Below are 46,152 nucleotides of genomic sequence, written 5' to 3' on the forward strand. Positions count from 1 at the left end.
CGTTGGCCGCGCGCTCTCGCCGCCACTTGCCCTTCAGCGGCTCTTGGCCCAGCCAGTCCCTGCGCAGGAAGGACTCGCACTGGTGGCCTTGGCGCAGGCCGTTCAGTTCCGCCTTGATGAACTGCTCAGCCATCGCGCCCAGCGTCTGGTTGCGCGTCGTCTTCCTCTCGACGTTGGGGTTCTTGCCATCCGCAAGCTCAGCCAGCCGCTCGTCCGCGAGCTTGCGCGCCGCGTTGAAGTTGCGCCCGGTGAACTGGCAGAGAGTCACCGTCACCGGATGGGCCGAGGCTTCGGTGCGGGCCTGCACCACGAAGCTCTTCACACCGCTCTTCGTGATCCTGAGGCCGAAGCCCCTGGTGGTCTTGTCCCAGTAGCTCTCGCGCACCTTGTTAATGGGCGCACGCAAAGCGCGTAGCGCCTCATCGCTGAAATCAATCTTTGGCATGGTTCGTCGTCCTTTGGCATCGCTTTCAATGGTCCAGCCATCAGCCAGCCATCAAGCCAGCCAAGTATAGCTAGGCCTCATAAGGCCTTAAAGAACGATTAAATCCAGCAAAACAGGCCTTTTCAGCCCCTTTTCGTGCCTAGCAAGGCCTAGATAAGCTTAGTGACAGTGGTTTGACGAACCACGATGCGCCCTCGGCTGCCGTCGTGCCGGCCGGCAGCGGCTGGCAGTCCTGCACGCGGAGCAGGCGGTACTGGGCGTACATCGAGCCGCCGACCATCGACACGGTCTTGCCATCGAGCGCGCGCGCCTTGTCCGACGATCCCGTCTTCACCACCGTACCGGCGCCTTCGTTGCCGACCGTCATCGACTGGTCGAGGCGTGTCGCCAGGAACGGCAGGGCGGTCTGCGGCACCTTGGCCGACACCTTGACGCCGGCGCCGCTGCCGCTCGAGGTCGCGGTCCTGACGTCGGCCGGCCCGAGCAGCAGCCCGAGGTCGGACGGATTGATCGGCGTCGCATCGATGCGCACCACGACCTCCTCCGGGCCCGGCTCGGGGATCGGTACCTCGATCAGCGACAATTCGAGCTCGCCGCTCTTGCGGATCAGGGAGCGAAGTTGCAACCCGGTGGCGTTGCTTGCAGTGCTCATCTTGGCATTCCTTTTTTTCGACCGATGGTCCGGGCCGCGACCATAGCAGGTTCATTGGCGGGAGTGGCGCGCTCCCAGCGATGAGAGTTACTTGCTCGTCAGCCGCCAGCGCTCGGTTGCCGGGATCGGCGACATTTACTTTGACAAACCCAGCCCCAGGTGTTGATATGCCTCATAGCTACAGAGCCAGTGGAGGCGACCATGAGGCTAGGACTGTTTCTCGCGACTGTGATCGGGCTGGCGAGCGCTTCTCATGTCTCCAGTGCGGCAGACACGAGATGGGCTGCCGTTGGCGCGCTGGAGGACGGCGAGTCAAGGTTGTGCGGCGGCGGTTCGATCCCCTTGCCGGAATGGACCAACCCCGCCTACGGTCAGGTCGACATAAAGGGGAACACGCTCACTTTTAAGAGCACGAGCCCATTTCCGAACAATTCGTTCACCGTCGATTTGAAGGCGTTGCAGCCTGATGGTTCTGGAAAAATTGTCGGCAAAGACGACAAGAATAGAGAGTTCTACCTGACGTTCGATCCGGGCAGCGGAGCCCGCCCATTCTACCTGACCTATCGCTATAACGCTTGCCGGCGCGTCTACACGCCGACGACCTGATCGCCTCTGCTGCGAGGCTAGGCCGGCTTCCGCTTCCTGCCAGCCTTCGACTTCCGCTCCGGCGTCGGCCGGGGCTCTGGCCCATGCTCGGCCAGGCGCTTTACCGCCGCGCCTATGTCGTCCCCATCCTCTAGGCCAAGCTCCCTCGCCAGTTCGTAGAACCGTTTCGACTGGGCGGGGTCGTCCTGCTTGGGGGTGGGCTTGGTCATGGCTCAGCCCCCTTTTCCGAACAGAGGACCGTCAGCGTCTAGGTCCGGCTTACAAATCTCCAATGCCTTCCCATCGCGACGGTACACCAGTCCATTCAGCGGCAGCAGATTCGCATTGTCGTATGTGTGCAAAGCATGCAGGTTCCAGTGCGCCGCGCTGGCTAGATGAATCGCGTCGTATGGCTTCTTAAGCTCCGGGTGCTTCTGAAGGAGTGCGCGGGCAGAGGCGCCAATGATGGTATTGACTTCCACCAGTTGGATGAACTGCTGCTCTAGAACCGCAGCGATAATTTTGTTCTGTTCATCTAGAGGTCGCGGCGCCGCTGGATCGTCTTTCATCTTGTAGACCTCCGCGAAAGAGATGGCGGAGGTCCATATCTCAATCTCGTTCTTCTTGGCCGCCGCATAGATGATTTCCAACGCTCGAACCTTCCCAGCCTCGCGGTTGATCAACCCCAGCCAAGCGTTCGCATCCCAATACACGCGCCGAAGATCAGTCACGACCGCGCGACCTCCAGCGTTCAAGGTATTCCGCGGGAGTCAATCCATTGGTGAAAGTGCTGTCGGAAAACTCCGCCAAGTCGATAGATCGCGATACCGCAACGTCAATGACATCGGCGTCAGAGACACGGATCACATCGCCGCTTTTGTCGTAGTGAAGCAAGCCCTCAACGTGGACGCGCCCATGATCCCAGGTCTTTTGCCAGTTGTACTTATCTCCAACGCGAACGGCGTTCGCTTCGTCAAGGACACACATGATATCGCGGCGAGAGAGACGCTCGCGGACTCGTATGGCGGGCTTTCCGTAGAAGGTCGTTGTATCAATGACGATGCCTTCAATTGAACCACGCGCCTTGTGAGTCCAGTCGCGAACTTTCTTCTCTTCTTCAAGGGCCGCGCGTTCCAAGTTGATAAGCGCGATGCGCGCGCCCGCCGGAGCTATGAGAATCGTCGGCGCAACGCCGTCGAAAACGAGATCGGTGCGTCCGATAGCCTTAGTGTTTCGGTCAAAGAATCTACGTGCAGTGTTGTAGGCCCCATTGAGCATCCAGCGGGGGATATCGCGTCCTTCCATCGCCGCAGAGATGCCGTCCTCGACGGCCGTCATTGAACGCAACGCTTCATGCACCACCGGAACTGCCGGGTCAGCGCCAGCGCCACTGACCTCAGCGGTGATTGGCGTATTCGAAGTTATGCTCGCGAGAAGCCAAATCACGGTTTCGGCATGGTCGTCGTCCGGGTGGGACTGCACAAGCAAGTCCACAAAATCCAAGATCTGATTCAGCGCATCCCGCGCGGGAAGCAAATCGCTCTCCGCTCCGCTAGGGTGCACTACGATCTTGGGCACGATGACCTCCGCAGGGTTGGGCCGCTACGCGGCTGTAAAACTCTACGCTACTTCCAATCGTCTAGCAGCAACCGAAGAAGGCCGAATCTAGGTAGCTTGCGCTTCTTAGCCCGCGCTAGCTGCTGCATAGGTCAGGCGCTTGCCCTTGCCACCCTTGACGGTAATCGCCGTGCGCTGGGCATCGTCGATGCCGAGCTTGGCACGGTTCGAATAGCGATGATCGAATTCGACCAAGTAGCGGTGCAGGTGAGCCTCGGAAACGTGCTGATAGATGCCGAAGAGACCGCGCTTCAAGATCGAGAAGAATCCCTCGACGCTGTTCGTGGTTGTCTCGCCGCGGGCGTACTCGCCGTAGGTGTGATGGACGGTCTCGTGGGCCGAGAAGTAGCCGCCAATCGGGCTGTAGAGGTTCGACTCGTCCGTGTTCAGCTTGGACTGCTTGCGGACGTTGGCCGCGAGGATCGTGCCGACCGTCTCTGCACGAACGTTCGGGACATGGAAGGAACGGACGGCGCCGCCGCGCTCGACGAGGGAGACCACCGGAGCCTTCTCGACCGGGGGACGGCCCTTCTTCTTGCCGGCAGTCGCGCCGATGTAGGGCCTCGTCTACCTCGACGGTGACGGTCAGGCCGCCCAGCGGGGGAACGTTGCCCATGTCGGCAGGCTTCATCATCTCGCGGATACGATGGGTCAGGAACCAAGCAGTCTTGAGCGAGCAATTGAGCAGTCGGCGGATCTGGTGGGTAGAGACGCCCTTCTTGCTGCTGTTCATGAAGTAGATGGCCTGGAGCCACAGGTGGAGCGGGAGGTGCGACTCCTCGAAAATCGTCCCCTTGCGGACCGTGAACTGGCCCCGGCAGTGGTAGCACTTGTAGAGGCCGTGGCGCTCGATGCCCTCGGGGTTCGTGGCGTTGGGCTTGGTCCGGACGCCAACGAGCTTGCCGACGCGCTGGGGCTTGCTGGCGCAAATCTCGCCGGTCTTCTTGTTGGACAGCGGGCAGACCGGGCCGTTCGGCCAGAGCAGTCGCTCAATGAAAGCGAAGGCGTCGGCTTCGTTGTGGTAGTGCGGGGCGTCGAGAACTGAGCGGGCCATCGGGGTCGTCCTTGGGACGGCCTATATCCTACCTATAGATTTGGGTTTGTCAAAGTAAATGTCGCCCCGGGATCAGGGTCAGGTTGCCCAGGATCTTGTGCTGCGGGTCGGTGCTTGCGGCCAGCCTGGGCTGAAGCGCGAGCAGGGACTGGCCGAGCTTGGTCTCGCTCCACAGCCATTCCTTGCGCGATTTCGGCGATCCAGGATCAGGAAAGGCCGCCGCGGCTTCGAGGTAGTAGGCGCGGAGATCGTCGGTCGCCTCCTTGAGCGTCTGGGCGGGCGGCAGCGCCCCGTCGAGCGCCCGGGTGACCAGCGCGCCTGCCGCCTGCATGTCGAGGCCGGAGAGGCCGACCGTCGTGCGGCCGAGCCGTTCCCGCGAGCGATCGTACCAAGGGACCAGCCGATCGATCTCGGCCGCCAGCGACTCGATCGTGGCCGGCGCCAGGTTGATCGGGCAGGCCCAGCCGCTGAAGTCCGTCACCTCGGGCACATGCTCGGGATAGTCGGCGATCAGGGGCCCGTCGGTGCGGGCCAGCAGATCGAGCGCCGCCTTCACGACGCGGCGCTGGAGCGGCGGATCGTCGGGCACGCCCAGCGGGCGGCCAAGCTCGAAGGTGACCCAGAGCGCGCGCGGCGGCCGCATGGTCTCGGTGTGCTCGCGCACCAGGCTGATGCCGGTGGTCGGCATGCCCTGCCGCTCGAGAAAGTGGCCCAGCGCGCCGACGGCGCGCGTGCAGGCGGGTCAAACCGGGACGAGCAGGGCGGCATCGACGCCATCCGCCTTCAGCAGTCCCGCGAGATGCGCGGCGTGTGGCTCGGCCGCAACCGGCGGAAAGGCGCCCATGAAGGAATAGTGCAGCGACGCCATCGAGCCGACACGGCCCTCGTCGACCAGCTCGCGCAGGCGATCGATCGGGAAGGCGACATTGACGTCCTGCTGGAAGCCGGTGCGATCGAAATTCACCGAGATGTGGCTCATCACCAGCTCGTTGGCCGGTGTTTCGGCCGGGATGATGCGATAGCTGCCATCGCCCGGCCGGAACGGCCGGTCGCCGCGCTTGTGCAGTCCCGCCGTCGAGATGATGACGACGCGCCGCCGGTCGAGCGGCTTGCCGGGCAGGGCCGGCGTGTCGTCGTAAGTCGGGCATTCGATGCGCCTAAGATGCATCGCCTCGACCTCGGGCATGTCGCTGAGACGTTTGACCATGGGTGCTGCTCCTAGGCGGTGAATTGCCGTTTCAGCATGACGACGGGCTCGTCGCCGGCCAGCGCCCCCAGGGCCGGCTCGTCGAGTTGCTCGATCATCGCGCCGCTTCCAAGAGGGCGAGGGCCGGCCGGGCGACATCCTCGAGCTGTCGCCGTCCGGCGCCGGTGCGCGCCAGCACGCGGATGCCGGCGATGACGCCCAGCAGGTGCGTGGCGATCGAGTCGGCGTCGATCCTCCGGGACACCTGGCCCGCCTCGCGGGCCGCCACGAGGTTGCGGCGGAAGAAGTCACGGATCTCGTCGAGATAGCCCGACACCACGCGGCCGATCGCGGCGTCGTGCGGCGCCACGTCGAGTGCCGAGTTGATCAAAAGGCAGCCCTTGCGGTCGGGGTCTTTCAGCGAGCGTTCGACGATCTCGCCGATGAAGGCGGCGATGGCTTCCTTCGGCCGATGGCCGGCCTCCAGCCGGACGATGCGCTCGCGCATCGAGCGATTGGCGTAGCGTTCGAGCGAGCGGGCGAACAGGGCGCGCTTGTCACCATAGGCGTTGTACAGGCTGGCGCCGCCGATTCCCATCGCCTCGGCGAGATCGCGCACCGACGTCGCGTCGTAGCCGCGCATCCAGAAGCAATCGACGGCGGCGTCGATCGCGCGCTCTTCATCGAAGGCTTTGAGTCGGGCCATGGGCCGCATCCAAGCGCTATTCTGGAACGAACGCTACAAAATTATTCGCGTGTTGGTCTGCCCTGGCCGGCTACAGGAAGGAATGGATGAGCGGCAGGGTCGCGAAGGCCAGCACCGTGTCCGCCATGATCACGAAGGCCATCGTCTCCTCATCGAGCTTGAACCGGCCGGCGATTATGAAGGAGAGAAGCTGGCTCGGCATTGCGCCTTCGAGGATGGCGGCATCGCGGTAAATCCCGGTGACGCCGAGCGGCACGACCGCCAGGGCGATGACCAGTGGCGACAGCAGCAGCTTTATCGCGGCGACCGGCAGGGCAAGCCCCATCAGCCGCGTCGGCTTGAACTTCAGCGCCATGCCGAGAGACAGCATCATGATGCCAGTGACCGTGGTGGCGAGCAGCGCCGTGGTGTGCAGCACGAAGGCGGGACAGAGCAGACCCGAACCTTTCCAGGCGATAGCCGCGGCGAGCGCCCAGACCGGCGGCAGCTTGAGCGCCTCCAGCGCCGTCTTGCGGAAGGTGATCGACTCCTCGCTGCCGTGGGCGATGGCGATCATGGCGCCGATCGTGAGATTGAGCGACGACTTGGTGACCTCGTAGAGCACGGCGACCTCGGTCACCTCGGCCGCGTCGCCGATGAACGTGCCGAGCAGCACCGGCAGGCCGAAATAGGTGACGTTGCCGAACGCCGCCGCCAGGATCATCGCGCCCTTGGTCGGGCCGGGGATCGGCAGGAAGCGGAACACCAGGAATCCCACGGCCAGGCAGACGAACACGCCCGAGGCCGCGACCAGCGGGATCTCGTAGAACAGCCGGTCGATCGGCGCGCCCATGATCGAATGGAAGACGAGTGCCGGCAGGAAGACATAGAGCACCATCTGGTTCATGGCGCGCCGGTTGTCCTCCATCGACGGGATGAGCTGGCGCAGGAACACGCCCAGCAGGGCGATCAGCGCGAGGGGAAGGAAGACGCTGGTCATCGCGGTGTCGTGTTCTTCTTACTCCTCCCCGGGGTCTTCGCCGGGGAGGTGTCGCCGTCAAAGGGCGACGGAGGGGTCATTGCCCGGAGCGCGCCACTCCATGGCGTATTCTTTCTCTCGCAGCATCAAGGATGAGCGCCGCGGAGTGGCGTGCTCCCGGCAACGAGTCACGAGCCCTCCGTCGGCGAAGACGCCGACACCTCCCCAACAGGGCTGGGGAGGATTTGAGGGGCCATCACGCCTCGTTCTCGCGGACGATCAGCGAGCCCAGCGGGTGCATCTCGGCGGTCTGGCCGGGCAGCAGCAGGGTGGTGGCGTCGAGCTGGGTGACGATCGCCGGGCCTTCGAGCATCGCGCCCGCGCCGAGCCTGGCACGGGCATAGACCGGGGCGTCGATCGGCCCGTCGGGCAGCGCGATGACCTGGCGGCCCGTCATCGCCTGGCCGATCGGGCCGGCCGCCGGCAACTCGTGCAGCTTCAGCGCCGGCAGGAGGCCCAGCGCATCGACGCGCAAGGTCACCATCTCGACCGGCACCTCTTGCAGGTGGAAGCTGTAGAGCCGTTCGTGCTCGGCATGAAAGGCCTCGCGCACGGCGACGAGCGCTGCGTCGTCGACCATGGTGCCTGGCCAGCGCAGGGTGAGCTCGCTGCCCTGGTCCTCGTAGCGCAGGCTGGCGTGCCAGGAGAGGCGGCGCGCGTCTTCCGCAACGCCTTCCGCGGCAAGCCATGCCACGGCGTCGCGGTTGAGCGCTGCGAACACCGATGCGATGCGGTCGAGGTCGAAGCGGCCACCGCGCTGCACGCAGCTGCGCGAGAACTCCGCCCGCAAGCTGGAGGCCAGCAGGCCGAGGGCGGAGAGCACGCCCGGCGCCGGCGGCACGATCTGGACCGGGCAGCCGATCAGGCGCGACAGCGCGCCGCCATGCAGCGGCCCGGCGCCGCCGAACGGCACCAGCGCGAAGTCGCGTGGATCGTGGCCGCGCTCGACCGAGACGACCCGGATGGCGCCCAGCATGGTGTTGTCGACGATGTCGAGAATGCCGCGTGCCGCTTCCTCGAGGCTGAGCCCCAGCGGCACGGCAATCTTGTCGCCGATCGCCCGCTCGGCCGCAGCGCGATCGAGCGCGAAGCTGCCGTCGAGCAGGCCTTCGGGCAGATGGCCGAGCACCAGGTGCGCGTCGGTGACGGTCGGCTGGCTGCCGCCGCGGCCGTAGCACACGGGGCCGGGCAGGGCGCCGGCGCTTTGCGGCCCGACGACCAGACCGCCGGTCTCGGAGAGGCGGGCGAGCGAGCCGCCGCCGGCGCCGATCGTCGTGAGATCGACCATCGGCAAGGTGACGCGCCAATCGGCGATGCGGCCGTTGGTGGTGAGACCGGGCTGCCCGTTGCGCACCAGAGCGATGTCGGCCGACGTGCCGCCGATATCGATGGTGATCAGGTCGCCGAAGCCCGCAGCCTGGGCGACGAACGAGGCGCCGACGATGCCGGCGGCCGGCCCCGACAAGGCGGTCTCGACCGGCGTGCGCCGGATCGCCCGCGTGCTGGCGACTCCGCCGGAGCTCTTCATCAGCAGCAGAGGCGCCGAGATGCGCTGCTGCTCGGCGCGCCGCTCCAGCCTTTCGACGTAGGTCGAGACTGTCGGCATCACGTAGGCATTGAGCAGGGTGACGACGCTGCGCTCGTACTCGCGCAGCACCGGCAATACCTCCGACGACAGCGACAGCAGCACGGCGGGATGCTCTTCGCGCAGGATCTCGGCGACGCGCTGCTCATGCGCCGGGTTGGCATAGCTGTGCAGCAGCACGATGCCCACCGTGCCGATATCTTCGGCGGCGATCGCCCGCGCGGCGTCGCGGATGGCCGCGTCGTCGACCGGCTCGATCTCGCTGCCGTCCGGGCCGATCCGCCCGGAGACTTCCCAGATGTGCTCGGGCGGCACCGGCCGCGGCGGCTTCTGCCAGGTGAAGAGGTTGGAGCGGCGCGGGATGTCGTGGCGTCCGATCTCCAGCACGTAGCGAAAGCCGCGGCTCACGATCAGCGCCGCGGGCGGTCCCTTGCGCTCGAGGATCAGGTTGGTCGCGACTGTCGTGCCGTGCAGCACGCGGCCAACGCCGGCCCCAGCCACACCGGCCTCGGCCAGCGCCGCCCCGAGTCCATTGCCGAACCCCTCCGACGGGTCCTGCGGCGTCGACGGCGTCTTGGCCACGACCAGCCGGCCGGTCGCCGGGTCGTAGAGTGTCACGTCGGTAAAGGTGCCGCCGGTGTCGACGCCGATGATGGCGCCCGCGCACTCGGTGCTCATGTCGCGCATGCTGCTCATGTGAGGCTGTCGGCGTAGCCGCGGCGATGGAACAGCGCGGCCGCGGGCCGGGCGGCGCGCCGCGCGGCCGTCGCCGCGGCGTCGACGCTGCGGCCGTCGCCGCTCAGGATCACGCCGTAGTCGCGCTCGGCGCTCGAGCGGCTGACGAACCCGCCGCGCACATCGGCGAGCACGCGCTCGGGTTCGCGATCGAACGGATGGCCCCAACCGCCGCCGCCGCCGGTCTCGAGGCGGATGATGTCACCCTGGCGCAGCGGATTGCCGTCGCTCAGCGGCTTCAGCACGCGCTCGTCCGGCCGGCCGGGATTGACGACGCAGCGGCCGACGCCGGCGGATTGGCCGCCGGCCGTGCCCCACGGCGGATGATCGATGGCGTCGAGGCGGACCGACAGCACGGCCTCCTTGGCCAGAACCTCGATCTCGCGAATGACGCCGCACCCGCCGCGCCAGCGGCCCGGGCCTCCGGTGTCGGGGTTGATGGCGTAGCAGCGCATGCGCATGGGATAGGAGATGTCGACAAACTCCGCCGGGTAGTTCTCCTGCGCCACGAGGTAGACCGCGTCGTGGCCGTCGGCGAACGGCCGCGCGCCGTAGCCGCACGCGACACCGTCCGACATCAGGAAGCGCTCGTTGCCGGTCGTCGTGCCGCGGATCAGCCAGATGGCGTAGGGGCTGTGGGAGGCGGCGGCCTTGCCGTCGGAAGCCTTGTTGATGAGGCCGAGATAGCCCGACAGGTTGCGCAGCATGGTGACGCCGCGCTGGCCGAGTGCTGCGGGGAATTGCGGCGCCAGCACGGAGCCTTCGCGCAATCTCACCTCGTCGAACAGCGCCTCGGCGCCGGCATTGAGAGAGACTTCAGTGCTGCCGCCCAGCAGGTAGACGCCGACCAGCACGCCGGGTGCCTTGGGGTTGAGCACCAGGTTGATCGGGCCGCGCGTCTGGTCGTCGCTGCCGGTCTGGTCGAGCAGGAAGCGGCCGTCCTCGGTCGCGTCGAGCTGGTAGCGCAGCGTGATCGGTCCGCTGCCGTGGCCGTCGGTGTCGATCGACTCGGCGAAGCGGTAGGTGCCGGGCGGAACGAGGGCGCGCAGGCGACTACGTACCGCCGACTCGGTACGTGCCAGGAGCTCGGTGAAGGCGATGCGCAGGGGGGTGGCGCCGAAACGCTGTGCCAGTTCCTCCAACCGCTTCTCGCCGAGGCCGACGGAGGCCAGCATGGCGCGCAGGTCGCCGCGCACGAGGGCCGGGAACCGGCAGTTGCGGATGAAGACCTTGAGCAGGTCCTCCTGCACGACGCCGTCGCGTGCCAGGCGGACCGGCGGCACCATGGTGCCTTCCTGGAATATCTCGGTGCAGTCGGGCGACAGCGAGCCGGGTCGCATGCCGCCGATGTCGGCGAAATGCGCCCAGGTCTGCGAGAAGCCGATCAACCCGTCATCGGCGAACACCGGCGCGATCAGCACCTGGTCAGGCGTATGGGTCACGGCACCGTGCGACAGATAGCAGTCGTTGTACCAGTAGATGTCGCCGCGCTTCATCGTCGCGGGCGGATAGTCGGCGAAGATCGGTGTCACGAGATCGGAAGCGAAGGGTAGCGCCTTGCCGGCGATCATGCGGCCGGCCGAATCGTAGAGACCCGAGGCGTAGTCCTTCTTCTCGCGGATGAAGGGCGACATGGCGGTACGCTCGATCAGCACCTCCATCTCGGACTGGATCGCCCGCAACCCGCCGCGGATGATTTCCAGGGTCACCGGATCGAGGCCCGACTTCAGGATCGCCGCTGCACTGCGCCGTTCTGCCATGCGCCTGGCTCCTCTTTTCTTTTGCCGGCACCTTGTCGGCGCGCACGATCGGGAGTCAAGCAGCCGGCGCCTGCTTGACGATGCGGCCGGCGAATGTCGAACATGCGCCGGGGAGTTGTCGGAGCTCATCGCCGGGACCGCGCCACGGGAGTGGCGTGGTCCCGGCAATGAGCGCCATGTGTGGGAGAGGACAAATGAAATGAGCACGCTGTCTCGCCGGACCGTGGTGATCGGCGCCCTGGCGGCGCCTGCCGTGGCGCGCGCGCAGGCCGACTTTCCCAATCGATCGCTACGACTGGTGATCCCGTGGCCGCCCGGCGCATCGGCCGACGCGTTCCTGCGGGCCATGGCCGAGCAGACCGGCAAGCGGCTCGGGCAGACCGTCGTGCCGGACAACAAGCCCGGCGCCAACGGCACGCTGGGTGCGGTGACGCTGAAGGACGCCAAGCCCGACGGCTACACGCTGGCGCAGCTTCACACGGGCGTATTCCGCGCCGCGCTGATGGCCGAGAAGCCGGCCTATGACGTGATGAACGACTTCACCTACATCATCCAGCTGAGCGGCTCGGTGCACGGCATCGTCGTGCGCGCCGACAGCCCGTGGCGCAGCTTCGAGGAGTTCGTCGCCGCGGCCCGCGACAAGCCCGGCAAGCTCAACTACGGCACGTTCGGCCCGGCCTCGGTGCAGAACCTGGTGATGGTCGATATCCAGCAGCGGCTCGGCATCGAGCTGACGCATGTGCCGTACCGCGGCGGCGGCGAGCTCTATCAGGGCCTGCTCGGCAGCCAGATCGACGCCATCGCCGATGCCAGCGGCTGGATCTCCCTGGTCCAGAGCGGCCAGTTCCGCTTGCTGGTCGTGTGGGGCTCCAACCGCATGAAGCTGTTCCCCGAGGTGCGGACCCTGCGCGAGGCCGGCATCGACCTGGTGGTCAACTCGCCCTACGGCGTGGGCGGTCCGCGCGGCCTGGACCCCGCGATCGTCAAGAAGCTGCACGATGCCATGAAGGACGCGCTGTTCGACCCGGCCACCCAGGCGGTGATGGAGCGCTACAGCATGCCGACGCTCTATCTCGACACTGCCGCCTACGACGCCGCCTCGCGCGAGCAGGACAAGATCGAGCGCGAGAATCTGCGCCGGGTGAACATGCTGGCGCGCTAGAGCCGCTAAGCCGGTCGCAGCCTGCGAGGTCATAGCCGCAGGAGGAAGCGCTGGGCCGGCCGCTCGATGAAGGCTGTCGCTCGCCGCCGACAGCGCCAGCAGTGTCAGATAGAGGAGAAGAAGTCGACGGCGAACCCGCCGCGAACCAACGCCTTGTCCCAGCCTGCGGTGTGGCCGAGGACGACGACCATCGCGAAAAGGAAGCGCAAGGCGTCCGAGCTGATGGAATCGGACGATCATGCGCTCGCCGGCAAGGCTAGCGCGGGCAGAGCTTGCGGGCGATGGCGACCAGCCGTCGCAGAGGCGGCGAGGAATCCGTCGCGCGCCAGGCGAGGCCGAGCGGAGCGGCAGGGACGCTCGGCGCGAACCGCTTGAAGACCACGCCGCGCACGGACAACAGCGAGGCGCGCGATCGGGTCGTCACGGCGCAGCCGGCTCTGCGGGCGACAGCGCGCACCATCTGCTCGGTATCGGGCTCGACGCGGGCGACGTTCGGCAGCGTACCGGCGAATATGTGGGTGACCACCCAATCGTAGAAGCCTGGCCCCTGCTCGCGCGGCCAGGAGACGATGCGTTCGCCCTGGAGATCGGCCGGTGTCACGAACCTTCGGCGCACCAGCCGATGGGTCGCCGGCAGGGCAGCGGCCAGTGGGTCGCGACCAACTTCGACGAATTCGAGTTCATCGGCCTCGGCCAGCGGCAAGCGCACGAAGGCAGCATCGCGCGTGCCGTCGCGCAGCTGGTCGACGCTGCGCGCGGTCGTCACCGTGTCGACAGTCAGCCTGACCTCGGGATGGCGGCGGCGGAACTCCTCGACGATGTCGGTGGCGATGCCGACCGGGGCGGTGCGCGCGTAGTTCAGGCGCAGTTCGCCGCGCAGGGCGCGGCCGGTGGCGCGCGTCGCCTCGGCCAGCTGGGCAACCCGGCCGAGGATGTCGACGGTGCCGGCGAGCAGGGTCTGGCCGGCCGGCGTCAACTCGACCGAGCGGCTGGTGCGGTCGAACAGGCGCGTGCCGAGATGCGCCTCGAGGACGCGGATCTGCTGGCTGACCGCCGGCTGGGCGATGTGCAGGCGCTCGGCGGCGCGGCCGAAGTGCCGTTCCTCCGCGACCGCCAGGAAGGTGCGCAGCTGCCGCAGCTCCATCCGCCAACCATAAGATTGTCTTATCGATCAAGTCAAAGCCCCGCTTGGACCGCGCAGGCCGGTCGATGCTCTGATGCTCGCAAGATCAAGACGGGAGGAAACGGATGAAGCGCAGAACCGTGCTCGCAGCCCTGCCGGCGCTCGCGGCAGGCGGCTTGCCCGCGGTCGCCCAAAGCTATCCGACGCAGCCGGTACGGGTCGTCGTGCCGGGCCCGGCCGGCAACGCGCTGGACGCCCTCGCGCGCCTGATGTGCGACGCCATGGCCAAGCGGCTCGGCGTCAACTTCATCGTCGAGAACAAGCCGGGCGCGTCCGGCCATATCGGCGGCGAGTTCGTCGCCCGCGCCAAGCCGGACGGCTACACGCTGATCTTCGGCTCGAGCACGACGCACGCCGTCAGCCCGCATATCCTGACAGAGCTCAAATACAAGCCGGTCGACGATTTCGAACCGATCACCCTGGCCGCCAAGGTGGCCAACGTCCTGGTCTGCTATCCCGGGCTGCCGGTGAAGACGATTTCCGACCTGGTCGCCTACGCCAAGGCCAATCCCGGCAAGCTCTCCTTCGGCTCGACCGGCATCGGCTCGAACCTCCATCTCGGCATGGAGCTGTTCATGATCATGACCGGCACCAGCATGCAGCACGTGCCCTACAGCTCGGCGGCGCTGCAGCTCGACCTGATCGCCGGCCGCATCCAGCTGCTGCTCGACAACATGCCGGTGGCGGTGCCCAACATTCGCGCCGACAAGGTGCGCGCGCTGGGCGTGGCCAGCCTGCAGCGCCAGCCCGAGCTGCCCGACGTGCCGCCGATCGCCGACACCGTGCCGGGCTTCGAGGTCGGCGCGTGGGGCGTGCTGATGGCGCCCAAGGGCACGCCGACCGCGATCATCAACACGCTGAACCAGGCAGTGCGCACGGCGCTGGCCCTGCCCGAGGTGCGCGACGGGTTCCTCAGGCAGAGCTTCCATCCGGCGCCGATGACGCCGGCCGAGACCGCCACCTTCCTGCGCGGCGAATACGACAAGTGGGCCAAGGTCGTGCGCGAAGCCAACATCAAGGTGAATTGAGCAGGAGCAGGCGATGCCGCGTTTCGAGGCCAACATCCGCTGGATGTTCAAGGAGTTCGCCATGCCCGAGCGCTTCGTGCAAGCGGCGCGCTGCGGCTTCAAGGGTGTCGAGCATGGCGACCCGTATGCCTGGAAGGCGAAGGATGTCGGCCGCTGGCTGAAGGACAACGGGCTCACGATGGTGCAGATCCTGACGCCGCAGGATTGGGCGGCCGGCGAGCTCGGCCTCACCACCCTGCCGGGGCGCGAGGGCGATTTCCGCGATGCCGTGAAGCGCGGCATCGACTATGCGCTGGAGATCGACTGCGGCCTGCTTCATCCGGCGATCGGCGGCACGCCCACAGGCGAGGCGCGCGAGCGGACCTGGGCGCGCGTGGTCGAGAACCTCTCCTTTGCCTGCGAGGCGGCCGGCAAGGCGGGCCTGACGCTGGCGATCGAGCCGGTCTGCAGCGCCCGCTTTCCCGACTTTTTCATCCATACGCTCGATGAAGGCATCGATCTCATCAAGCAAGTCGGCCATGACACCCTGAAGCTCTGCTTCGACACCTACCACGTGCAGATGGAAGAGGGCGCGCTCAGCGCCAACCTCGAGCGCAGCTGGCCGTGGATCGGCCATCTGCAGCTCGGCAATCCGCCGGGCCGGCACGAACCCGGGGTCGGCGAGCTCAACCTGCAGCACTATTTCGACATGGTCGACGCCAAGGGATGGCAGGGCTGGATCGGCTGCGAGTACACGCCCTCGACCACGACGCTCGAGTCGCTGGCGTGGGGCGCGCCCTACGGCATCGGCAAGCCGGTGGCGTGAGGCGGGCATGAAGGCGAGCGATTTCGTCGGCAGCTTTCACCTCCGCTCCTTCGAGCTCGTGCTCGACGACGGCACGGTAGAGCATCAGCTCGGCCGCGATGCCGAGGGCCTGATCGTCTACACGCGCGAGGGCTTCTTCAGCGGCCAGATGATGCAGCGCGGGCGGCCGAGATTCGCGCAGGCCCGTCAGTCGGCGGCGCAAAAGGATCTCGGCAGCGATGCCGAGGTGCGCGCCGCCTTCAACGGCTATGTGGCCTACTATTGCACCTACGACGTCGACGAGGCGCCGGCGATCGTGAACCACCGCATCATCTCGGCGCTGCTGCCCAACTGGGAAGGGCATGACGATGAGCAAGCTTTTGGAGGCGGCGATGCGGGCGGCGGTGGTCGTGCAGGACGAGGGCGGCAAGCGGATCGAGGTGCGCGATGTGCCGCGGCCCCAACCTGGCGCTGGCGAGGTGCTTGTGCGTGTCCATGCCGCCGGTGCCAACCGGGCGGACCTGGCGATGAATGTCGGCCATTTCAAGCAGGCGGGAGCGGCGCTGGCGGCGCCTGTTGCCGGGCTGGAATTCGCGGGCGAGGTGGCCGAGCTCGGCGCCGGCGTGAGCGGCGTCAAAGCGGGTGATCGCGTGATGGCGATGGGGCAGGGTGCGTTCGCCCAGTATGCCCGCATCGATCATCGCCTGCTGATCCCCGTGCCGACAGGCTTCTCGTGGGAGGAGGCGGCGAGCGCGCCCGTCGCGTTCATGACCATGCACGACGCGGTCGTCACCAACGGCCGCCTGCATCACGGCGAGAGCGTGTTGGTGCAGGGCGTCACCTCGGGGGTCGGGATCGCCGCGTTCCAGATCGCCAAGGCGAAAGGCGCCGGGCTGGTCATCGGGACGTCGACCTCCGACGCCAAGCTTGCGACGTTGCGCGGGTGGGGCCTCGATGTCGGCGTCAATTCACTGAGCGACGACGTGGTCCGCCGGGTGACGGAATCGACGGGCGGCAGGGGCGCCGATCTGGTGATCGACATGATCGGCGGGCCGGTCGTCAACCAGAACATGCAGGCGGCGGCAGTCAAAGGCCGTATCGTCGATGTCGGCCGCCTGGGCGGCCTGAAGGGCGAGATCGATCTCGACCTGCACAGCCTGAAGCGCATCAGCTTCGTCGGCGTGACCTTCCGCACCCGCTCGCTCGAGGAGATCCAGACCGTCATCCGCCTGATGGTCGACGACATCTGGCCCCATGTCGTCGCCGGTCGCGTCAAGGTGCCGATCGATCGCAGCTTCCCGCTCGAGCAGGCTGCCGGCGCCTACGCCCACATGCGCGCCAATGCCCACCTTGGCAAGGTGGTGCTCACGATAGCCTAGCGACAGCGCCGTCCGTTCTCAGGCCGTATGCAGCTCGTGATGCGGCAGGCGCGTGGTGCGCACCGCCATGGCGAGCGCGCGGCTTCCCAGGAAGCCGGCGAACAGGGCGGCCGCCGCCGCGAGATGCTGGGGATCGATCCACAGCTCGCGGAGCGCAGCGCTCGCAAAGTCGACCAAAGCGAGCAGCACGAGCGCCGACGCAGCGATGGTGCCGTCGGCGGAGCGGCGCTGGCGCATCAGGCCCGACGCCTGGTCGACTTCCATGGCCAACGCCCAGCCGCGCATGCGCCCGGCGACGGCGCCGACGAGCAACGCACCCAGCCACTCGGCATCGGTGGCGAGGTCGGCATCGAACACGCTGGCCAGCAGGATGAAGGCCACGACCATGGCGAGACAGGCGGGCATCGCCAGACGCCAGATCTTCACCACGTTGCCGCGCGCCTGCGGCAGGATGGTCGACAGGCAGATGACGGCGAGGACCACCGTGATCAGGTTCGAGAGGCTGAGAGGGGCGATCATCGGGGCGTCCATAACGTCGGTCACTCGTAGAATTGCGGCGAGCGCTTCTGGCCGGCACTCTGCGGCTTGTCGTGGTTGATCCAGAGTTCGGCCTTCTTCTCGGCGAGCAGGTCGGCGATCCGCCTGTAGGACGCCTGGGTCTGATCGGCGCTGGTGTTCATCGACGCAACGCGGCGATTGTCCCAGTTGTCCTTGAAGTGTGCGGCATCGCCCGACAGCACGAGCCAGCCGGTCTTGGGCAGGTGGACCAGCAGCGATTGATGGCCCGGCGTGTGACCGGGGGTGGCGATGAGGGTGACGCTGCCGTCGCCGAACACATCGAGATCGCCCTCGATCCTGCGCACCGGTCGCTCGCCCTTGAATGGCGGGTTCTTGCCCGGCGCGAACGCCCAGTCGAGCTCGGCCTTCTGGATCAGCAGAGTCGAGTCGGGAAACATGTCGACATTGCCGACGTGATCGCCGTGAGTGTGCGAGACGGCGACGTAGCGCACGTCGGCCGGCTTGACGCCGACCTCGGCCAACTGGGCGGCCAGCGTCTTGGCGCGGGTCGCCGTGCCGACCGGTCCGGTGACGGGCTTCCCGGCGACGGCATCGGGATAGCCGGTATCCCACAGGATCCAGTCCGAGCCGTGCTTGATCAGATAGCAATTGTCGGAGAGCTCGATCGGCTTGCCGACATTCACCCCCGGCGACCAGCGCGACTGGTCGGTCGCGGCGTTGTGCCCGCAATCCATGACGTAGAGCCGGTCGACCGTTCCCTGGGCGAAGGCCTGCGACGCCAGAAAGCCAATGACTCCGGCAAGGATCGATCCACCAATCAGTCGTCTGGCGCGCATGCCGACCTCCGACGTTACTCCCGCGTCCGCAGCCGGGCGACTCAGCGCGCCGGCTTGGGCGCTCCTCCCAGATGACGCGGCAGGAAGGCCGTGAGCAGGCCCAGCAGCAGCAGGAAGGGTGTGAGCCTGTAGACCGTCTCGATGCCGGCGACATCGGCGATCTGGCCGAGCGCCGCGGCGCCGAGCCCGCCCAGGCCGAACGAGAAGCCGAAGAACATGCCGGCGACCAGCCCGACGCGGCCGGGCAGCAGATCCTGGGCATAGACCAGGATGGCCGAGAAGGCCGAGGCCATGATTATCGCCACGGTGACGGCCAGCACGCCGGTCCAGAAGAGGTTGGCGTGGGGCAGCATCAGGGCGAACGGCAGCGCGCCGACGATCGAGAACCACATCACCGGTATGCGCCCGACCCGGTCGCCGAACATGCCGCCGGCGATGGTGCCGGCAACGATGCCGACCAGGAAGGCGAACAGGTAGAGCTGTGCCGTCTGCACATCGATGCCGAACTTGGCGATCAGGTAGAAGGTGAAATAGGAGCCGAGGCTCGCGCTGTAGACGTTTTTGGAGAAAAGCAGGGCCACCAGCACGGCCACGGCGGCGATGACGCGGCCGCGCGACAACCCCGGCGCGCGCGTGCCGGCCGCCGCGGCGCCGCCGCGCGCCGCCCGCTTGTGGGTGGCGGCGCGCCGGCGCGCATACCAGCCGCCGACCTGGAACAGCACGGTCATTGCAATCAGCGCCGCGCCGGAGAACCAGACGAGGCTGTGCTGACCCGCGGGGATCACGATGAAGGCTGCCAGCAGCGGGCCGGCCGCCGACCCCATGTTGCCGCCGACCTGGAACAGCGACTGGGCGAGGCCGTAGCGGCCGCCCGCCGCCATGCGCGCCACCCGCGAGGCCTCGGGATGGAAGATCGAGGAACCCATGCCGATCAGGGCGGCGGCCACCAGGATCGAGGAATAGCTGGCGGCGCGCGACATCAGCAGCAGGCCGATCAGGGTGAAGCCCATCCCGACCATCAGCGAATAGGGCTGCGGCTTCTTGTCGGTGTAGAAGCCGACCACCGGTTGCAGCATCGAGGCGGTGCACTGGAAGGCCAGGGTGATGAAGCCGACCTGGCTGAAGCTCAGTGCGTGTGAATCCTTGAGGATGGGATAGAGCGCCGGCACCAGCGACTGCATCATGTCGTTCAGCAGGTGGCAGAAGCTCAGCGAGAGGATGACGGCAAAGGTCGTGTTGTTGGCCGCGGCGGCCGAGACGGAACTCGACACGGAAGACGTTGCCGCGGGCGCGGCTCCCGCCGCCATCGTGTTGTCGGTCATGATGCTCGCACAATAGCAGGCGCGCCCGAAGAGACCACCATTGCGCCGACAAGCCAGCGTTGCAGCACCTCATGCGGACCGCGGGCGTCTCGCCCGCCTCATGATTCATGAGCGGGCGAGCCCAATGACGGCGGCTGCTTCCGAAGGTCACGCAACGACTCGCCGGGCTTGCACGTTGTGTGCACTGGCCCATGAACACCGACCTTCGCACATACACCGACGTTCCGGCGCGGCTCGACCGGTTGCCGTGGAGCGGTTTCCATCGGCTGGTCGTCGTGGCGCTGGGCATCACCTGGATCCTGGACGGCCTCGAGGTGACGCTGGCAGGTTCCGTCGCCGCCGCTTTGCAGACCAGCCCGCGCCTGCAGCTCACGGCCGAGCAGGTCGGGCTGACGGGCAGTGCCTATCTTGCAGGCGCCGTGCTGGGGTCCCTGTTCTTCGGCCATCTCACCGATCGCCTGGGACGCAAGAAGCTGTTCAACGTCACGCTCGGCGTCTACCTGGTGGCGACGGCGCTCACGGCGTTCTCCTGGGATTTCTACAGCTTCCTGTTGTTTCGCTTCCTCACCGGCGCCGGCATCGGCGGCGAATATTCGGCGATCAACTCGGCGATCCAGGAGCTCATTCCGGCACGGTTGCGCGGCCGCGTCGACCTCGCCATCAACGGCAGCTTCTGGCTCGGCGCCGCCGGCGGCGCGCTGCTGTCGGTGGTGCTGCTCGATCCCGAGCTGGTCGGCCCCGACCTCGGCTGGCGGCTGGCGTTCGGCAGCGGCGCTGCCCTCGGCCTGGTGATCCTCTATCTCAGGCGCTTCCTGCCAGAGAGCCCGCGCTGGCTGATGATCCACGGCCAGCCGGGCGAGGCGGCGCGAGTCGTCGGCGAGATCGAGGCCCGCGTGGCGGCCGGCGGCCACGTCCTGCCTCCCCCGTCGAGCTCGGCCCTGGCGCTGCGGGCCACCCATCGCGTGACCATGGTCTCGGTGGCGCGGACCCTGCTGCGCCAGTATCCCGGCCGGACCACGCTCGGCCTGGTGCTGATGGCGGCTCAGGCCTTCGTCTACAACGCGATCTTCTTCACCTATGCGCTGGTGCTGACCCGCTTTTACGGCGTGCCGGCCGACGCGGTCGGGCTCTACATCCTGCCGTTCGCGCTCGGCAACTTCCTCGGGCCGCTCCTGCTCGGGCCGCTGTTCGACACGGTCGGCCGCAAGACCATGATCTTCATCACCTATGCCGTCTCCGGCCTGCTGCTGGCCGCCACCGCTGTGCTGTTCGACCTCGGGCTTCTCGATGCCACGACGCAGACGGCAATGTGGTGCATCGTGTTCTTCTTCGCCTCGGCGGCGGCCAGTGCCGCCTACCTGACGGTCGGCGAATGCTTCCCGCTCGAGATCCGCGCTCTCACGATCGCCCTGTTCTACGCCTTCGGCACCCTGCTGGGCGGTGTCGGCGGTCCGTGGCTGTTCGGCGTGCTGATTGCGAGCGAGAGCCCGCGCGAGATCGTGCTGGGCTACCTGCTGGGCGCCGCCCTCATGATCGTCGCCGCCCTCGTCACGCTGAAGCTCGGTGTGAAGGCGGAATGCAAGTCGCTCGAGGAAGTGGCGCCGCCCCTGTCGGGCGGCTGATCGCGGGCGGCTGACTCATAGGCGCCGACCTTGGCGAAGGAGCGTCATGCGCCGGGAGCGCGCCACTCCTGTGGCGTTCATGCGGTGTGGGAACACAGAGAAGAGCGCCGCGGGAGTGGTGCGCTCCCAGCCATGACCCCTCCGTCGGCGTAAGACGCCGACACCTCCCCAAGCGAAGCTTGGGGGGAGGCGAAAGCCTATGCCGGCACCGGGCGGGCGCGCTGGTTGTAGAGCATCTTGCGGATGCGGGCCTGCTCCTCGGGCGGCAGCTTGGTGTTGTCGACCGAGAGGTCAGCGCCGACCGCCATGCCCTTCTGGACGGCCGGGCGGGCGCCCAGCTCCTCGAACCAGCGCTTGAAGTGCTTGAACTCCTCGATGTCCTGGCCCTGGAACTTCCAGTTGATCGTCCATGGATAGCAGATCATGTCGGCGATCGTGTATTGGTCGCCGGCCAGATACTTGTGCTTGTAGAGCCGGTTGTTGAGCACGCCGTAGAGGCGGTTGACCTCGTCGGTGAAGCGCGTGATGGCATAGGTCTGGTCGCCGAACTGCTTCTGGTCGACGCGGCGGAAATGGCCGCACTCGCCGCTCTTCGGCCCCTGGTTGGCCATCTGCCAGATCAGCCACTGGTTGACGTCGTAGCGCGTCCGCAGGTCCTGCGGGTAGAACTTCCCGGCCTTCTCGGCGATGTACATCATGATCGCGCCCGATTCGAAGACGACGATCGGCTTGCCGCCGTCCTTCGGCTCGCGATCGACCATCACGGGCATGCGGTGATTGGGGTTCATCTCGAGGAACTCGTCGGTGAACTGGTCGCCGCGCCCGATGTTCACGGGCACGATCCTGTAGGGCAGGCCGCATTCCTCGAGCAGGATGGTGACCTTCTTGCCGTTGGGCGTGGGCCAATAGTGCAGATCGATCATGGGGTGAATCCCTCCTTGGGTTGGCCGGAGCTTAGCCATCTTGCCGGCCCGCCGCCAAGCGTGCGGCGGCAGGGCACGGGCGGTGGACGATTTTCTCGCGGTTCGCGGTGCGTGACACCGGGCCTGAAAATGCGCGACAACATGCGATGATCGAAAATCAGATCGGGCGCTCGGTTCGCCGCCTCGAGGACGTTCGCTTCCTTCTCGGCCAGGGGCGCTATGTCGACGACATCGCTCGCTCGGGTGAGCTGCACGCCCATGTCCTGCGCTCGCCGCATGCCCATGCGATCCTCTCGCGCATCGACGTGACCGAGGCCGCGGCGCTGGCGGGAGTCCGCGGCGTCTTCACCGCGGCCGACCTGGCGGCCGACGGCATCGGCACGCTGCCCTGCATGGCGGCGGTGAAGCCGCTGATCGTGCCGCCGCGCACGGCGCTGGCCACCGATCGCGTCCGCCATGTCGGCGATCCGGTGGCCTTCATCGTCGCCGACAGCGCCGAGATCGCGCGCGAGGCGGCCGAGCTGGTCGAGGTCGAGTATCAGCCGTTGCCCGCCGTGGTCGACGGCCAGGCAGCGCTCGCCGCCGATGCCCCGATGATCTGGGACCAGGCGCCGGGTAATCTCGCCTTCCACGTCCAGCGCGGCGACGCCGATGCGGTCGCCCGCGCCCTGGCGGGCGCCGCGCACGTGGTCGAGCTCGAGATCGTCAACAATCGGGTCGTCGTGGCGCCGATCGAGCCGCGCACCGGCATCGCCCGCTACGATGCCGCAAGCGACACGATGGATCTCCAGCTCGCCGGACAGGGCCTGCACGGCATCCGCCGCCAGCTCGCCGAGTTCGTGTTCAAGGTCCCGCTCGAGCGCATCCATCTCAGCGCGCCCGATGTCGGCGGCGGCTTCGGCATGAAGAACTTCGTCTATCCCGAGTGGGTGCTGCTGCTGTGGGCCGCGCGCAAGCTCGGCCGTCCGGTGCGCTGGATCGCCGACCGCGCCGAGGAGTTCGTCGCCGGGACGCAAGGCCGCGACATCGACGCGCGCGCCCGGTTGGCGCTCGACGCGGACGGCCGCATCCTGGCGCTCGACGTGGCGATGGTCGCCAATCTCGGCGCCTATCTCTCGGGCAACGGACCAGGCGCGTCGGTGATTGCCGCCTCGACGGCGCAGGGCGGCGTCTACGACGTGCCGGCGATCCATGTCGATGTGCGCGGCGCCTTCACCAACACGGTGCCGGTCGACGCCTATCGCGGCGCCGGCAAGCCCGAGGCGAACTACATCATCGAGCGCGCCATCGAGCAGGCGGCGCGCGTGCTGGGCCGCGATCCTGCCGACCTGCGGCGGCAGAACCTGATCGCTGCGTTCCCGCACAGGACGGCGATGGGCATGGCGATCGATTCCGGTGGTTTCGTCGACAATCTCGACGCCGCTCTCGCGCGCTCGGACAGGGCAGGCTTCGCGGCGCGGCGCGAGGCGTCGCGCCGCGCCGGCAAGCTGCGCGGCATCGGCGTCGGCTGCTTTCTCGAGACGTCGCGCGGCGCGCCCAACGAGGGTGCCGAGGTGCGCTTCGAAAGCGATGGCCGGGTGACGGTCGCCGTCGGCACCGAATCGAACGGCCAGGGTCACGAGACCGCCTATGCCCAGATCGCGGCCGACCGGCTCGGCCTGCCCCTGCAGACCTTTCGCTACGTTCAGGCCGATACCGCAGCCGTGAAGAGCGGCGCGGGACATGGTGGTGCGCGCTCGATGCACATGGGCGGCGCTGCCGTGGTCAAGGCGATCGACGCGGTGCTGGCCAAGGCGCGCAAGCTCGCCGCGCATCTGCTGCAAGCGTCGGAGGAGGAGATTCAGTTCGCCGGCGGCCGCTTCTCGGTGCGGGGCAGCGATCGCAGCATCGATCTGCTCGCCGTGGCCCGGAGCGCGCGCGATGCCGCCAATCTGCCGGACGGCATGTCGCCGGGCCTCGGCGAGCACGTCATGAACATGACGGATGTCTTCACCTTCCCGAGCGGTTGCCACGTCGCCGAGGTCGAGATCGACCGCGAGACAGGTGCCACCAGCCTGGTGCGCTATGTCGCCGTCGACGATTACGGCCGCCTGATCAATCCCTTGCTGACGGAAGGGCAGGTGCAGGGCGGCGTCACGCAAGGCATCGGCCAGGCGCTGCTCGAGCACACGGTATACGACCCGGACTCCGGTCAGCTGACGAGCGGCTCGTTCATGGATTACGCGCTGCCGCGCGCCGACGATCTGCCGGCCTTCGACATCGCCCTGATAGAGCGGCCGACGCTTGCCAATCCGCTGGGCGTCAAGGGCTCGGGGCAGGCGGGCTGCATCGCCGCGCCGCAGACCGTGATGGCCGCGATCCTCGATGCGCTGGCCCAGGCCGGCGTCGACGGCATCGAGATGCCGGCCACGCCGGAACGGGTGTGGCGGGCGCTGAGAAGCGCGAGGTCATAGCTCTCCCCAGCTCTGCCGGGAAAGATGGAAACGCTCGGCGCACGTCAATGAGGCCGTCGACGCCGTGGACGCGGCATGTTTCTTGCTGTTTGATCGGCGATCATGGCTGAGCTGAATACGTTGACCGCCACCGAGCTCGCGCGTCGGATCGATGCGGGCGCGGTGACCGCGGAGGCGATCGTGCGCGACCATCTCGCGCGCATCGACGAGCGCGACGCCGATGTGCTGGCATGGTCGCATCTCGCACGCGAGGCTGCACTCGAACGCGCCAGGGTGCTCGATCGCGGACCACGCCAGGGCCTGCTGCATGGCATCCCGATAGGCGTGAAGGACATCATCGATTCGTGGGACCAGCCGACGACCTACGGCTCGCCGATCTACAAGACGCATCAGCCGCTCGCCGATGCCGCCACCGTCGCCCTGGCGAAGGGCGAGGGCGCGATCCTGCTCGGCAAGACGGTGACGACCGAGTTCGCCAATCGTCATCCCGGCGTGACGAAGAACCCGCACAATCCGGCGCATACGCCGGGCGGCTCGTCGTCCGGCTCGGCTGCTGCGGTCGCCGACTTCCAGGTCGTGCTCGCCACCGGAACGCAGACCGGCGGCTCGGTGATCCGGCCCGCCGCGTTCTGCGGCGTCGTCGGCTACAAGCCGACCTATGGCCATTTCGCCCCCGCGGGCATGAAGGCCAACACCGAATGGCTCGACACGATCGGCGCCTATGCGCGCAGCGTCGAGGACATCGCGCTGTTGCGCGCCGCGTTGATGGCGATGCCGTACCGGCCGGTCGCGCCGCTCGACAAGCCACCGCGCATCGCCGTCTGCTTCACGCACCACAAGGCCGAGCTGTCGGCTGAAGGCACGGAGGCGGTGCAGGAGGCGGCGGCGCGACTTGCCAAGGCCGGCGCCAGCGTGAGCGAGATCGAGCTGCCGCCGCCGGTGCGCGACATGACCGAGGGACAGCGCACGCTCAGCGCCTTCGACGGTCCGCGTGCCCATGCCGACGAGGCGCGCCGCTTCCCGCATCTCTTGAGCGAAAGTCTGAAGAACGACAAGCTCGCCGCCGGGGCGAAGATCGACTACGCGACCTGGGTCGCCGCCCGCAAGCTGGGCGAGACGGGTCGCGCCGCGGTCGACGCGATGTTCGGTGCGTTCGACGCCATCCTCACGGCGCCGGCACCGGGCGAAGCGCCGCTTGGTCTCGAGGCCACCGGCAAGGCGACGTTCAACCTGCTGTGGACCTATCTCTGGATGCCGTGCATCACCCTGCCGTTCACCCGGGGACCGACCGGCTTGCCGCTCGGCATCCAGCTGGTCGGCCGCCAGCACGAGGACGCAGCCTTGCTCGACGTCGCCGCCTGGGCGCGGAGGGCCCTGTCATGAAGCCGCTCAGCGCCACCGAAGCGGTCGCCGCCATCGAGAGCGGCAAGCTCACCGCCGAGAAGGTCGTGCGGGCCTGCCTCGACCGCATCGCCGAGCGCGAGCCGGCGGTCAAGGCCTGGGCCTTCCTCGAGCCGGCGCTGGCGCTCGCCCAGGCCAGGGCGGCCGATGCCGCGCGGGGCGGCGTGCTGCGCGGCGTGCCGATCGGGGTGAAGGACATCATCGACACCCACGACATGCCGACCGGCCACAACTCGCCGATCTTCCAGGGCAAGGCGCCGTTCGGCGACGCCGCCTGCGTGGCGCTCTGCCGGACCGCCAATGCGGTGATCCTGGGCAAGACGGTGACGACGGAATTCGCCAATCGTCATCCCGGCCCCACCGTCAATCCGCACAATCCGGCGCACACGCCGGGCGGCTCGTCGTCGGGCTCGGCAGCTGCCGTCGCCGACGGCCACGTGCCGCTTGCCTTCGGCACGCAGACCGGCGGCTCGGTGATCCGGCCGGCCGCCTATTGCGGCGTGATCGGCTACAAGCCGACCTTCGGCGATTTCTCGCGCGTCGGCATCAAGATGCAGTGCCATTCGGTCGATACGCTCGGCCTGATGGCGCGCACGCTCGACGACATCGCCCTGTTCCGCGGCGCCGTGCTCAAGCTGCCGCCGATCAGGATCGATCGCGGCATCGCGCGGCCGCGCATCGGCCTCTGTCGCACGCCGATCTGGAGCGAAGCCGAGCCTGACACGAAGAAGCTCCTGGAGGCGACGGCCTCGAAGCTCGCCGACAAGGGCGCCTCGCTGATCGACGTCGCTTTTGCCGCGCCGTTCGCCGACATCCTCGACGACCATGCCGCCATCACCAGCTGGGAGGGCGCGCGCAACTATGCCGACGAGCGGCTGCGCAATCCCGACAAGGTGAGCCGCGCGCTGATGGACGGCGCGATGAAGCGCGGGCTCGAGACCAGCTTCGAGCGCTACGTCGCCGCGCAACGCAAGGCGGTGGCCTTCCGCGCCCATGTCGATTCTCTGTTCGACAAGGTCGACGTGCTGCTCTGCCCGAGCGCCCCGGGCGAGGCGCCCAAGGGGGTCGAGTTCACGGGAGACCCGCGCTTCAACTCGATCTGGACCCTGGCCGGCACGCCCTGTGTTACGCTGCCGGCCGGCAGCGGCGCGAACGGCCTGCCGCTCGGCATCCAGTTGGTCGGTTTGCGCCATGCCGACGATCGTCTGCTGTCCGTCGCCGCCTGGGTCGCAGCCCATCTCGACTGAGGCTCCGGCTTCATCTCGACCGAGACCCATCTCAACTGAGGTTCTTCATGCCCCGCATCAACGGTGAAAGATTGTTGGCCGATCTGCGCCGCATCGCCGATTTCGGCCGCTACCAGACCGGCGTGCATCGCCCGCATCTGTCGCCGCAGGACGTCGAGAGCCGGCACTGGCTCGCCGGCCGCATGAAGGAGGCCGGCCTCGAGCCGGTGATCGACGGCGTCGGCAACGTGATCGGCCGCAGCCCCAAGAGCGGGCCGCGCCTGCTGATGGGCTCGCACACCGATACCCAGCCGCGCGGCGGCTGGCTCGACGGCGTGATGGGCGTGATCTACGGGCTCGAGGTGGCGCGCGCGCTGGCCGAGGATCCTGACACCGCGCATCTCGCGGTCGACGTCGCGTCGTGGGCCGACGAGGAGGGCCATTGGGGCGGCATGATCGGCAGCAAGTCGTTCATCGGCCGCATCACCGAGGCCGACATCGACAATGCCCGTCATCGCGACGACGGCAGCAAGATGCGCGATGCCCTGAAGGCGGCCGGCCTCGACAAGGCGCCGCGGATCGAGCTCGAGGAGGGTCGCTATCGCGCCTATCTCGAGGCGCATATCGAGCAGGGCGGACTCCTGGAGGCGAGCGACAAGCGGATCGGCGTCGTCACGGCGATCGTCGGCATCTACCAGTACCGGCTGGCGTTCAGCGGCATCCAGAACCATGCCGGCACGACGCCCATGCCGATCCGCAAGGACGCCGGCGTGGCGATGATGCGGCTCTACCAGGCGGTGATGGAGCGCTTCCCCGCGCTCGCCGGGCCGCGCAGCGTGTGGACGGTCGGCAAGATGTCGGTCGAGCCCGGCGCGCCGGCGATCATTCCCGGCCGGGCCGAGATGATCCTGCAGTTTCGCGACGCCGATCCCGCCGTGCTGCAGCGCCTCGAGGCGGCGCTGCTCGAGATCGTCGACGAGCAGCAGAAGCGCGGGCCGTGCACCATCGACTGCACCAACCTCTCGCGCACCATGCCGGCGCCGATGGAGGAGCGTCTGCTCGAGGCGCTCGACGAGGCGGCCGAGAAGCATGCCGCCGGCCGGCACGTGCGCATGCCGTCGGGCGCCGGCCACGATGCCCAGATCCTGGCCCAGCGCCTGCCGTCCGCCATGATGTTCGTGCCGTCGATCGGCGGCATCTCGCACCATTTCACCGAGAACACCGCCGACGCCGACATCGTCCTCGGCTGCCAGGTCTTCGCCGATGCCGCGGCGAAGATTTTGAAAAGCAATTAGAGGCAGGAAAGGTCCCTCGCTTACGGTGCTTGCTTCGCAAGCGCCTTGCTCGGGATGACATCGCCTTTGGGGCAACACCCCCGGTGTCATCCCGAGCACAGCGAGGACCTTTCTTCAAGTCTTTCCATCGGTCACGCCCTCTCCACCATCGCCCTGAGCCGGGCCAGGGCGTGGTCCCAGTGGCGGGAGACCTGGGCGAGGTAGTCGCGCGCCTCGTCGATCGGCCCGGGATCGAGCGTGAACAGGCTTTCGCGGCCGCTGCGGGTGGCGCGGACCACGCCGGCGCCTTCGAGGACGCGCAGGTGCTTGGTCACGGCCTGGCGGGTGAGCCGCGTCGTCGCGGTCAGGCGGGAGATCGATTGCGGCGATCCCGCCGCCAGCCGGCCGATCAGCTGAAGCCGGGTCTCGTCGCCCAGGGCGGCGAACACGGCCGCGCCGGTCCTGACGGCCGCAGCCGCGCTACGCCGCATCGCGCAGGTACCCGGCGATGTTCTCCATCTGGATGGTCCAGCCGCCCTCGTTCGAGCGGAAGGCGAGATCGCGACGATGGCTGGGCAGCTTGTCGAAGCCCGATTCGACCACCTTCAGGCGTGTTCCCGTCGCCGTCCGTTCCAGGGTGAACTCGACCAGCGTCGGCGTCTCGCCGCTGTAGTCGTGCTGCGGGTCGATGGCGTAGGGGTGCCAGGTGAAGGAGAACAGCCGCTCGGGCTCCATCTTCTGCACGACGGCCTGCCAGCGCAGATGCTCGTAGCCGGGATAGGTGATGTGCCCGCGCGACGTTTCGCCGACCACGAACGGGCTCTCGATATGGACCCGGAACCATTCGCCGAACTGGCGATGGTCGGTGAGCGCCCGCCATACCCGGGAGAGCGGGGCCGCGAGGTCGACGGTCTTTTCGATGCGATCGCTCATGCGCAACTCCTTGGTTGCGCGACAGATAGGTCGCGTCGCGGCAATAGGCAATCAATTTGTTGCCTATCTTCCGATCCTCCTGACAGAACGCCGTCAGGAGGACGGCACCGGGTTTGGTGTCGATGGAAGTGGTCGTCGTCGAGCCGGCCTGATCGAGGTCCAGGGCGAGAACCTTGCGCCGAGAGTGCAGGCTGTCCTTCTTGTGTCGACGTCGGTCATTCTTGCATAGTCGCTGCTGCAGAAGCGGCCATGTACAGTCAATTGGACGATCGCTCCGCCGGGTGCGGATTATTCGCTTGGTCCAAGGGTTGAAGGCAGCCGCCTTCCGCCATGCCGATTCACCTCGACATATTCCATCCCAATCGCATTGTGGTCGTCGTCGCACGCGGATCGATCACGACGGAGGAAACACTGAGGGCCATCCAGGAGTTCGTCGAGAAAGGCATGGTCCACTACCGCAAGATCATCGATATCTCGCTGGGCCGCTCGTACATGGACCCCGAGCTGGTCGAGAAGATAGCGGCATTTGTGCGCGCTGCGCCGCATGGGGCGAACCGCGGGCCGTTGGCCTTCGTGGTCGACCGCATCGAAGGCAACCCCATGGCGCAGTACTTCGCCGAGCTGACCGAGTCGGAGCGTCCGGTCAAGGTGTTTACCAGCTTGAGCGAGGCGCGGCGCTGGCTCGACGAGAATTCGACGATCTGAAGGCTGCCGGCTCAACCGTCGACGCCGACCGGCATTCGAAGCACATCATTCGAAGCACGTTATTCGAAGCACTGGGCGGCGCGGATCGAGCAGGAGTCCGCCGGGACGCGTCGATTGCAGTCGTTCCAGGCAATGTCGCTCGCCTCGTCGCGCGTCGCGCCCGAGCCGGCGCCGAACGCATTGCCCGGACCGCTGCGCGCATAGGCGACGCAGCGGGCAGCGGCCATGAGGACCAGCCGGCAGCCTGTGCCGCATTCGCCAAGGGCCGTCATCCCGGCCGCTTCGCCCGTCGCCATGCCGACCGCGTAGCCGAAGTTGCTCCTCCCGTCGGTCGCGACGGCGACCCAGGTCTGCTGCTGGGCCTGCGCCGCGCCCGTGGCAAGCAGCGCCGTTGCGGCAATCGAGCGGATCGTGCCCGCCGCTCGTCTGGCCGGCATCATTTCGGCGCATTCCGCACCAGAAGATCGCGCACGCCGTTGCCCTTGTTTGCGGCGTCCCAGGCGTCGCGTTTCTCCCACAGGCCGACCTGCGAGCGCGGGCCACCCGGTACGCAGAGCGGCAGCGGGAAGCCGCTGCGGTGGACCTCGTAATAGATCTCGGCATCCGGACGCTTCAGCAGCGGCACGACGAACTTCCCTCCAGCGATCAATTGCCGGGTTTATAGCCGATCGAATCGATGATCGTCTTCCAGCGCGCCAGGTCGGCCGTCATGCGCTGGGTGAATTCGGTTGGCGTCGAGGTCTCGATGTCGAGGCCGAGCTCGACCAGCTTCCGGGTGACCTCGGGTGATCTCAGGACGGCCTGCAGTTCCCTGCCCCAAGCCTCGTTCAGTCCGGCCGGAAGCTTTGCGGGGGCGAAGAACACGTACCAGCCCAGGATGTTCAGCTTGGGATAGCCGAGCTGCGTCGCCGTTGGGATCTCGAGCGCCGACGTGGTGGGCTTCAAGCCCGAGGTGAAGATCACCTTCACCTTGCCGGCGCGGTGATGCTCGAGGAAGTCGGTGATGCCGCCGCAGCCCGCCGCGATATGGCCGCCCTGGAGGTCGGCGACCAGCGGCGCGGCGCCACGATAGGGTACCGGCTCCAACGGGATGCCGATCTCGCGGCCGGCCATGACGCCGAAGAAATGCGTGAACGAGCCGAGTGCCGTGGTGCCGAAGCTCTGCCGAGTGGGATTCTTCTTCAGCCACTCGATATACTCCGGCAGGCTGTTGACGCCGATGGTCGGTGACACGCAGAAGGCGGTCTGCACCGTGCCGGCGAGCGTGATCGGGAGGAGGTCGGTCAATGGATCGAACGGCACCGATTCCATGGTGAGCTTCTGCACGATCGTGGCGCTCGGCACGTAGGCGATGACAGTGCCATCGGGCGGGCTGTTCTTCAGCGTCTCGACGGCGATGGTTCCCGAGGCGCCGGCCTTGTTGTCGATGATGACGTTGCGCCCGGTGCGCTGCTTCAGGGCGTCGGCGATGAAGCGCGCCATCACGTCGGTGCCGCCGCCGGCGGGAAAGCCGACCAGGATCTTGATCGGCTTGTCGGGCAGGCCGGTCTGGTCGGCGCGCACCGAGGCGAGCGGCGCCGCCAGCGCCGACGCCCCCAGCGCCAGGGTCGAGCGGCGGGTGATCCTCTTGAGCATGCTTCCTCCTACGACACGAGACTCCACGCAAGCTCGGCGCGCTCGCGCGCCGACCGGCTCATCTTCACCGACTCCGGATTGGACGAGTTGCCCTGCAGGCCGCGGCGGTAGACGCCTTGCGCGATCGCGGCGAGCCGGAACAGGGAGAAGGCGAGGTAGTAGTTCCAGTGCGGAATCGACTCGCGGCCCATGCGCCGGCAGTAGGCGGCGACGTACTCGTCTTCGGTGGGCAGGCCGAGCTGCCGGAAGTCCACCGACGCGAAGCCATGCGGCGGCTCGGCCAGGTGATAGCCGAGGCAATTGTAGGCGATGTCGCACAAGGGATGGCCGAGCGTCGAAAGCTCCCAGTCGAGGACCGCCACGACGCGTGGCTCGGTGGGATGGACGATCAGGTTCCCGAGCCGGTAGTCGCCGTGAACGATGCCGGTCGGGTCCTCGGCCGGGATGTGCTCGGGCAGCCACGCCGAGAGCTTGTCCATGGCCACGATCTCCTCGGTCTTGAGCTCGGCGTACTGCTTGGTCCAGCGCGCCAGCTGGCGGGCGATGTAGTGGCCGGTGCGGCCGTAGTCCCCCAGCCCGACCTTGACCGGATCGACCTTGTGCAGGCGCGTGAGCACGTCGTTCATCGAATCGAAGATGGCCGCGCGCTCGGCCGGCGTCTGGTCGGGCATCGAGGCATCGATCAGGATGCGGCCGGGCACCGCATCCATGAGATAGAACATCTGGCCGATCACCGAGTCGTCGGTGCAGAGCAGGCGGGCACGCGCCACCGGCACGTCGGTGTCGGCCAGCGCCGAGATGACGCGGAACTCGCGATCGACCTGGTGCGCCGATGCCACCAGCTTGCCAGGCGGCTTCTTGCGCAGCACGAAATCCTTGCGCTTGCCGTCCGCCATCTCGGCCGACACGAAGAAGGTCGGGTTGGAGTGACCTGAGTCGAACTGCCGGACCTCGAGTCCGCCGCGATAGGCATCGAGATGCAGCGCGAAATAGCGATCGAGTGAGGCGGCATCGAAGCGATGACGCTCCATCACCGGTACGGTGTTGGCATAGGTTGGCATGACGGGGGAGCCTATGTTGGCCAAGGACGAGTCGGCAAACCGCCGGTCCCGCTGCGAGGAACTGGGCAGAGAATCTCAGCCCCCGTTTTTGCCTGCGCCTTTGCCGGAAATGCGCGTCATGCGCTGGGACCGCGCCACTCCTGTGGCGCTCTTCTCATTCTCCTCCCCAGCTTCGCTGGGGAGGTGTCGCGTCATACGCGACGGAGGGGTCAAGGGCACAGGAGGGGTTGCTCACGACCCCTCCGTCCGCGATTACGCGGACACCTCCCCAGCAAAAGCTGGGGAGGGAATGAGAAGAGCGCCACGTCGACGGAGATTACTCCACCCTAAGTGGCGGGCTCCCGGCGATGACTAGTGCGTTCCGGCGACGACGTCGTCGATCGTCTCGACGAATGCCCTGACCACGGGTTCCAGGATCTCCGGGCCGGTCGTCGCTGCCGAATCGGCCGGTGTGTGGAAGAAGGTATGCAGCGCCGCCATGCCGAAGAAGCGCGGATAGCCTGCCGCCATCACCTCGCGCAGCTCGCCGATGCCGGCGCGGTCGCCGACCAGCGGCTGGCCGGCGATGTCCTTGAAGCGGCGGGCGACGATCGCGTCCATCGCCTGGGAGCGCAGGATGACGCGCACGCGCGAATCCACCGTGCGGTCGGTCACCCAGCGGCCGTTCTCGCGGCGCCACTCGAAGCAGGCGAGCGACGCGCCGAAATGGGCCCACGCCAGGGTCGCATCGGCGGACGGTGCGCCGTCGTGCAGGAAATGCTCCATGCCGCCGTGGCCGATCTCGTGGCCGGTCGTGGCGACGAAGGCGAAATTGGCTTTGGGCCAGCGTGTTGCGGCGAGGCGTGCGACGGCAAGGAAGCCCGCGATGCCGGGACCGCGCTCGCAGGTGCTGGTGAACCAGCTGGTCACGGGGGTCGACACGACGATCCAGTTGCGATTGCCGGGACCGCGCTGCAGGTGCGCGACGACGTTGCGGCCCGGCACGTCGCGGCGCCACGTCCCGCGGACTTCGACCGAGACGGGCCGTCCGTCGCGCTGGGCAGCCTCGAGCCAGGGCCGGTCCTTGGGGGCCACCAGGATCACCGGGACCGGCCAGGGCTTCTCCTTCTGGTCGACGTTGTAGGTGAAGATCTCGCCGCTCGGATGGTCGATGGTGAGCAGCACCGCCACCGGCCGGCGCGCCAGCGCCGTCGCGATCACGGCGCGATGCTGGGCACTGAGATAGGCGCCGCGGTCGAAGGCGAGATCGGCGCGCACGAAGGTGCCGTCCGCCGGGTCGGCACCCGAAGCCGCGATCGGCGCGGTGACAGAGAAGCTCGCCTGCGCCTCGGGTATCCACCATTGCGGCATGACGCTGCGGCTCTCGTCGCCGATGGTGAGCGTTGCGGACTCGAGCTCATGCTGGCGGGACAGCGTGAAAGGCTGAGACGAGACCTCGAGGCCCGCGCGCCCGAGCTCGTCCGCGATCCAGGCCATCGCCTGCTCGGCGCCTTGCGAGCCGTAGCGATGCACGCCGAAAGCCTCGTAGCGCCGGACGTCGGCGTAGAGCGTGCTGCCGGCCAGCGGGTCTGCCGCGAGAGCAGGATTGGTCATCAGGAGGAGCAGGGTGACGAGGGGGCGCCCGACGCCCACCTCAACCGTCCCACACGTTCTGCGGCATCGGCAGCTTGGCGAAATCCCGGTCGACCAGCGGCCGGTGATGGCTGACGCCTTCCTTCTCGAGCAGCATCATCCATTGCCGCACATGCTGGCCGCTGTGCCAGGTCGTGCGCTCGAACAGATCGTGCAGCGGCTGCGGCCCGTAATAGGTCGCAAGCGTGCGCGTGGCGGCGGTGTCGCCGTTGGCCCACCAGTCGCGCAGGCGCTGGCGCACCCCGGCGCCGTAGGCGACCAGCGCCGCCGTGTCGGCATCGTCGGCCGGCTTCTCGGCGAACATCGCCTGCACCAGGGTGGCGCCCTGGTTGGTGTCGAGGAAGGCGTCGACCACGCGGAACAGGTGGAAGGCCAGGGTGCGATAGCTGCGCGGCCGGCCCGGCACGTGCGTGTCGAGGCGGTCGTGCGGCATCAACGGCAACAACTCCAGGGCTGCGCCGAGGAACTTGTCGAGCCGCGCGTAGAGCTCGTCGGTCGACAGCTCCGGGCCGGATTTCTCCATCAGGCCGAGGAAGTCGACGATCTGCTTGGTGCTCTGGCCGAACGTGAATTTGTCGCCGCGCGAGAGCACCGGCACCGACCGCGCGCCGAGCTTCTGCAGCTCGGCGAGGCCAGCCGGGTCTTCGAGAACATTCACCGAAACGAAGTCGATCCCACGGACCGATAGAAACTCCTTGAGTCTCAGGCAGCTGGTTCAACCAGGCTGCCAGAACACCTTCAGCGGCTCGCTCATGCGACTCTCCTGCTCGGGCCCGAACTTGCTCGGGCCCATCTTGCTTGAGATCATCTTACTCCGGCTTGTGGCAGACGACACAGATCTTGTTGCCGTCGAGGTCCCTCAGATAGGCACCATAGTAGTTGGGATGGTAGTGCGTGCGCAGCCCCGGCGCACCTTCGTCCTTGGCGCCGCCCGACATGCCTGCCCTGTGCGCGGCGTCGACCGCGGCGCGATTGGGGGCATCGAGGCCGATGGTGATGCCGTTGCCGACGCTCGCCGGTTTCTCGTCGATCGGGCTCACGATCCACAGCTGCGGCCGGCCGCCGGCGAGGCCGTAGCCGGCGCCGTTGGGAAAGCTCATGTGGCACACCAGGCCGAGCGGCTTCAGCAGCTCGTCGTAGAACGCCTTGGCCCTGGCTATGTCGTTGCTGCCGACGGTGACGTGACTGAACATGGGCGATCCCTCCCTGGTGTCATTCTCCTCCCTAAGCGAAGCTTGGGGAGGTGTCGCCGTCTTACGGCGACGGAGGGGTCATGAGCACCACCATTGACGCTCATGACCCCTCCGTCCGCATCGGCATTTTGGCCGCAGAGCGGCCAAAAGCCTTGGACGCGGACACCTCCCCAGCGAAGACGCTAGGGAGGAGGTTTGATTACGACGCGGCCGGAGCATAGACCGAGGCGAGCTGGCGCGACACCAGGCGGGCGTAGAGGCCGCCGCGGGCGAGCAGCGAGGCGTGCGTGCCGGTCTCGGCGACCCGGCCGGCATCGAGCACGACGATGAGGTCGGCGTCGCGCACGGTCGACAGACGATGGGCAATGACGATGGTGGTGCGGTCGGCCTGCAGCAGGTCGAGGGCGCGGCGCACCGCCTGCTCGTTCACTGCATCGAGATGCGAGGTCGCCTCGTCGAGCACCAGGATCGGCGCGTCCTTCAGGAAGGCGCGGGCGATGGCGACGCGCTGCCGCTGGCCCCCCGACAGGCTGGTGCCGCGCTCGCCGACCGGTGAGTCGAGCCCGTCGGGCAAAGCCGCCACCAGCTCGGCGAGCGAGGCATGCCTGATCGCCGCCTGCAGCTCGGCTTCCGAAGCGTCGGGCCGGGCGATCAGGATGTTGGCGCGCAGCGTGTCGTTGAACAGGTAGGTGTCCTGGGCGACCAGTGCGACCAGGCGGCGCAGATCATCGAGCTTGTAGTCGCGCAGGTCGGCGCCGTTCAGGGTGATGCGGCCGCCGTCGGGGTCCCAGAATCGCATCAGCAATTGCGCCGTCGTGGTCTTGCCGGCGCCCGACGTGCCGACCAGCGCCACCGTCTTGCCGGCGGGGATGACGAAGCTCACGCCGCTCAGCGCGCGGCGCGTCTGGCCGGGATAGGCGAAGTCGACATTCTCCAGCGCAAGCGCGGCGGCGCCGGCGCGCGGCGGCACGCCCGGTCCGTCGCGCACCGGGATCGGCTCGTTGGCGAGCGCGTAGACGCGCCGCGTCGCGCCCAACGTGTCGGCGAGCTGGCGGCCGATCTGGGCGATCTCCGACACCGGCAGGAAGGCTGCCATGGCGAGGATGGTCATCAGCGGCAGCAGGCCCGGATCGAGCGCGCCCTGCGCCGACAGGGCGGCGCCGGTCACGACGACGGCGAGGCCGCCCAGACCGGTCATCACCTCGAGCACCGCGTGCTGGCGGGTCAGCTCGCTGAAGAACGGCAGGCGCAGCGAGATCTGGCGCTGCGACAGCTCGTCGAGGCGCGAGCCGCGTCTGTCCTCCTGCTGGAAGGCCACGATCTCGCCCAGGCCCTGCACCGAATCGACGGCGAAGGCGCCCAGCTCGCCCGCCGCTTCGCGTGCCTCGCTGCCCAGCCGGTCGACGCGCTTGCGCATCAGGAAAGGGCTGAGCCCGACCGCGAGCAGGAACGGCAGCAGCGCCAGCGCCAGCCAGCCGCTGGCCCAGGCCAGCACGGCGACGACGACCGCCGGCACCAGGATGGCGACGAAGGCCGGCGCCACCGTGTGGGCGAAGAAGTACTCGACCAGCTCGACGTCGTGTGTGGCCAGCGCCATCAGGTCGCCGGTGCGGCGGCGCACGAGGTAGGCCGGCGCCAGCGCATCGAGCTTGCGGAAGGCGTCGATGCGCATCTCGGCCAGCAGGCGGAAGGCCATGTCGTGCGCCATCCACGATTCCAGCCAGTGCAGCACGCCCGACAAGGGCGCCACGATGGCGAGCGCGATGGCATAGCCGGTGTAGGGCTCGTGGTTCTTGAGCGCCAGGATGATCAGGGCCGACAGCGCGCCGACGCCGATGAAGGTGATGACGCGCAGCACGCCGAACAGGAACGTGGCAGTGAGCTTGCCCTTCCATGGCAGGATCACCTTCATCAGCGCCGCCACGACCTGGTACCAGGTGAGGCCGTCGGCCTTGATGATGCCTTCGGTGACGACCTTGACCGCGCCGCCGGGAGTGTCGGAGACGGTCTCGACCCGCGCCGGCGTGTCGAACGTATCTGACACGTCGCCGCGCTGCTGCTCGCGCGCCTGGTCGGCCATCAGGGCGGCATAGACGCCGCCCTTCGCCATCAGCGCCTCGTGGCGGCCCTGCTCGGCGACGTGGCCGCCATCCAGCACCAGGATGCGATCGCAGTCGATCACGCTCGACAGGCGATGGGCGAGGATCAGCGTGGTGCGGCCCTGCATCAGGCGATCGAGCGCTTCCTGGATCACCGCCTCGTTCTCGGCATCGACCGCGCTCAGCGCCTCGTCGAGCACCAGGATCGGCGTGTCGCGCAGCAGGGCGCGGGCGATGGCGACGCGCTGGCGCTGACCACCCGACAGCTTGATGCCTTTCTCGCCGATCATCGTGGCGTAGCCCTGTGGCAGGCCTGTTATGAAATCGTGGATGTTGGCGGCGCGGGCCGCCTCGACCAGCTCCTCCTGCGTGGCGTCGGGCCGGCCGAGCCGGATGTTCTCTTCCACCGTGCCGTGGAACAGGAAGGTGTCCTGGTTGACGACGGAGATCAGCGAGCGGATCTCGGCGAAAGGCAGCGCGCGCAGATCGTGGCCGCCCAGCAGGATGCGGCCGCGCTCGGGATCGTAGAAGCGCAGCAGCAGGCGCACGATCGACGACTTGCCGCCGCCCGACGGCCCGACCAGGCCGAGCCGCTCGCCCGCGGCGGCGCGGAAGGTGAGGCCGTCATGCACCGTGCGGCGCGTGCCCGGATAGGCGAAGCGGACGTCCTCGAACTCGATCGTCGGCGCCAGCATCCTGTCGAGCCGCGCCGGCGGAGCATCGGCCACCATCGGCTTGTCGTCGAGGATGCGGTAGATGCCCTGCGCCGCCGACAGGCCGACCATGCCCTGGTGCAGCACGCTGCGCAGCTCGCGCATCGGCCGGAAGATTTCTACGCCCAACATCAGGATGATCAGTAGGGCGGAGAGCGACATGGCTCCGGATTCAACTCGGGTTGCGCCGTAGAGCAGCGCCGTCGCCGCGCCGCAGGCAATCGAGGTGTCGGTGATGCCGCGCGCCAGCGAGTTGGTCGCCAGCACCCACATGGTGCGGCGGAACAGCTCGCGCGCCTCGACCTCGAGCTTGTCGGCGCGCGCCTTGCCCTGGCCGAACGCCTTCAACGTGGCGAGGCCCTGGATCGAATCGAGGAACTCGGCGGCGAACGAGGCGTAGGCCTTCTGCCGGCGCTGCGAGTTCTTGACGTCCCACTTGTGCCACAGCGCGGGCGCCAGCAGCGCCACCAGGGCGAAGGCCAGCATGACCGCCGCCACGGGGAGATCGACGAAGGCCACGACGGCGAAGATCAGCAGGGGCGAGAGCAGCGCGATCATGAACTGCGGCAGGAACTGGCCGAAGTAGGTTTCCAGTTGCTCGACGCCATCGATCATCGACAGGGTGAGACCGCCCGAGCGCTGGCGGCCGACCGTTCCCGGCCCTAATGCGGCGATGCGATCGTAGAGAATGCGGCGCAGTCGCTTCTGCACCCGCGCCGCCGTCTCGTGGGCGACCACCGCGCGCCAGTGCTCGGCCATGCCGCGCAGCACCATGACGAGGGCGATCGCCGCCACCCACGGCACCAGCTCTGCGAGCGGCCGGCCGGCGAAGACCTGGCCGATCAGCCAACCGAGCAGGCCGAGCCGGGCGATGCCGAGGCCAACCGCGAGGAGACCGATGCCGACGGCGCCGGCGATGCGCAGGCGGACGCCCTTGGTGAAGGCGAAGAGGCGGGGTTCGATGTGCATGAGAATGAGTCTAAGCAGAACATATCTTTTCGTCAGTCAACAAATTGTAAAACCCGTTGTACATTTCTGAACATGGACGCGAACTGGGATGATCTCCGGATTTTCCTCACCCTGGCGCGCGACGGCACGCTCAGCACCGCCGCCAAGTCGCTGGGCGTCAGCCATCCCACCGTGGCGCGCCGCGTGCAGGCGCTCGAGCAGCAGATCGGCGCGCGCCTGTTCGACCGCCTGCCCGACCGCTTCGTGCCGACCTCGGCGGGCGAGGAGCTGCTGGCCGACACCGAGGCGATGGAGAAGGCGGCCCTGTCGATCCAGCGCCGCAGCGCGGGCTTGAGCGACACGGTGAGCGGCGTCGTGCGGATGTCGGCCGGCGAGGCGATGGCCGTGCTGGTGGCCCGCCATCTGCCGTGGCTGCGCGCCCGGCTGCAGCATATCGAGTTCGAGGTCGTCGCCAGCCACACGCTCGCCAACCTGTCGCGGCGCGAAGCCGATCTTCTGATCCGCGAGCGGGTGCCGGAGCTTGCCGGCATCGTCGCCCGCAAGCTCTGCCGCGTCGGCTACGCCATCTACGCGGCGCGCAAGCTCGCCCTCGAGGAGACCGGCCTGCCGGCGCTCGTCGACCAACCGTGGATCGGCTTCGACGACGACCATAGCTACATGCCGGGCCACCAGTGGCTGCACGAACGGCTCGGCCGCCGGCCCGAGATCCGGGTCAACAACTGGCTCGTGCTGCACGACGCGGTGCGCGTTGGAACGGGCCTTGCCGTGCTGCCCTGCTATCTCGGCGACCAGGACAGTGCCCTGCGCCGCGTCGGCGGCGTGCTTCCCGAGCTCTCCACCGAGCAGTGGCTGCTGGTCCACCGCGACCTGCGGGCCCTGCCACGGGTGCGCGCCGTCATGGACGCGCTGGTCGAGCTTTTCCAGCGTCATCGTTCGGTTCTGGAGGGGCGCGGCCCGACCTCGCCCTGAATTTGGCTTTTCTTGTCGTCCTTCGAGGCCAGGATCGGTGATCGCGCCAGGAGCAACCAGGAATTCGTGACGGCGCTGTCCGACCTGTCGCTGCGATTCTCCCCCGGTACGCGCTGGGAGTATGGCGTGTCGACCGACGTGCTGGGCCGGTTGGTCGAGGTGATCGACGGAAAGACGTTGGGCGAGGCTTTATCGGCCCGCATCTTCCAGCCGCTGGGCATGGTCGATACCGGCTTCCAGGTGCCGGGCGACAAGCTCGGGCGCGCCGCCCAGCCCGGGTCGCGGCCGAACGGCCAACCGATGACGCCGCGCTTCGCCGTCAATGACGGCGCCCGATACCAATCCGGCGGCGGCGGCCTCACCGCGACGATGGACGATTATCTCCGCTTCACCGCCATGCTGGCCAACCATGGCGAGCTCGCCGGCAAGCGCGTGCTCGGCAAGCAGACGGTGGCCTTCATGACGGCCGATCACACCGGGACGCGGCCTGGCCGCCCGCCGGGGCTGGGCTTCGGCCTGGGCTTCGAGGTCCGCACCCGGACTGGCGATTCGGCGTTACCCGGCTCGGTCGGCGAGTATGGCTGGGCCGGCAATGCCGGCACGCTGTTCTGGATCGACCCCAAGGAACAGCTCACCGCGATCTACATGGTGCAGGTGAGCGATCCCGATCGCATCGCGCTGCCAACCAGTTCAGAACCATGGTGCAGGCCGCGATCATTGACTAGAAGGGCGCCATCGCAGGAGGAGGAGCCCTCATGTTCCGTCGTACATTCGTCGCCTCGGCCGGGCTGCTGCTGGCCGGGCCCGCGGCCGCGCAGCAGCCGCCGATCAAGATTGCGCTGATCTACGGCAAGACCGGGCCGCTCGAGGCCTATGCCCGCCAGACCGAAGCCGGTTTCATGCTTGGCCTCGAGTACGCGACCCAGGGCAAGATGGAGATCGACGGCCGCAAGATCCAGGTCATCACCAAGGACGACCAGCTCAAGCCCGACCTTGCCAAGGCGGCCCTCGAGCAGGCCTACGGCGACGACAAGGTCGACATCGCCGTCGGCACGACCTCGTCGGCCGCGGCTCTCGCCATGCTGCCGGTCGCCGAGGAGTACAAGAAGCTGCTGATCGTCGAGCCCGCGGTCGCTGACCAGATCACCGGCGACAAGTGGAATCGCTACGTCTTCCGCACGGCGCGCAACTCGACGCAGGATGCGCTGGCCGGCGCCGCCACCCTCAAGGACGAGAACATCAACATCGCGACGCTGGCGCAGGACTATGCGTTCGGCAAGGACGGCATCGCCTCGCTCAAGCAGGCGCTGAAGGACGTCGGCTCCAAGGCCAAGATCGTGCACGAGGAGTACGCGCCGCAGGCCACCACCGACTTCACCGCGTCGGCGCAGCGCATCTTCGACGCGCTGAAGGACAAGCCCGGCCGCAAGATCGTCGTGGTGGTCTGGGCCGGCGCCCATCCTCTGCCCAAGCTGATGGATCTCAAGCCCGAGCGCTACGGCATCGAGATCGCGCCCGGCGGTAACATCCTGCCGGTGATGGCGGGCTGGAAGCAGTTTCCAGGCCTCGAAGGCGCCATCTACTACTATTGGGGTTTCCCCAAGAACCCGGTCAACGACTGGCTGGTCGCCGAGTACAAGAAGCGCAACAACGGCGCGCCCCCCGACTTCTTCGTCGCCGGCGGCATGGCGGCTGCGCTCGCCATCGTCGAGGCGGTCAAGAAGGCCAAGTCGACCGACAGCGAGAAGCTGATCGCCGCCATGGAGGGCATGAGCTTCGAGACACCCAAGGGCACCATGACCTTCCGCAAGGAGGATCATCAGGCGCTGCAGGCGATGTACCACTGGCGCATGAAGCAGAACCCGCCCGACAACACCGACCTGCTCGAGCTGGTGCGCGTGATCCCCGCCGACGAGCTCAAGCTGCCGATCAAGAACAAGCGGTAGGAGATGCCGGGGGCGCCCCACTCCCGTGGCGCGATCATGACGCGATACGGGAGCGGCGCGCCCATAGGCGCTAACTCTGGTCGAAGTCCCAACAAAACCTCATCCTGAGGAGGCCGCGTAGCGGACGTCTCGAAGGATGGGCCACACACGAGATCGTTGGAAAAGCGGTGTTGCAGCACCAGCCCTGTTGCCGACCCTTCGAGACGCGGCCCTCCGGGCCGCTCCTCAGGGGAGGTCCCTTTGCAAGTTGGCGCCTACGAGTGGCGCGCCCCCAGCCGTGACCACATGCTCGAGACCCAGGACCTGACCATCCGATTCGGCGGGCATGCCGCGGTCGATGGCGTGAGCTGCACCTTCCGCCCCGGCACGCTCACCTCGATCGTCGGGCCCAACGGAGCGGGCAAGACGACCTATTTCAACCTGATCTCCGGTCAGCTGCCGGCGACGTCCGGACGTGTCAAGCTGAACGGCGAGGACATCACCCGCTACGCTGCGCCGCACCGAACCCGGCTCGGACTCGGGCGTGCCTTCCAGCTCACCAACCTGTTCCCCAACCTCACCGCGCTCGAGAACGTGCGACTGGCGGTGCAGGCCACGAGCGGCAAGGGGCTCGATCTGCTGAGCCGCACGCTCGGCCATCGCGAGCTGATCGATCGCGCCATGGAGCATCTTGCCGCCGTGTCGCTCGCCGACCGCGCCCGCGCCGTCGCGGCGACGCTGCCGCACGGCGACCAGCGCAAGCTCGAGGTCGCGATCCTGCTGGCGCTCGAGCCCGACGTCTTCATGTTCGACGAGCCGACCGCCGGCATGAGCATCGACGAGGTGCCGACCGTGCTCGACATCATCGCCGACATCAAGCAGCGCGCCGACAAGACCATATTGCTGGTCGAGCACAAGATGGACGTGGTGCGCACCCTGTCTGATCGCATCGTCGTGCTGCACCAGGGCAAGCTCGTGGCCGACGGCACGCCTTCCGAGGTGATCACCTCCGACATCGTGCGCGAGGCCTATCTCGGCGGAGCGGCGCATGGCTGAGGCGCTGCTCAGCCTGCGCGGCGTGCAGACCAATATCGGCCGCTACCACATCCTGCACGGCGTCGAGCTCGACGTCGCCGAGGGCGGGCTCACCATGCTGCTGGGCCGCAACGGCGCCGGCAAGACGACGACCTTGCGCACCATCATGGGCCTGTGGCGCGCCGCAGCGGGCGAGATCCGCTTCGACGGGCGCGACATCACCCGCCTGCAGACGCCCGACATCGCCCGGCTGGGCATCGCCTACGTGCCGGAGAGCATGGCGATCTTCGCCGACCTCACGGTGCAGGAGAACCTGGTGCTGGCCGCCCGCTCAGGCCCGCCGGACCCGGCGCGGCTCGACTGGATCTTCGCCCGCTTCGAGGCGCTGAAGCGTTTCTGGACCCTGCCGGCCGGAAACCTGTCGGGCGGCCAGAAGCAGATGCTGGCGGTGGCGCGCGCCATCATCGAGCCGCGCCGGCTGCTCCTGATCGACGAGCCGACCAAGGGGCTGGCACCGGCCATCATCGCCAACATGATCGCGGCCTTCGCCGAGCTGAAGGACGGTGAGTCAACCATGCTCGTGGTCGAGCAGAATTTCGCCTTCGCCCGCCAGCTCGGCGACGCGGTCGCGGTCATGGACGACGGCCGCGTGGCCCATCGCGGTGGCATGGCCGAGTTCGCCGCCGATGCAGGCCTGCAGCAGCACCTCCTGGGGCTCGGCATGGATACCCACCAATGAAACGCGACTGGCTGCCGCTGCTCCTGACCCCTGCGCTCGCCGTCGCGGCCTTTCCCCTGGTCGGCTCGCCCGCCAGCTGGGTCACGCTTACCGTCGCCGGGCTTGCCATGGGGTTGATGATCTTCGTCATGGCGTCGGGGCTCACGCTCACCTTCGGCCTGATGGACGTGCTCAATTTCGGCCACGGCGCCTTCATCGCCGTCGGCGCCTTCGTGGCGGCAAGCGTCATGCTGGCGCTGGCGCCCTGGATGGCGTCGCAGTCGATCTGGCTCAATCTCGCGGCCGTCGGCCCTGCCGTGCTGGCGGCCATGCTGGTGAGCGGCGCGCTTGGCTGGGGCTTCGAGCGCGTGATCGTGCGGCCGGTCTACGGCCAGCATCTCCGCCAGATCCTGGTGACCACCGGCGGCCTGATCGTCGCCGAACAGCTCCTCAAGGTCATGTGGGGGCCCGACCAGATCACGCTCACCCGGCCGGCGGCGCTGCGCGGCGCCTTCCTGCTGGGTGACATCGCCATCGAGAAGTACCGCGCGCTCGCCGTCCTGGTCGGGCTGGCGGTGTTCGCAGCACTCGCGCTGACGCTCAGCCGCACCAGGCTCGGGCTGCTGATCCGGGCGGGGGTCGAGAACGGCGAGATGGTGGAGGCGCTGGGCTATCGCATCCGCCGCCTGTTCGTCGGCGTGTTCGTCGCCGGCTCGGCGCTCGCCGGGCTGGGCGGGGCGCTGTGGGGCCTCTACCAGGAGACGGTGACGGCGGCGATCGGCGCGCAGGTCGCCGTGCTGATCTTCATCGTCATCATCATCGGCGGGCTGGGCTCGGTCGGCGGCTGCTTCGTCGGCGCGCTGCTGGTCGGGCTCACCGCCAACTACATCGGCTTCCTCGCCCCCAAAGTGGCGCTGGGCTCCAACATCCTGCTGATGGCCTTGATCCTGCTGTGGCGCCCACAGGGCCTCTATCCGGTGGCCAGGAGATAGCGATGCTGCGCGCCCTCCTGTCCGACGACCTGCCGCGCAGCCGCTGGCTGGCGCTGGCGCTGCTGGCGATCCTGATCGGTCTTGCCGTGGCGCCGTTCCTGTTCCCCGGCGCCAAGTCGCTGAACGTCGCCGCCAAGATCTGCGTCTTCATCGTCCTGGCGGCGAGCTTCGACCTGCTGCTGGGCTACACCGGCATCGTCTCGTTCGCCCACACGATGTTCTTCGGCATTGGCGCCTATGGCGTGGCGATTGCGCTCACCCGTATGGGGGCCGGGTGGGACGCCGTCGCGGTCGGCGTCGTCGCCGGGCTGATGGTCGCAATCGTGCTTGCTGTCCTGATCGGCCTGTTCAGCCTGCGCGTGCGCACGATCTTCTTCGCCATGATCACGCTGGCCATCGCCAGCGCCTTCGCCATCCTGGCCTCGCAGCTCTCCGACATCACGGGCGGCGAGGACGGGCTGAACTATCGCCTGCCGACGGCGCTGCGGGCGTCCTTTGCGCTGACCGACGGCACGCTGCTCGGGGTGCGGCTGAACGGCCGGCTGGTCGACTACTATCTCGTCTACCTGGTGTCGGTCGCCCTGGTGCTGGTGCTGCTGCGCATCGTCAACTCGCCGTTCGGCAGCGTGCTGATGGCGATCCGCGAGAACCCGTTCCGCGCCGAGGCGATCGGCTACCGCACCGTGGTCTACCGCACCATCGCAAGCTGCGTCGCCGCAGCGGTGGCGGCGCTCGCCGGCGCGCTGCTGGCGCTGTGGTCGAGCCAGACCAATCCGGATACCACGCTGAGCTTCGACATCATGGTCGACATCCTGCTGATGGTGGTGATCGGCGGCATGGGCACGATCTACGGCGCCGTGATCGGCGCGGTGCTGCTGGTGTTTGCCCAGAACTACCTGCAGGACCTGCTGGCGATCGCCAACAAGGCGCTCACCGGCGTGCCATTGCTCGCCAACCTGTTCCACCCCGACCGCTGGCTGCTGTGGCTCGGCGTAGCGTTCGTGCTGTGCGTCTATTTCTTCCCGACGGGGATCGTCGGGAGGTTGAGGCAGGGTCGCAGAGGGTGAGGAGGAGAGAAAGGTCCCTCGCGGCGCTCGGGATGACATCAATACTGTCAT

At 67.8% G+C, this 46,152-nt stretch carries 44 protein-coding genes and 3 pseudogenes; 20 read left to right on the forward strand and 27 right to left on the reverse strand.

Annotated features, from left to right (window positions below; genetic code table 11):
• On the reverse strand, positions 1–406 hold a 406-nt coding region (locus ACILR9_RS33490; RefSeq protein WP_395714333.1), incomplete at its 3' end, for an Arm DNA-binding domain-containing protein.
• A 202-nt stretch (positions 407–608) separates the two neighbouring features.
• A pseudogene (locus tag ACILR9_RS33495) lies at positions 609–1,097 on the reverse strand (alcohol dehydrogenase catalytic domain-containing protein); the annotation flags it as partial.
• A gap of 201 nt (positions 1,098–1,298) precedes the next feature.
• On the opposite strand from ACILR9_RS33495, the gene ACILR9_RS33500 reads away from it, so the two are divergent.
• Positions 1,299–1,703, forward strand: a complete 405-nt coding sequence (locus ACILR9_RS33500; RefSeq protein ID WP_395714334.1) for a hypothetical protein — start codon at positions 1,299–1,301, stop codon at positions 1,701–1,703.
• A 17-nt stretch (positions 1,704–1,720) separates the two neighbouring features.
• Here ACILR9_RS33500 and ACILR9_RS33505 read toward each other — a convergent pair whose 3' ends face one another.
• The 10 genes and pseudogenes from ACILR9_RS33505 to ACILR9_RS33550 all read right to left on the reverse strand — a co-directional run bounded on the left by ACILR9_RS33505 (position 1,721) and on the right by ACILR9_RS33550 (position 11,343).
• Positions 1,721–1,912: a hypothetical protein gene (locus ACILR9_RS33505; protein WP_395714335.1), complete on the reverse strand. Its 192-nt coding sequence runs from the start codon at positions 1,910–1,912 to the stop codon at positions 1,721–1,723.
• Between the two features lie 3 nt (positions 1,913–1,915).
• A complete protein-coding gene (locus ACILR9_RS33510) occupies positions 1,916–2,413 on the reverse strand; it encodes a type II toxin-antitoxin system VapC family toxin (protein ID WP_395714336.1) in 498 nt (165 codons plus the stop codon).
• On the reverse strand, positions 2,406–3,260 hold the full coding sequence (locus ACILR9_RS33515) for a hypothetical protein (RefSeq protein WP_395714337.1): 855 nt from the start codon (positions 3,258–3,260) through the stop codon (positions 2,406–2,408). The genes ACILR9_RS33510 and ACILR9_RS33515 overlap by 8 nt, the downstream gene beginning before the upstream one ends.
• 105 nt (positions 3,261–3,365) lie before the next feature.
• Positions 3,366–4,353, reverse strand: a pseudogene (locus tag ACILR9_RS33520) (IS1595 family transposase).
• Between the two features lie 49 nt (positions 4,354–4,402).
• Positions 4,403–5,041, reverse strand: a complete 639-nt coding sequence (locus ACILR9_RS33525; protein WP_395714338.1) for a hypothetical protein — start codon at positions 5,039–5,041, stop codon at positions 4,403–4,405.
• Positions 5,042–5,095: 54 nt separating this feature from the next.
• On the reverse strand, positions 5,096–5,560 hold the full coding sequence (locus tag ACILR9_RS33530) for a glycine/sarcosine/betaine reductase selenoprotein B family protein (protein ID WP_395714339.1): 465 nt from the start codon (positions 5,558–5,560) through the stop codon (positions 5,096–5,098).
• 94 nt (positions 5,561–5,654) lie between these two features.
• Complete coding sequence (locus ACILR9_RS33535) at positions 5,655–6,245, reverse strand: TetR/AcrR family transcriptional regulator (RefSeq protein WP_395714340.1); 591 nt, start codon at positions 6,243–6,245, stop codon at positions 5,655–5,657.
• Positions 6,246–6,315: 70 nt separating this feature from the next.
• A complete protein-coding gene (locus ACILR9_RS33540; RefSeq protein ID WP_395714341.1) occupies positions 6,316–7,224 on the reverse strand; it encodes an AEC family transporter in 909 nt (302 codons plus the stop codon).
• 235 nt (positions 7,225–7,459) lie between these two features.
• Positions 7,460–9,526, reverse strand: coding sequence for a hydantoinase/oxoprolinase family protein (locus ACILR9_RS33545; RefSeq protein ID WP_395714342.1), 2,067 nt, complete (start codon positions 9,524–9,526; stop codon positions 7,460–7,462).
• A gap of 14 nt (positions 9,527–9,540) precedes the next feature.
• Positions 9,541–11,343 carry a hydantoinase B/oxoprolinase family protein gene (locus ACILR9_RS33550; RefSeq protein WP_395714343.1) on the reverse strand — a complete coding sequence of 601 codons (1,803 nt, stop codon included), beginning with the start codon at positions 11,341–11,343 and terminating at the stop codon, positions 9,541–9,543.
• A gap of 199 nt (positions 11,344–11,542) precedes the next feature.
• Here ACILR9_RS33550 and ACILR9_RS33555 point away from each other — a divergent pair, with 199 nt between their 5' ends.
• Positions 11,543–12,505 (forward strand): tripartite tricarboxylate transporter substrate binding protein, encoded by a 963-nt coding sequence (locus tag ACILR9_RS33555; protein WP_395714344.1) that lies wholly within the window; start codon positions 11,543–11,545, stop codon positions 12,503–12,505.
• Positions 12,506–12,761: 256 nt separating this feature from the next.
• Here ACILR9_RS33555 and ACILR9_RS33560 read toward each other — a convergent pair whose 3' ends face one another.
• On the reverse strand, positions 12,762–13,649 hold the full coding sequence (locus tag ACILR9_RS33560; protein WP_395714345.1) for a LysR family transcriptional regulator: 888 nt from the start codon (positions 13,647–13,649) through the stop codon (positions 12,762–12,764).
• Between the two features lie 104 nt (positions 13,650–13,753).
• Here ACILR9_RS33560 and ACILR9_RS33565 point away from each other — a divergent pair, with 104 nt between their 5' ends.
• The 4 genes and pseudogenes from ACILR9_RS33565 (at position 13,754) to ACILR9_RS33580 (ending at position 16,879) form a co-directional block, all read left to right on the forward strand.
• Positions 13,754–14,716 (forward strand): Bug family tripartite tricarboxylate transporter substrate binding protein, encoded by a 963-nt coding sequence (locus tag ACILR9_RS33565; protein WP_395714346.1) that lies wholly within the window; start codon positions 13,754–13,756, stop codon positions 14,714–14,716.
• A 13-nt stretch (positions 14,717–14,729) separates the two neighbouring features.
• Positions 14,730–15,521: a hydroxypyruvate isomerase family protein gene (locus ACILR9_RS33570; RefSeq protein WP_395714347.1), complete on the forward strand. Its 792-nt coding sequence runs from the start codon at positions 14,730–14,732 to the stop codon at positions 15,519–15,521.
• Positions 15,522–15,528: 7 nt separating this feature from the next.
• A pseudogene (locus ACILR9_RS33575) lies at positions 15,529–15,855 on the forward strand (lipocalin-like domain-containing protein); the annotation flags it as partial.
• A gap of 13 nt (positions 15,856–15,868) precedes the next feature.
• Positions 15,869–16,879 (forward strand): zinc-binding dehydrogenase, encoded by a 1,011-nt coding sequence (locus tag ACILR9_RS33580; protein WP_395714348.1) that lies wholly within the window; start codon positions 15,869–15,871, stop codon positions 16,877–16,879.
• Between the two features lie 18 nt (positions 16,880–16,897).
• On the opposite strand, the gene ACILR9_RS33585 is transcribed toward ACILR9_RS33580, so the two are convergent.
• Genes ACILR9_RS33585 through ACILR9_RS33595 form a run of 3 tightly spaced genes read right to left on the reverse strand, consistent with a single transcriptional unit; the run spans position 16,898 to position 19,556 of the window.
• Positions 16,898–17,398: a hypothetical protein gene (locus ACILR9_RS33585; RefSeq protein ID WP_395714349.1), complete on the reverse strand. Its 501-nt coding sequence runs from the start codon at positions 17,396–17,398 to the stop codon at positions 16,898–16,900.
• Positions 17,399–17,418: 20 nt separating this feature from the next.
• Positions 17,419–18,234: an N-acyl homoserine lactonase family protein gene (locus tag ACILR9_RS33590; RefSeq protein WP_395714350.1), complete on the reverse strand. Its 816-nt coding sequence runs from the start codon at positions 18,232–18,234 to the stop codon at positions 17,419–17,421.
• Positions 18,235–18,275: 41 nt separating this feature from the next.
• A complete protein-coding gene (locus tag ACILR9_RS33595) occupies positions 18,276–19,556 on the reverse strand; it encodes an MFS transporter (protein WP_395714351.1) in 1,281 nt (426 codons plus the stop codon).
• Positions 19,557–19,747: 191 nt separating this feature from the next.
• Here ACILR9_RS33595 and ACILR9_RS33600 point away from each other — a divergent pair, with 191 nt between their 5' ends.
• The gene (locus ACILR9_RS33600; protein WP_395714352.1) at positions 19,748–21,178 is read left to right on the forward strand and encodes an MFS transporter; all 1,431 of its coding nucleotides are present in this window, start codon (positions 19,748–19,750) and stop codon (positions 21,176–21,178) included.
• Between the two features lie 197 nt (positions 21,179–21,375).
• Here the strand turns inward: ACILR9_RS33600 and ACILR9_RS33605 are convergent, their stop codons facing one another.
• Complete coding sequence (locus ACILR9_RS33605) at positions 21,376–22,101, reverse strand: glutathione S-transferase family protein (protein WP_395714353.1); 726 nt, start codon at positions 22,099–22,101, stop codon at positions 21,376–21,378.
• 146 nt (positions 22,102–22,247) lie between these two features.
• Here ACILR9_RS33605 and ACILR9_RS33610 point away from each other — a divergent pair, with 146 nt between their 5' ends.
• The 4 genes from ACILR9_RS33610 (at position 22,248) to ACILR9_RS33625 (ending at position 28,476) form a co-directional block, all read left to right on the forward strand.
• Positions 22,248–24,554: a xanthine dehydrogenase family protein molybdopterin-binding subunit gene (locus tag ACILR9_RS33610; protein ID WP_395714354.1), complete on the forward strand. Its 2,307-nt coding sequence runs from the start codon at positions 22,248–22,250 to the stop codon at positions 24,552–24,554.
• A 102-nt stretch (positions 24,555–24,656) separates the two neighbouring features.
• The gene (locus ACILR9_RS33615; RefSeq protein WP_395714355.1) at positions 24,657–25,937 is read left to right on the forward strand and encodes an amidase; all 1,281 of its coding nucleotides are present in this window, start codon (positions 24,657–24,659) and stop codon (positions 25,935–25,937) included.
• On the forward strand, positions 25,934–27,202 hold the full coding sequence (locus ACILR9_RS33620; RefSeq protein ID WP_395714356.1) for an amidase: 1,269 nt from the start codon (positions 25,934–25,936) through the stop codon (positions 27,200–27,202). Before ACILR9_RS33615 ends, ACILR9_RS33620 begins: the two co-directional genes overlap by 4 nt.
• 47 nt (positions 27,203–27,249) lie before the next feature.
• Entirely contained in the window at positions 27,250–28,476 is a 1,227-nt protein-coding gene (locus ACILR9_RS33625; RefSeq protein ID WP_395714357.1) for a Zn-dependent hydrolase, read from the forward strand.
• 131 nt (positions 28,477–28,607) lie between these two features.
• Here the strand turns inward: ACILR9_RS33625 and ACILR9_RS33630 are convergent, their stop codons facing one another.
• Positions 28,608–28,946, reverse strand: coding sequence for an ArsR/SmtB family transcription factor (locus ACILR9_RS33630; RefSeq protein WP_395714358.1), 339 nt, complete (start codon positions 28,944–28,946; stop codon positions 28,608–28,610).
• Positions 28,936–29,388 (reverse strand): SRPBCC family protein, encoded by a 453-nt coding sequence (locus tag ACILR9_RS33635; protein WP_395714359.1) that lies wholly within the window; start codon positions 29,386–29,388, stop codon positions 28,936–28,938. Before ACILR9_RS33635 ends, ACILR9_RS33630 begins: the two co-directional genes overlap by 11 nt.
• On the opposite strand from ACILR9_RS33635, the gene ACILR9_RS33640 reads away from it, so the two are divergent.
• Positions 29,387–29,617 (forward strand): hypothetical protein, encoded by a 231-nt coding sequence (locus tag ACILR9_RS33640; protein WP_395714360.1) that lies wholly within the window; start codon positions 29,387–29,389, stop codon positions 29,615–29,617. The two genes, ACILR9_RS33635 and ACILR9_RS33640, sit on opposite strands and share 2 nt — an antisense overlap.
• Positions 29,618–29,718: 101 nt before the next feature.
• On the forward strand, positions 29,719–30,093 hold the full coding sequence (locus tag ACILR9_RS33645) for a hypothetical protein (protein WP_395714361.1): 375 nt from the start codon (positions 29,719–29,721) through the stop codon (positions 30,091–30,093).
• Between the two features lie 59 nt (positions 30,094–30,152).
• On the opposite strand, the gene ACILR9_RS33650 is transcribed toward ACILR9_RS33645, so the two are convergent.
• From ACILR9_RS33650 to ACILR9_RS33685, 8 genes are all read right to left on the reverse strand, one after another.
• Entirely contained in the window at positions 30,153–30,530 is a 378-nt protein-coding gene (locus tag ACILR9_RS33650; RefSeq protein WP_395714362.1) for a DUF4189 domain-containing protein, read from the reverse strand.
• Entirely contained in the window at positions 30,530–30,718 is a 189-nt protein-coding gene (locus ACILR9_RS33655; RefSeq protein ID WP_395714363.1) for a hypothetical protein, read from the reverse strand. Before ACILR9_RS33655 ends, ACILR9_RS33650 begins: the two co-directional genes overlap by 1 nt.
• Before the next feature lie 20 nt (positions 30,719–30,738).
• Positions 30,739–31,728, reverse strand: a complete 990-nt coding sequence (locus ACILR9_RS33660; protein ID WP_395714364.1) for a tripartite tricarboxylate transporter substrate-binding protein — start codon at positions 31,726–31,728, stop codon at positions 30,739–30,741.
• An 8-nt stretch (positions 31,729–31,736) separates the two neighbouring features.
• Complete coding sequence (locus tag ACILR9_RS33665) at positions 31,737–32,789, reverse strand: phosphotransferase (protein WP_395714365.1); 1,053 nt, start codon at positions 32,787–32,789, stop codon at positions 31,737–31,739.
• A gap of 351 nt (positions 32,790–33,140) precedes the next feature.
• A complete protein-coding gene (locus ACILR9_RS33670; protein ID WP_395714366.1) occupies positions 33,141–34,382 on the reverse strand; it encodes a hypothetical protein in 1,242 nt (413 codons plus the stop codon).
• A gap of 40 nt (positions 34,383–34,422) precedes the next feature.
• Positions 34,423–35,127 (reverse strand): glutaredoxin domain-containing protein, encoded by a 705-nt coding sequence (locus ACILR9_RS33675; RefSeq protein ID WP_395714375.1) that lies wholly within the window; start codon positions 35,125–35,127, stop codon positions 34,423–34,425.
• Positions 35,128–35,230: 103 nt separating this feature from the next.
• Positions 35,231–35,614 carry a VOC family protein gene (locus ACILR9_RS33680; RefSeq protein ID WP_395714367.1) on the reverse strand — a complete coding sequence of 128 codons (384 nt, stop codon included), beginning with the start codon at positions 35,612–35,614 and terminating at the stop codon, positions 35,231–35,233.
• Between the two features lie 199 nt (positions 35,615–35,813).
• Entirely contained in the window at positions 35,814–39,395 is a 3,582-nt protein-coding gene (locus ACILR9_RS33685; RefSeq protein ID WP_395714368.1) for an ABC transporter ATP-binding protein, read from the reverse strand.
• A 72-nt stretch (positions 39,396–39,467) separates the two neighbouring features.
• On the opposite strand from ACILR9_RS33685, the gene ACILR9_RS33690 reads away from it, so the two are divergent.
• The 7 genes from ACILR9_RS33690 (at position 39,468) to ACILR9_RS33720 (ending at position 46,101) form a co-directional block, all read left to right on the forward strand.
• Positions 39,468–40,364 carry a LysR family transcriptional regulator gene (locus ACILR9_RS33690; RefSeq protein ID WP_395714369.1) on the forward strand — a complete coding sequence of 299 codons (897 nt, stop codon included), beginning with the start codon at positions 39,468–39,470 and terminating at the stop codon, positions 40,362–40,364.
• Positions 40,365–40,376: 12 nt separating this feature from the next.
• The gene (locus ACILR9_RS33695; protein ID WP_395714370.1) at positions 40,377–41,207 is read left to right on the forward strand and encodes a serine hydrolase domain-containing protein; all 831 of its coding nucleotides are present in this window, start codon (positions 40,377–40,379) and stop codon (positions 41,205–41,207) included.
• Complete coding sequence (locus tag ACILR9_RS33700; RefSeq protein ID WP_395714371.1) at positions 41,120–42,310, forward strand: substrate-binding domain-containing protein; 1,191 nt, start codon at positions 41,120–41,122, stop codon at positions 42,308–42,310. Before ACILR9_RS33695 ends, ACILR9_RS33700 begins: the two co-directional genes overlap by 88 nt.
• 285 nt (positions 42,311–42,595) lie before the next feature.
• The gene (locus ACILR9_RS33705) at positions 42,596–43,345 is read left to right on the forward strand and encodes an ABC transporter ATP-binding protein (RefSeq protein ID WP_395714376.1); all 750 of its coding nucleotides are present in this window, start codon (positions 42,596–42,598) and stop codon (positions 43,343–43,345) included.
• Positions 43,338–44,063: an ABC transporter ATP-binding protein gene (locus ACILR9_RS33710; RefSeq protein ID WP_395714372.1), complete on the forward strand. Its 726-nt coding sequence runs from the start codon at positions 43,338–43,340 to the stop codon at positions 44,061–44,063. The genes ACILR9_RS33705 and ACILR9_RS33710 overlap by 8 nt, the downstream gene beginning before the upstream one ends.
• Positions 44,060–45,034 (forward strand): branched-chain amino acid ABC transporter permease, encoded by a 975-nt coding sequence (locus ACILR9_RS33715; protein WP_395714373.1) that lies wholly within the window; start codon positions 44,060–44,062, stop codon positions 45,032–45,034. The genes ACILR9_RS33710 and ACILR9_RS33715 overlap by 4 nt, the downstream gene beginning before the upstream one ends.
• A gap of 2 nt (positions 45,035–45,036) precedes the next feature.
• Complete coding sequence (locus tag ACILR9_RS33720) at positions 45,037–46,101, forward strand: branched-chain amino acid ABC transporter permease (RefSeq protein WP_395714374.1); 1,065 nt, start codon at positions 45,037–45,039, stop codon at positions 46,099–46,101.
• Positions 46,102–46,152: the final 51 nt, after the last annotated feature.

Origin of the sequence: Reyranella sp. (genome assembly GCF_044224635.1) — a bacterium.
Lineage (GTDB): Bacteria > Pseudomonadota > Alphaproteobacteria > Reyranellales > Reyranellaceae > Reyranella.

What these genes read in the sequence shown, in the direction of transcription:
- ACILR9_RS33620 (WP_395714356.1), top strand. Translation starts at nt 25,934, where the DNA reads ATGAAGCCGCTCAGCGCCACCGAAGCGGTCGCCGCCATCGAGAGCGGC.
- ACILR9_RS33610 (WP_395714354.1), top strand. Translation starts at nt 22,248, where the DNA reads ATGATCGAAAATCAGATCGGGCGCTCGGTTCGCCGCCTCGAGGACGTT.
- ACILR9_RS33625 (WP_395714357.1), top strand. Translation starts at nt 27,250, where the DNA reads ATGCCCCGCATCAACGGTGAAAGATTGTTGGCCGATCTGCGCCGCATC.
- ACILR9_RS33550 (WP_395714343.1), bottom strand. Translation starts at nt 11,343, where the DNA reads ATGGCAGAACGGCGCAGTGCAGCGGCGATCCTGAAGTCGGGCCTCGAT.
- ACILR9_RS33640 (WP_395714360.1), top strand. Translation starts at nt 29,387, where the DNA reads ATGCGCAACTCCTTGGTTGCGCGACAGATAGGTCGCGTCGCGGCAATA.
- ACILR9_RS33560 (WP_395714345.1), bottom strand. Translation starts at nt 13,649, where the DNA reads ATGGAGCTGCGGCAGCTGCGCACCTTCCTGGCGGTCGCGGAGGAACGG.
- ACILR9_RS33630 (WP_395714358.1), bottom strand. Translation starts at nt 28,946, where the DNA reads ATGCGGCGTAGCGCGGCTGCGGCCGTCAGGACCGGCGCGGCCGTGTTC.
- ACILR9_RS33680 (WP_395714367.1), bottom strand. Translation starts at nt 35,614, where the DNA reads ATGTTCAGTCACGTCACCGTCGGCAGCAACGACATAGCCAGGGCCAAG.
- ACILR9_RS33710 (WP_395714372.1), top strand. Translation starts at nt 43,338, where the DNA reads ATGGCTGAGGCGCTGCTCAGCCTGCGCGGCGTGCAGACCAATATCGGC.
- ACILR9_RS33535 (WP_395714340.1), bottom strand. Translation starts at nt 6,245, where the DNA reads ATGGCCCGACTCAAAGCCTTCGATGAAGAGCGCGCGATCGACGCCGCC.
- ACILR9_RS33505 (WP_395714335.1), bottom strand. Translation starts at nt 1,912, where the DNA reads ATGACCAAGCCCACCCCCAAGCAGGACGACCCCGCCCAGTCGAAACGG.
- ACILR9_RS33570 (WP_395714347.1), top strand. Translation starts at nt 14,730, where the DNA reads ATGCCGCGTTTCGAGGCCAACATCCGCTGGATGTTCAAGGAGTTCGCC.
- ACILR9_RS33635 (WP_395714359.1), bottom strand. Translation starts at nt 29,388, where the DNA reads ATGAGCGATCGCATCGAAAAGACCGTCGACCTCGCGGCCCCGCTCTCC.
- ACILR9_RS33590 (WP_395714350.1), bottom strand. Translation starts at nt 18,234, where the DNA reads ATGCGCGCCAGACGACTGATTGGTGGATCGATCCTTGCCGGAGTCATT.
- ACILR9_RS33595 (WP_395714351.1), bottom strand. Translation starts at nt 19,556, where the DNA reads ATGACCGACAACACGATGGCGGCGGGAGCCGCGCCCGCGGCAACGTCT.
- ACILR9_RS33705 (WP_395714376.1), top strand. Translation starts at nt 42,596, where the DNA reads ATGCTCGAGACCCAGGACCTGACCATCCGATTCGGCGGGCATGCCGCG.
- ACILR9_RS33685 (WP_395714368.1), bottom strand. Translation starts at nt 39,395, where the DNA reads ATGCACATCGAACCCCGCCTCTTCGCCTTCACCAAGGGCGTCCGCCTG.
- ACILR9_RS33700 (WP_395714371.1), top strand. Translation starts at nt 41,120, where the DNA reads ATGTTCCGTCGTACATTCGTCGCCTCGGCCGGGCTGCTGCTGGCCGGG.
- ACILR9_RS33645 (WP_395714361.1), top strand. Translation starts at nt 29,719, where the DNA reads ATGCCGATTCACCTCGACATATTCCATCCCAATCGCATTGTGGTCGTC.
- ACILR9_RS33525 (WP_395714338.1), bottom strand. Translation starts at nt 5,041, where the DNA reads ATGCCGACCACCGGCATCAGCCTGGTGCGCGAGCACACCGAGACCATG.
- ACILR9_RS33715 (WP_395714373.1), top strand. Translation starts at nt 44,060, where the DNA reads ATGAAACGCGACTGGCTGCCGCTGCTCCTGACCCCTGCGCTCGCCGTC.
- ACILR9_RS33580 (WP_395714348.1), top strand. Translation starts at nt 15,869, where the DNA reads ATGAGCAAGCTTTTGGAGGCGGCGATGCGGGCGGCGGTGGTCGTGCAG.
- ACILR9_RS33690 (WP_395714369.1), top strand. Translation starts at nt 39,468, where the DNA reads ATGGACGCGAACTGGGATGATCTCCGGATTTTCCTCACCCTGGCGCGC.
- ACILR9_RS33585 (WP_395714349.1), bottom strand. Translation starts at nt 17,398, where the DNA reads ATGATCGCCCCTCTCAGCCTCTCGAACCTGATCACGGTGGTCCTCGCC.
- ACILR9_RS33555 (WP_395714344.1), top strand. Translation starts at nt 11,543, where the DNA reads ATGAGCACGCTGTCTCGCCGGACCGTGGTGATCGGCGCCCTGGCGGCG.
- ACILR9_RS33500 (WP_395714334.1), top strand. Translation starts at nt 1,299, where the DNA reads ATGAGGCTAGGACTGTTTCTCGCGACTGTGATCGGGCTGGCGAGCGCT.
- ACILR9_RS33605 (WP_395714353.1), bottom strand. Translation starts at nt 22,101, where the DNA reads ATGATCGATCTGCACTATTGGCCCACGCCCAACGGCAAGAAGGTCACC.
- ACILR9_RS33565 (WP_395714346.1), top strand. Translation starts at nt 13,754, where the DNA reads ATGAAGCGCAGAACCGTGCTCGCAGCCCTGCCGGCGCTCGCGGCAGGC.
- ACILR9_RS33650 (WP_395714362.1), bottom strand. Translation starts at nt 30,530, where the DNA reads ATGCCGGCCAGACGAGCGGCGGGCACGATCCGCTCGATTGCCGCAACG.
- ACILR9_RS33540 (WP_395714341.1), bottom strand. Translation starts at nt 7,224, where the DNA reads ATGACCAGCGTCTTCCTTCCCCTCGCGCTGATCGCCCTGCTGGGCGTG.
- ACILR9_RS33615 (WP_395714355.1), top strand. Translation starts at nt 24,657, where the DNA reads ATGGCTGAGCTGAATACGTTGACCGCCACCGAGCTCGCGCGTCGGATC.
- ACILR9_RS33665 (WP_395714365.1), bottom strand. Translation starts at nt 32,789, where the DNA reads ATGCCAACCTATGCCAACACCGTACCGGTGATGGAGCGTCATCGCTTC.
- ACILR9_RS33530 (WP_395714339.1), bottom strand. Translation starts at nt 5,560, where the DNA reads ATGGTCAAACGTCTCAGCGACATGCCCGAGGTCGAGGCGATGCATCTT.
- ACILR9_RS33720 (WP_395714374.1), top strand. Translation starts at nt 45,037, where the DNA reads ATGCTGCGCGCCCTCCTGTCCGACGACCTGCCGCGCAGCCGCTGGCTG.
- ACILR9_RS33600 (WP_395714352.1), top strand. Translation starts at nt 19,748, where the DNA reads ATGAACACCGACCTTCGCACATACACCGACGTTCCGGCGCGGCTCGAC.
- ACILR9_RS33660 (WP_395714364.1), bottom strand. Translation starts at nt 31,728, where the DNA reads ATGCTCAAGAGGATCACCCGCCGCTCGACCCTGGCGCTGGGGGCGTCG.
- ACILR9_RS33670 (WP_395714366.1), bottom strand. Translation starts at nt 34,382, where the DNA reads ATGACCAATCCTGCTCTCGCGGCAGACCCGCTGGCCGGCAGCACGCTC.
- ACILR9_RS33545 (WP_395714342.1), bottom strand. Translation starts at nt 9,526, where the DNA reads ATGAGCACCGAGTGCGCGGGCGCCATCATCGGCGTCGACACCGGCGGC.